Source organism: Peribacillus saganii (genome assembly GCF_003429095.1).
GTDB classification, from domain to species: domain Bacteria; phylum Bacillota; class Bacilli; order Bacillales; family DSM-1321; genus Peribacillus; species Peribacillus saganii.
The window spans coordinates 1-57,671 of record NZ_QVTE01000015.1; the positions used below are offsets into that span (position 1 = coordinate 1).

Genomic DNA, 57,671 nt, shown 5'->3' on the forward strand with positions numbered 1-57,671 from the left:
AATGCTCCTGCGGGGTCTCACCTGTCCCGCTGCTCCCGCAGGAGTCTTCGCGCCTTCCACTCCAATCAACAGGCTTTTAAACGTTTACTATGGGACGATCCTAAAATCTATTTTAAAATTGATACATAAAATGATTGAGGAAAGCCCCGACGCACAGGACGTGGCGATCTTAGTCGTTCTTCCTCTGTGGGGCTGTGCCGGCTTCAACGTTTGGCACAGGACGGAGGTTGAAGTGGCCTTAGATTTCAACCCTGCCAGACCTTAGTCGACGTTTCTTTTTTCTGGCGCTTTCGCTTTTCTTATTATTCACGTATTTGCCCGTTGCCGGAAATAAAATATTTGCTTGATGTTAACGCTGGCAAGCCCATTGGTCCTCTTGCGTGAAGCTTTTGCGTACTGATCCCGATTTCGGCACCGTAGCCGAATTCAAAGCCATCTGTAAATCGGGTAGAAGCATTGTGATAAACCGCGGCTGCATCTACTTTGGTTTGAAATAAGCTTGCTTGCTGTTCGTTTTGTGTGATAATAGCTTCTGAATGCTTTGTGCCATAAGTATTAATATGCTGAATGGCTTCCTCGGTATTGCTGACAACCTTTACACTGACTGTAAGTGATAAGTACTCAGTTGCCCAATCTTCTTCAGTTGCTGTTTTCGCTTTAGGGAAAGCTTTCCAGACCGTTTCGTCGCCAAAGATTTCCACACCGTTTCCTTCCAGAATGGTCAGCAGATTTTCCCCATGGGAGGCGAACCATTTTTCATGAATCAAAATAGTCTCAATCGCATTGCAAACAGATGGCCTTTGAGTTTTTCCATTTAATACAATCCGTTCAGCCATAGCTGACTCAGCGGTTTCGTCAATATAGATATGGCAATTGCCGGCCCCTGTTTCAAGAACGGGTACCGTTGATTCCCGTACAACAGTTTCAATCAGGGTCTTCCCGCCTCTTGGAATCAGCACATCCAAAAACTCATTCAGGTTAAAAAGCTCTTTAGCGGTTTCTCGGCTGGTATCCTCTATCAGCTGAATAGCCTCCAGTGGAATCGCAGTTTTTTGAAGGGCTTGATGGATTGTTTTGACTAACGCAATATTTGAATACTTTGCGGAAGAGCTGCCTCTTAATATTACAGCGTTTCCTGTTTTCAAAGAAAGAGTTGCAGCATCAATCGTTACGTTTGGCCGCGCTTCATAAATCATCCCAATAACGCCGATAGGGACACGCTTTTTATGGATCATTAATCCGTTAGCCTTCTCAATTGTTTCCAGAGTTTCGTCAATCGGATCCTCCATCTCAATTAGCAGTCTGATAGCACTTGCCATATCTTCAATGCGTTTTTTATCAAGCAGCATGCGGTCCAATACAGAGTCTGAGTAACCATTTTGTTTTCCCTGTTCCAGGTCAATATTGTTCTCGGCAATCAGGTAATCGGCATCTGTTAATAGCTGATCGGCGATAAAGCCCAGTGCCTTGTTCTTTTCATCAGTCGAGATACCGATTAATGAAAAACTCGCTTTTTTTGCAGCCTCGCCTTTTTTTCTAACCTCGCTCATTAAGATCTCCTCCTTATGCTTTAACCCATTTATCGCGATGGATGACTTCGATTGATGAAAAAAGAACATTTCCTTCTATTTCGTCACTGCGTTTCCCCATTACTTGCTGCAAATCTTCCGATGAAAAAAGTACTTCTCCTTTTCCTAAGAGTCCATTTGGACCGAAAACCTCTACCACATCTCCCTTTTTGAATACTCCTTTTATTTCTGAAATACCTGCTGGAAGTAAACTTTTTCCGTTGAAAATTAGCGCCTGTTCTGCCCCTTCATCAACCAAGATTTTACCTGAAACAGGTGAATGGAGGGCAATCCACTGCTTGCTGCTGTTAACAGAAGCTAACGTTTCACCCCCAATATAAGTACCATCACCATGCCCCTCAAGAATCTCTATTAATTTTTGGCTGCCTGATCCTTTACCAATAAAAATGCGGACACCGAGTGAAAGGGCCGTCTTTGCAGCTATAAGCTTGGATTTCATTCCGCCAGTTCCAAGATTGGAACCTGTCCCTTCTGCACCGGCCAGGATCTCTTCAGTTATTGCTGAAAGAAAGCCGTATCTTTTTGCAGACGGATTTTCACGCGGATTAGAATCATATAACCCATTAATATCTGTTAAAATAATCAGCTGTTCTGCCTGGACGAGCCCGCTGACCAGAGCGGAAAGCATATCATTATCGCCAAATGTCAATTCAGCGACAGAAACCGTATCATTTTCATTAATAATTGGTAAAATTCCACGTTCCAAAAGCTCTGAAATTGTGGCATAGGCGTTTTTGTACCTTTCTTTTTTTGAAAAATCATTTCGGGTAAGCAAGATTTGGGCCGGGACAATTCTAAACTTGCTGAGCTGATCGCGGTATGCCTGGATTAAAAGGCTTTGGCCCACCGCAGCGGCAGCCTGCTTTCCCTTCAAAGTAACAGGGCGTGAAGGATATCCCAATTGCTTAAAGCCGGCCGCAACCGCTCCCGAAGATACTAAGAGAACCTCGTGACCTTGGGCACGGAGTGAAGCAATGGCCTGAATATGATCTATAAATTTTTCCAGGTCTATCTCACCTTTTCTATTGGTGATAGAGCTGCTGCCTATTTTGACGACAATTCTTTTTTTTGCCATGTGTATTCCCCCAAAATAAAATCTATAAATTTATCTATTTTAATATTAAAAAAAGCCCAATTCATCCTATAGAAAAGGACGAAAAGGGCAAAGTTTCCGTGGTACCACCTTAATTGGATGCAAAAGCATCCCGCTTAACCTTGATAACGCTAAGGGCAGCGCCCATGTTTTGCACGGGACTCTGAAGGCAGGTTCTGCGGCTTTCCTGCGGCAGGGTCTTCCAGCTATTAAACCCCGCTCTCTGTCGCGTCAAGGTACGCATACTATTCCTTCAATAAACGTTCAACATATTTTCTTTATTATGCTGACTATTACGCTATGTGTCAAGGATGATTTAATATTTAAAATTTTAAAAATGAATCTTGCTTTTGAAAGCTCATTTGCTGCCATATTGTTCAAACTTTTTGGATAGAACTTGCATTTCTTCATCCGATAAAATGGATGGTTCGCCTATGCATTTGGCTTGAAAATAGACTCTGGCACAGAATTCAATTTCCTCTGCAATGGTAAAAGCGGTTTCAATATTTTGGGCGCCGGCGATGAGTCCATGGTTTGCCAGCAGAACTGAACGCCGATCCTTCATCCCTTTATAGGCACTGATCGCTAATTCTTCCGTTCCGAATGTTTCATAAGGTGCACATCTAATATTTGGCCCGGCAAATGCAACCAAATAGTTTACAGCCGGAAGTTCCCACCTTAGTGAAGCGATAGTTGTTGCATATGGAGAATGAGTATGAACAATAGCTTTAATATCATGACGGTTTCGATAAAAAATCAGATGCATTGCTTTTTCACTTGAGGGTTTTCTGCTGCCGTCAACCACTTCACCATTTAAATTAATAATTACCACATCTGAAGGCGATGTGTGAAAGTAATCGATTCCGCTCGGACTAATGGCCACTAGATTCTTTTCGGAATTAAATATGCTGATGTTACCGCCGGTTCCCTTTGTTAACCCGCTCGAAATTAATTTTTCTCCATACTCGACTACTTTTTCTCTTTCTGCTTGTAAAAGCAAAACGAATTTCCCCCTTGATGCTGCCGCCTGGATTTCATCCTTTTTCGAATAAAATATCTGGTGAGCAATAATAGAGATTATTCCTGAAAACCGATCGTACTTTCATGCTAACTTAGCGGATTTCTTTTATTTGTCTGATTTACCCAATCGTTTATACAGCCAAAGAAATCGAAGGTTTAGAGCAATTTTAACATTTCATAAAATTATCCTTTATCAACTTAATAATATCGTTTCCACATTTATAATTTTGCCGATTGATAATAAGAGTCTTCGCTGTTTGCAGGCAGAAACGTTCTGCTTTCACACGGAGTTTTATGTTTTCAATCGAAGTTATATCACTCACTTTCGCGATACCAACTATACGTCGGATCATTTCAAGTCCTGCAATGCCTGCAGTATCATTCATTACAGTTTCTAAATACCAGTGGTCAAGTCCCTCTTCCTTCGCCATAATTTCGGCAGCATTCGTTTTCCATCCTGCTAAAAATTTTTCAGAAAAAAGATCAATAACCTGAGTGATCGTTTCCTCAAGCCAGTCCGTGAACCAAGGTTTACTGGCTCCTTCAGAAAGCGTGAAAGCAGCGTTAGTCCATGCAAAAATCAGATTCGCGACAATATTGCCTATGTCGTATCCCATCGGACCATAAAACGCGAATTCAGGATCAATTACTTTAGTCGAGTCGTGACGGACAAAAATTGAACCAGTATGGAGATCTCCATGCACCAACGCTTGGCTATTTGTCATAAAATCAAACTTTAACTTTGCAGCTTCTAGACGAAGCTTTTTATCTTGATAGATATGCTTTTCTATCCAAGCTTTATTTTCTGGCAGCAATATATTGCGGTTTTGATAATCATTGAACGGCTCAGAGTAGACAAGATCCTCGGTTATTTCACACAGCTCTGGATTTATAAAGGCTTTAACCTGTTCCTTTTTGACCTTATGATTCATAACGATATCTGACGTCATCAGCAGTGTTTGCACCAAAAATGTGGATAAATCATCAGCAAGATTCGGGAAAACTTGGAACTTAAGCAGAGCTGTTCTCAAAATGACATGGTTTGAGAGATCTTCCATAATACAGCACTTCATCTTATCATCATACAAAAATACCTTGGGAACCAGGCCCGGTGCCAGCTTGGCCTGAAGTGCCAGAATATTCGACTCGTTTCTGATCCGGTTTGCGGAAAGCTTAAATTCATCTGAAATTCTGGCGGTATCTCCTGCCTGTTTCACAATTATGGAAGCTCCGTCAGTTTCGTCAACTACGCGAAATACATAATTTAAATTTCCGTCGCCAATCTCTGTGCAGGTTAGCTGATGTTCTTTCTTAAATGCGGGCATTTTTTCTGAAATATATTCAATGACATCACTGGGCTTCATTAAAAAATAACTATCAAATCTGGACATGCTAACAGCCCCTTATCCTGAGTGTATGAATTTCATGCTGTCTGCGGGGAAAATTAAAATCCTTTTAACATTTTATGGCCGTTTTGGTATGCTATTACTTCTTCAACACAGAAAAACCGCATGAACTATGAAAGTCCATGCGGTTAGCCGAATTAGTTTTTAATTTTATCGTTCAACCAGCTCTAAATGGAAATCTCCTACTGCGCCAGCTTCGTACAAATTCGTTACAGAGCTCGAGTAATTATGAATGGTCCCTTTGAATCTCAAGTTTCGTTCAGGAACTTCAACATCAAAATCATTTTTATATAAAAGTGTAGTGATGTCATGATAGTTGCTGTGATTTACCTGGAAATCCACAACAATTCTCTTGACTTCTTTTCCGTTCAATAAAACTTTTTCTTCCCGAAAGTTATTGATTTCAATTTTTTTCGAGTTAAGCAAGATATGATCAGCCATTGATTAACATCTCCCTATCTATTCATTAGGGAATAGTAGCATTAATGAATCGCTTTTTTCAAGTAAACGGATTAGTTAAATGATCCCCTTAACCTCATTTAACAATTGAAGAGTGCTTACATTTTCAAGGACTTTTTCTGTAATATCCTGTTTAGGGATAATTGGATAGGTTTTTAACTCTTCGATATAGCTGGAATCATCAAACCAATCTGCCTTGGATAGCTGCATTGGCGGAATATCGCTCCATGCATTGACCAAAATCGGACTATAGATTTTTCCCGCAAATTTATTCTTTGTAAAGATAGTATCCCAATAATCTGATCGTGAGCCAGTATGCGTTACACTGTCTGCAAATTGACATACTCCCTTATATATTTTTGGATCCTGGAATAATAATTGATACAGCTTTTTTCCGGTCATTATTCTCATTTTTGGATCTTGAAACTGATTTACAATTACGCCTGTTAAGGAATAAAGATCTTGCCGTCCTTCTTTATGTGGAAAAATAACTGCTGTCAATCCAAATAATTCTTGTAGCTGAAAATCTATTTTCTTTAGAATATTTGCATGATTTTGCTTGCTGAGAACCCTCTTCTGCAGCATTCGCTGTTCATTAATAATAAGAGCGGTTGTCAGAAGCAAGGGATTTGGATCCTTTATAAATGTTTCCCAAACTGGATACATAAATCGGGAAATATGAAAAAGCGGCAAATTCTTACGTAAGCTTAACCCTGTTCTTTTTGCCTGTTCGTATAAAAGCAGCTGAGGGTAAGCATCCGAAAAAATGGCCGAATTGGAATGTTCAAGAAACAAAAAGTAGCTTTGCTTCTCTTTTTCTTTTATCAGATGTTCCAATGCCGAGCCCTTTAGATCGGTCATATGATATCCGCCATTCCGGGATACCATATGCGCCAACAAAGCCCAATGCACTTCAGGGTTTCGATTGTAAAAAGCCCAATATGCCTTTGTTCTGGTTATATTATTGACGTTCCATTTGGCTGTATCTTCGCGAATAGATTGAACAAGCTTTGTTTCTTGGGGAAACAGCCATTGAGGCTGATTTTTAGAGCTGATAAGTTCTTTTTCTATGGAAGTTCTTAATATTTTATAATTGTTGTCGTCCAATATGTCTCTTTCATCTGCTTCTTTGCCGCTAAACCAGTCCTGTATAGATGATACAATGGAATTAATGAAAATATAAAAGCACCTCCTGACACTTTTAACAATCTTGTTCATGAGCTGTACTATTTCGCGGAATGGAGCGAGTATATTTCACGGAATATTTTGCCGAATAAAGTGGCTGTTAGCAGAATTAATGTGCATCTTAGAAAGAGAGGTTGGAGTTATTGCTTTTCTCTTCATGAAAATGAAATCCCTTTTTGCTAAATATCACCAATGCCTTTCTCCAGAACAAACCTGAATAATAATAAAGAGGACTTGCAAATAATGACAAGCCCTCCTGAACATTAATATCCGCCGTAACAAGCGCCGATAATAATCAATAAAATGAACAATACGACAATTAAGGCAAAGCCAGCGCCGTATCCGTATCCGCCACCAGACATAAAGTTTCACCTGCCTCATAAAGGGTAACTAATGAGTGTTTTAGTTTCCCTGTAGTATATGTACAAGCAAACTTTTTGGTTAGCTATTTTGAAAAAATCAACAAACCCCCAATTTCAGCACTTATAAAGGAAAAGACACAGACTTGAATGAATTGGGTGGCTTTGAAGAATTATATGTAATGATGAAAGGAGGATTACCGAAATGAAAAGAGACGATACGGAAAACAGTTTGAAAATAGCGGGCAGAACCTATAATTCAGAGGATTATTACAAAGATGATGAGGTTTCAATCGGATTGGCAACTACCCATGAACAAGTAAGCGACCATTTTATGGGCGGTGAAGCTGTCCCTCCTGATCCAAACGATACACCACCTATTCCGAGAAAAAGCTCTGAAAAATAAGCCGGGCCCAGTTTCCCGCCGTTTTTATCGGCGGAGAACTGGGCCCGGCTATTTTATTAGAGAATACTTAACTTTTTTAAAAAGTGTAGATGTCTAGCTGCAGCGCCCAGCCCCTCGAATGTTGTGACCAAGAGCCGTCACAACCCTGGTCATAAGCCAATCGCTTCGGAAGGCAAAAAGCACATTCTGTCAGCGCTTGACTTATGCTTGTCGGACTTGCACAGGATGTGCTGGCGTCGGCGTTTGGCACAGGACGTGCCAGATCTTAGCCGATGTTCCTTCGTGAGGACGTGGGTCAGAACGGCGTTGCCACAGGACGTGGCGGGGCTTAGCCGTTCTTCCTTTCATCAGGGCGCTTTCGCTTTTCTATGATGTCTAGCTGATGCGACCAGCAACTTTTTTTCTTAGGAAAAAAAGCCCTCGAATGTTGTGGCCTAAGGCCAAGGTTATCTTGTCGCCTGTTTTATTATTGGTTTGTAAGCTCTTTGTTTATCGATGAAGAATATTCCTTAACGCTTCTAACCAGCGAAATTGTATAGGAAAGCAGGTCTTTATAGTCTTCTATTGGCATTTCTCTATTTGTCTTTTCGTATTCGTTAAGCTCTAAGCCTAGCTCTTGTAAGTAAAATAGTGCATGCTCGAGTTTTTTTGTATCCATCTCGTTTCTCCCCTTTTTTACCTGTTGTCTCCATTTTAGGTACTTTTAACGTGAAATGGTATGGTAATTAATGGTGAATAGGTCTTCTGTGTGTCTAAATTTTGAACCGCCAGGATAACTGTTCTCGTTCTTTTAATAGGATTGGTTTACAGCAGGTTTTTGTCGGGAAAAGTGCTTCAGGGATAAAGGAGCAAACTATTAGGAAAAATAGGAAATAATAAGGATCATGACAATGAGAATGGATAGGATGTATGGAAATGGTAAGAAAAATGATCTTTTACATAGTAAAGCTAAAGGGCAGAATTTTTTTCCCCTTTTTCATTTTATACATAATAATGGCCGCATTTATCGCCTACTGGCTCGAACCGGAGACATTTGAATCATATTTAACTTCGTTGTATTGGGTTTTTACAACGCTTGCCACTATTGGTTTCGGAGATTATGCTCCTGTTACCGATGCCGGGAAAATATTTACGATTATTCTTTATTTAACAGGCATCGGAATGGTGAGCGTATTTATAGGGAAAATAATTCAAACTGTTAGTACAATCGAAAAACATAGAGTTGGTGGGAGAATGAAATTCACTGGAAAAGACCATATCATACTAGTCGGCTGGAGTGAAAAGTCCAAATTTGCCATTGAAGAAATTCTTAGCTCGGATTTAAAAGTTGAAGTCGTTATAATTTCCCATTTTAAGCAAGCGCCCTACATAGAGGAGCGGGTGCATTATGTCCGCGGTGATGCAACGGACAGAGAAACCCTGCTGCAGGCAAATTTGCCGCATGCAAAAGGAGTTATCATTTTTGCAGATAAAGCGATTTATGATAATTATGCAATAAAAGATCCTCTGCTCGTTGATGGGAAAACCCTAATTATTGCTACAGCAATAACCTCAATTGAGGAAGAAACACATAGTGAAATCCATGTGACAGCAGAAGTAATGAACGAAAAGCATATCAGCTTATTCAAGCACGTAAAGGTAGATGAATTTATCCCCACTTATGAAATGATCTCCCATGCAGCTGTCAGTTCGCTGTTCCATCATGGTGTTATTAGAATGTATTCAGAATTAATGAGCAGGCAATTTGAAGAAGGCATGTACGAAATTGCAAGACAGCCACATTGGAAAACTTATCGCGACGCCTTTGTCGAACTCCTGGATAAGGGAGCCACTCTTGTCGCTGACCATAGTGACCTCCAAATAAATAAAAAATTGGACAATCCTATTCCAGAAAATGCGCAGCTTTTTGTAATCTGTGATAAAGAAACACTTCGCCAACTAAATGGTGAAATGACGAAGTAGAAAATCGAGTGATATCTCGTTCATTACGAAAACAATAAATGTGCCAAGGTTTGATACAGAACTGGGCTGATGAGAGCATCTATATTTATACATATTTGATGTATACTATAGCTGCTCAATTTAGACTGCTTTAAATTCATAGTCGATATTAGCAAAGAAAAATGACTGCAAGTGCTTTAGCAGTCATTAATTGAGTCTCCTAATTATTTTCACATAAGGATATTATGTTTCTTCTTGCTACTGGGCATTTTACCCCCGTCATGTATTGTATATCCCCAATCCTGTTATACATGCTTTATTCAGTCACTTTATATGCCATTTAAAGTGACTGACCATGGTATACCCCGTTTATTCAGGTGAAAATATATATGTACCATCAATGTAGATGGTATCGTTCTTCAGTATTCTGGTCAAATCAGCACGTTGAAATTTGTCCCAATTTTTGATGCTTAATTTGCTTGCTGAACTTCCGCTGGTAATGTGTTATGACTTCCTGTCCGAGAGCCTGGCTTATTCGATTTTTTTGAAGACATGTATACCCCTGTAAAAATAATCAGCAGGCCGATTATGATATTGGGTGTTATTTTTTCATCCAAAAGTACATAGCCCCAGACCATAGCACTAGCCGGAATCAAGTATGTAACAGTAGAAGCCAGTTCGGGACTGCCTTTTTTATTGATATAAAAATAAATTAACTGGCCGATCCCCGAACCAAAGCATCCGAGTCCGATTACCGAAAAAATTGTCAGAGGTTCAAGCAGTGCTGCAGGCCTTACAGGTTCTGTAAGCATCATTCCAATGAATCCGATAACTGCCCCTGTCAGGAGTGTAAATACCGTTATAACCAGCACGCCTGTCCCGGCAAGATAACGCTTGGTAAGCTGTCCTGCCATTCCATAACTTATGGAAGCGATTAGCATCGTTCCAATTCCAATAAATTCCTTGCCAAATAATTGGCCGAATTGAAAATCCATCAGCACAAGTATGCCAATAAAGCCAACAAATATTCCGAGCCACTGCCGTCCCGTTAAGACATAAGAAAATATAATAAATCCAATAAGTCCCGTCCAGATCGGAGTTGTTGCATTAAGTATGGATGCGGTGGTACTGTTAATGGCCGTCTCGCTTAAAGATATTAAGCCCCAAGCGATACCGCAGTTAAAGATGCCAACGACAATTAAAGCCTTCCATGGCAGCTTCCAATCAATCTCCCGTCGCTTCCACCATAAAACAGGAAGCAGTACAGCAGATCCTGCCAGACAGCGAAGGAAAACAATTCCCCATACTCCCGCTGAAGGAAGCAGCCATTTCATAAATACAAAAGACAATCCCCAAATCATGCTTAAGCTGATTAAAGCCGCATATAAACGAAACATCTTACTCCCCCTTTCAATCTCTTATTATGGCAGTTTTATTTAAGAATTTCATTCAAAATCTTGCTCTTATATTTGATATGTATTTTTCCAATGGCATACCCAAATTCAACAAATATAAACATAAAAAGGATAGAAAACTAAAAAATATGTCGAAATTCCCCTATTTTTATGAGAAAATACATTTAAAGCACATTTTCTAAAACTCTATGAAAAACCTGTAGAGGAGAAATAATTATGATTGATAAAATGAAACTTATTCGCGTTTTAGAAAACCGTTTGACAGAAATTAATGGACTTGAGGATATATCATATAAAAATGCAGTTCTGGAGTTAGAAACAGTTTTAGAAGATATTAAGAATGGAAGCTTGAATATTCAAATCTGGGAAGACTGAGGTTTCCTGTTAAAATTTAGAGAATGAAAATGGGCTTTTAGGCTAATTGATTACTTCAATTATCCGCCATAGTTTGTTTCCAATGTATGAATTTTCCTTTTTTGTAAAAACTAAAATGAAAAAGGAGGTTCAGACATTGAAAAATATAACTATTATTACAATTAAATTTATTACTTGTATAGCTGCGTTTGCTATTGCACTTGATTTGTTTTTTGATGCGACCATAGCTGATATTGTTTCCTTTAGTGCTGTCGTCACAATAATCTCTTATTTTGTCGTTGACCGGTTTATCCTGCCCCATTTTGGCAATACAACCGCTACAATGATGGATTTTCTGATTACGTACCTTAGTGTTTGGATTTTTGGAAGCGTGCTGCTTGATAGCTATTTGCAAATCGGCTGGGGAAGTATTATCGCAGCCACAATTGTAACTGCTGTTGAAGTTTTTGTGCATCGATATCTACAAAGCCAGGATACTGAGGGACAAGCCAGCGATAGACAACAAAGGGTTACAAGCCCGCAGCTGGCCTATGGAACAGAAATGGCAGAAGAAATGACCATAAGAGACGAGGATCAATTGCCGAAAATATAATCGGTCATAAGGTAACTTGAAAAACCCCTGCAATGCAGGGGTTTTTTCAAAGGTTTAAGTAAAGATTAAGTTGTAGTGAAGCACCGAATAAGGACACCGGATTTTTAAAGTGAGGGTTGTTGGTGAAAAAATGGCTTATCCTTATAATGTACTTATTGGTTATCTTGATTGGCTTCTTCAATAAGGAGCATATTTGGCAATGGATCCAAGATGATGGAAAAGCGCATCTTCCTCTCATGTTCCTATTCTCGGCTATTATTGCCACAATCCCTGTAATACCCTTTACCTTTTTTTCCGTTATTATGGGTGCTAAATATGGCTGGCTGCAAGGTTCTTTTATTATTTGGTTTGGCGGTCTTATCAGCTGTACCATTTACTTTCTGCTTGCACGGTACCTATTGACGGATTTTTTGAAGGTCTATGTAAGAAGGTTTAAGCATATAGAAAAATTCCAGCGAATGATAGAGAAAAATGCTTTTGCAGCAGTTTTTTTGGCCAGAATCATCCCCATTATTCCTCCTCCCGTTGTAAATATTTATTCAGGTGTGACAGCAATTGCTTTTCTAACCTATTTAACTGCAACGGCATTAGGAAAAATACCTCCTGCCTTTTTTGTCGCCTATACCGGAGGACATATAATGACATCTTGGTCCAAATTATTTATAGTTGCCCTCTTTTACTTCATTTTTGTTATCTGTATTTTATATTTTTATAAAAAATGGTTTGCAGAAAAGAGTTCCCCTGTCCCCTCTTATACACCAACAAGATCTGATGACTAAGGACTCTTCCACTTTTTCCTCCTGAGCAATCGACATTTAAGGTGGAAAAAAGGAGGTATCCCACTTTCTTTGGCGAATCAAAGCTTGTTTTGTCAAGCGCAAAGGAATTCCCCTATTACAAGGAGAAATCTTCTTTCAAAAAGGAGGGATGAAAATGGACACAAAATATGCGGCAAAAATATTGGGCGTATCAACAAGCACTGTTCAAAGGTGGGTTAAACATTTTGCATTGCCTCTGGATCGCAATGAATTAGGACATTATATTTTCACTGAAGAAAGTATCGAAGTTCTTAGGCAAATCAAGACTCAAATTCAGCAAGGAGTCCTTCTGGCTGATCTGAAGCTTCCGAATAATTTGATTCAAAAGCAATCAGCTAATCCAGTGAATGCAATCCATCAAATGGAACACTTACAGAATCAAATCACTCAGCTGGAAAACAACCTGAACCAAAAAGCGGATTCAGTGGTTTCCTATCAGCTTCTGCTGCACCGGCAAGAGATTGAGGAATTGCACGAACAAGTTAAGATGCTGTCTAAAAAGATAGCTGAACTTGAGTTAAAGCAAAAACTTACGAAAAAGAGCCATTTGATTGACCCTCCCCTTCCATATGATCAAACTTCAGTAAGAAAGAAAAATAAAAAAAGAAATATTATTGGAATGCTCTTCGGGTTTTAATGACACGGCAAATCAAGGGTTTGCTGTGTTGTTTATTTTTTTCTTCGTTGGTATTCCACATGTATTTTTCTTTTTTGGAAAATAATAGTTTGCAGTTAAAAAAATGAAAAGAGCTTTTTTCTATCCTTACTTTTAATCATTGAATTATCTGAAATTTTCACCTATAATTCACAATAGGTGTAAAATTCAGAAACAAGGGGGAAATTATTTGGAGAACTTTATTAACAGTTTAAATGATATTTTCTGGAGTACAACAGGTATCTACATCATCATGGGTATCGGATTGATTTTTTCCATTTTAACCCGGTTTTTGCAAATCAGACATTTTAAAGATATGATCCTTTTAATGTTCAATGGGAAAAGTTCTGACGCGGGCGTTTCATCTTTCCAGGCATTATCTATTGCTTTATCCGGCCGTGTAGGAACAGGAAACATTGCAGGGGTTGCTACAGCAATTGCCATGGGAGGCCCAGGGGCTGTGTTCTGGATGTGGCTTATGGCATTTATCGGTGCAAGCACCGCTTTTATTGAAGCAACACTGGCACAGATTTATAAAGTAAAGCATGAAGGCGAATATCGCGGCGGTCCTGCTTTCTACATTGAAAAAGGGCTTGGGAAAAAGTGGTTTGCAGTCATTTTCGCAGTTTCGACCATTCTTGCATTGGCAGTTTTAATGCCAGGTATCCAGTCAAACTCAATCGCTGGGGGATTGGACAATGCATTTGGCATTAGCCCTGTTATATCAGGTATTGTTATCATTGTTGCATTAGGACTAATCATCTTTGGCGGTGTTAGGCGGATTGCAACAGTAGCCCAGTACGTTGTACCTTTTATGGCGCTTGGTTATATCCTTGTTTCTCTAATAATCATGGCGATCAATATTACAGAATTACCTGCCGTTTTTGCTTTGATTTTTAAGAGTGCATTTGCCGTAGATTCTGTCTTTGGCGGATTAGTGGGAAGTGCTATCATTTGGGGAGTTAAACGCGGTATTTATTCAAATGAAGCAGGACAGGGTTCCGCTCCGCATGCGGCAGCAGCAGCTGAGGTTTCTCATCCTGTTAAACAAGGTCTTGTTCAAGCGTTTTCTATTTATATTGATACACTGATGGTTTGCTCTGCGACCGCATTTATGATTCTCTTTACAGGCGCATATAATACTTTTAACACTGATGGTAAAACTTTCTTAGTAGAAAATCTGCCTAAGGTTGCACCTGGCCCTGGATTTACACAGAACGCGGTAGAAACAGTGATTCCAGGTTTTGGGGCAGGCTTCGTTGCAATTGCCCTTTTATTCTTCGCATTTACAACAATCATGGCTTACTATTACATGGCTGAAACGAATGTTAAATACTTAATGCGAAACAAAGATAGCAGATGGGCTACCCACCTATTAAAGCTTATCATAATGGCATCTACTTTCTATGGTGCTGTAAAAACGGCTGAATTCGCATGGGCAATGGGTGACGCAGGACTTGGACTTATGCTTTGGGTCAATTTAATTGCCATTCTCCTCCTGGCTAAACCTGCATTGATTGCACTAAAGGACTATGAAGCACAAAAAAAGCAAGGTTTGGATCCGGTATTTAACTCGAAGAAGCTGGGCATTAAGAATGCTGATTTCTGGGAAAAAGAATATAACGTTGATCAAGGAAAAGACCGCGTTTCCTAAACTTTTATGATAGTAAACTGGCAAAACCCCTGTTTCCAAATCTTTTTGATGGAAACAGGGGTTTTTATTTTTAGCATTGCGGTATACTGCCCCCATAATTTTTTATCACTTGAATTCTATTGAACTGTTATTGTTTGATATTTTTCTACACAAGAACTACCTTGTCACCCGCATGTATGTCTCCTGCTTTAATCACGGAAGCATATACCCCGAAATAATTATCTCTTTCTAATGCAACGGTTCTCAGCAAAGACATATCTTTTTTTGCATCACCCGGATTAACAGTTATGATCATGCAGCGTTCACACCGCCTTTTTAACTGTATTTCCACCTCTGAACCAATTTTCATTGACTTGCCGATCCATGTTTCCTCAATATACGGAATTTTATCGATCAAATCTATATACAAATTTGGGCGGAACCGGCGGTAATCCAGCTCCTCTCCATACATCTCGCCTATTTTCCGGATGGATGCATCCGTTATCAGTAAAATATGTTCTTCCTCTATTGCCCCTATTGGTACATGGGAAGGTGTAAAGGAGACCGATGTAATCTGCCGATTGATTTTTCGTTCCACTTCCTTAATCAATCGTTGATCACTCCAGTGCAAAACCATTCCTTCAGGTGTAGTCACTTCGATCTCCGGATATTGTGTCATTGTTTCTGGGCCGATAAACCTTGCCTTATAACGTACCATATCAGAATATTGAGTGATCGTTAAAAACTTGCCGTGCCTTGTTTCATCCAAAAGAGCATGGCTCCTGTCGCCATAAAGACCATAATCCATCACCTTTGTTTTATGAATGCTTTCTCCACGAAACGATTTTACTGGATAACGAATAATTTCTTTTATAAAGCCGAGTTCCATTCAGAGCCCTCCTTTTACCCGCTGTCTGTACGACAATAAAGCTGCTGTGGTGTTTTCAGAAACAAATATTCCAAAGGCCTTTGCTATGTATACATTTATCAACAGTAAGTACCTGCTATACAGGATATTGTTAATACATATTCTTTTCCTGCTGTTCTATAATAAATTTTAAACCAGCATGAGCCGAATTGAAAGAATGGATGTTTCTATTTAACTCCCCCCACCATGGCTAATTCGGGAGTGATTCCGACAAGAATACACTTATACTTTTTTGGAAAGTCTTTTACAAACCTTAGACTTGAATAGACAGCAATAGTCCGAGCAGCTAACACGATTATGATTGCCAAGCCGATTATACCCCATTTATCTGAGTGATGAATGTTCTTTATTTTCAAGACCAATCATCAAAAATATCAATGAGTTGGCAATTAATGTAATTACCTTAATAGAAATAGCCAGCAATACTAATATCTGGATAAACATCTCATTAAAAGCATGAAAAAGATTTCTCTCCCTTTTTTGTTATCCTTTAATAGTCTCTAAAACTTAGAAAGATGGTCTATTGTAATGTACCCAAAATAAGTATTTAAAAAATGAATATTTTAAACAAATTTGTTCTCCTTAAATTTTAGAAATATGACATAAAAGGGAGAAATGAAGTGGGAATTATTATAAAATAGTCATAAATCTTTATCCTGCAGGAAGTGGTGAATCAATTGGAGTCGTCGTTTGAACAAAAATCATATGTCCAGGAACTTTTCAAACTCTTGGAAGAGCAGCAGACTGCTTTTTTGGAAGAATGGCTAGTAAGAATCAATATCGATGAAAATGATCCGCATAAAGATAAAATCCTTGATAATGGAATCATGATGTATAATATCATTAAGAATGCGATTAACGGACCGATATCGGAAACCGACATTAAAACGCTGGCTTATAAAGTTGCAATGGAACGTCTTGAATCGGGAATTAATATCGGAGATTTTGTGTATAACGTAAACGTCGGCAGAAGCATCATTGTCGATAAATTCTTTGAGTGTGAACTTCCTGCGCATGTTTTAAAGCCGGCTATTGATAGGATTAATACGTATTTTAATCAATTCTGCTATCATGCCGTAACTGAATATATTAATAGGAAAAACTTGGAGTTAAATGAAAAGACACATTTTATCAGTGAGAACCATAAGGATAAATTAGCTGTCCTTGGACAAATCTCTTCCAGCTTTGTCCATGAATTTCGCAATCCTTTAACCGCTGTAATGGGTTTTACAAAAATATTGAAACAAGAACATCCGGAGCTTATGTATTTGGATATTATCGAGCATGAATTAAATCAGCTTAATTTTAGAATTGCGCAGTTTCTACATACTTCTAAGGTAGAGATCGATGAGCAAAGACGTGAAAATGTCATTTTGATTGATATTTTTCGCAATTTGCAGGAGCTCATATACCCAAGTATCGTCGACTCCCAAATTAATGTAGTCACTGACATTGGGGACGATTTGGTTATCTCAGCACATAAGGACGAACTGAAGCAAGTTTTTCTAAATCTGATTATGAACTCTATCGATGCCTTAAAGCAGCAGGAAAAATCAAGAAATTTGATTATCTCTTGTCAATACGAAAGTGACGTATTAAACATTAGTATTTCCAATAATGGACCGGCCATAGCACCGGATTATAAAAAAACCATTTTTGAACCTTTTTTCACCACCAAAGAGCTTGGAACAGGTATCGGCCTCTTTGTATGCAAGAAAATCATTGAAAAACATGGCGGTTCAATTACTTGTGAATCAGGTGAGTACTTAACAACATTTAGCGTGCTTTTACCAAGGAATTCCAACGAGTGATACTCAGTTAATAAATAGCGAGTAATTAGTAATACTATTTGTCGTAAAAAGCATAAGAAAAAATCACGTTCAGCAGTGGATTTAGATGTATAGTGGATTATTGAAAATGTCTTGTTCAAGCGCTCTCTAATTTCCTGTTAAAATAAAGCAAAAAACTCCACATTTCAAAAAAATGTGGAGTTTTTTTATTATATTTTCTTAAAAATCAGTGAAGCATTATGGCCGCCAAATCCTAACGAGTTTGACAATACAGCCTTTAGATCAGCTTTGCGTGCCCTATTTGGTACATAATCGAGATCCAGTTCTTCATCGGGAATATCATAATTAATCGTTGGCGGCATTATGCCTTCTTGCAACGCCAATAATGAAAAAATTGCTTCAATTGCCCCGGCAGCACCAAGAGTATGCCCCGTCATTGATTTAGTAGAACTGACAAACAATTCGTAAGCATGCCTGCCAAACACTTGTTTAATCGCTAATGTTTCATTTAGGTCATTGTATGGTGTTGATGTCCCATGAGCATTGATATAGTTAATTTCTTCCGGTTCTATGCCAGAGTCCTTTAATGCGAGCCTCATTGCCCGCTGGGCTCCTTCGCCTTCCGGTGCAGGTGAAGTAATATGAAATGCGTCAGCCGTTGCTCCATAACCGGCCAGTTCACCGTAAATTTTTGCTCCTCGCGAAAGGGCATGTTCCAGTTCTTCCAGGATTACGATTCCTGCTCCCTCGGCAATGACAAAACCATCCCTATTCCTCGTAAATGGACGGCTTGCCGTTTGTGGGTCTGGGTTGGTAGACAATGCTGTCATGTTTGCGAATCCGGCAACGCTCATTTCTGTAATGGAGGCTTCTGTCCCTCCTGCTACCACCATATCCACTTCTCCATTTTGAATCACACGGAAAGCATCGCCAATGCTATTGGCCCCGGATGCACAGGCAGTGACTGAGCAATTGTTGATGCCCTTCGCCCCTAATTCAATCGATACACGCCCTGCTGCCATGTCAGGAATGAACATTGGAATTGTGAATGGGTTAACTCTCTTTGGCCCTCTTGCCATGAAGCGCTTATGCTGCTCTTCAAATTCTCCCAGCCCTCCAATGCCGGATCCGATCCAAACGCCTACCCGTTCAGGAGCAATATCTTCTCCGATTTTCACTCCAGCATCTTCAGCTGCCATCTTGCTGGCGGCTACTGCGAACTGAGTAAACCGCCCCATTCTTCGTGCTTCTTTACCATCCATAAATTGTTCCGGTTCAAAATCTTTTACTTCCCCTGCTACTTTCACAATAAATTGTTCAGGATCAACTCGTGTCATTACTGCGATGCCTGAGATACCAGCTTTAATTTTTTCCCAAGCCGAAAACGCATCATTTCCTAAAGGAGTAACTGCCCCAATCCCTGTAATTACGACTCGTTTTTTCATTTTTTATCTCCCTCATATATGTAGCAATATATTTTTTAAGTACTAGGTCTTAATAGCTCCTATTAGTTATTATAAACCCATTTTTAAGAAAAAAGTGAACAAAATGCATTTGGTATTGTTTGCAGTCGCATATTTCCATTACCATAAGCCAAAATATAAAAAAGGAGATGATACAAATGAGACATTTAATGGCTTACGCGATAAAATTCACCGGAACATTAATAGTGCTTGGCATCATCCTGGGAGCATTGTTCAACTATAGCTTCACAGATGTTTTGCTGATTACCTTTGTGTTAACACTCGCTGGATATATTATTGGCGATTTGCTTATCTTGCCAAGAACAAACAATTCTGTAGCTTCAGCGGCAGATTTTGGTCTTTCCTTTCTTGTAATTATGTGGCTTAGCAGCATTATTACGTATGAAGACGATTTGCTAACTGCTTCCTTGATTTCTGCAATTGCAGTTACTTTAATGGAATTCCTATACCATAAGTTTGTTGCAAGGATTGATCCCATGCAGGCTGACCAACAACGGGGTAATATTGGGAGAAGCCAGTTTCAAACAGAGGCATCCGAAGAATTTGCTCCTGTGAGGCAGGATGTACGAAGCGAGGATTCTAAAAGCGAAAACAAACATAACAATCAGAAGAAATAATTTACTGGAGCTGGCAACTGCTATGTCAGCTCTTTCGTTTTCCTTTGCCTGCTTTATTGAAAAATTTTTTAAAATATTCCTACTACTTGTCTCATACCCTTATAGAAAACGATCTTTCTAGGGAGTGAGACAGCATGAATTCCTTTTTTAGAGGAACCATAATTTTGATTGTAGCGGCCTTTTTCAGTGAGTGCATTGAGTTCTTTGTCAATATGATTCTGGCCAGGGAGCTCCGTGAAGCAGGAATGGGTCTTTATATGTCAATATTGCCGGTTGTTATTATGGTAATGGTGATTGCAAGTCTGGAGCTGCCGATATCCATCTCTAAATTTATCGCAGAGAATAATCGCAGTCTTCATTATAATTTCCTCCAGCATGCTCTTAATTTGGCAGTGTTTGTGATGCTGGCCATAACAGGGGTTACGGTATTGCTTTTATCATTTCCGGCTGTTTTGTCTGGATTCCATCCATATGTAAAATGGCTGCTGATTGGGTTAATTCCGATTGCAGCTATTTCTTCCATAGCCAAGGGTTACTTTATTGGTGTCCAGCAAATGGGCAAAATTGCTACATCCAATTTTATTAGAAAAGTATTTCAATTTGGAGTGCTTTTAAGCATATTTCATTTTTTTGAGTATGAACAAGAAAAAGCACTGCTAGTGGCCCTCAGTGCTTTAATTGGCAGTGAATTAATTGTGTTCCTTTACTTAATAAGCCTGTTTATCATTCATATACAAATAATGAAAAATTCTCCACATACGCTTATGTCAGGAAAACAAGCGCGCCAGAAGCTGCTAGCCGTTTCGTTGCCAACTGTTGGCCTGCGGATTTTTCACGCTGTAACCAATGCAATACAGCCGTTTTTAATCCATTTTGTTCTTATTGCTGCAGGCTTTGGTGCGGTTGCAGCAACGGAGCACTTTGGAATGCTCACTGGCGTTGCGATGACAATAGGGTTTTTTCCGGCATTTATCGCTCATTCACTCATGATCATGCTGATTCCCAATGTATCAGATGCCTATGCAAGAAAGGATTTTGAAAAACTAAGGTATTTATTGCAGCAGTCCATGCTGTTTACGATGTGCTACGGAATTCCTGCTGTCCTCATAATGTACATATTCGCTGAGCCCTTAACAGCCCTATTTTTTTCATCTACAGCAGCAGCATTCTATTTAAAACTGATGTGGCCGTATTTCTTCTTCCATTTCTTAGTAATTCCAATGCAGGCATACTTAATAGGACTTGGGCTGGTTAAAGACGCACTGCTCCATTCCGTTTGGTCCCATGTCATTTCGTTTTCGGTTATGTTTGCTCTTGGATCACAGCCCTCATTAAATATGGCAGGAATTATTGTTGGGATGAATGCTGGAATAGTCCTACTGACAATGCTTCATTATCTGACTATCTGCAGGAAAATTGGATTTACACTTTTACTGACAAAACCAAAGGAAAATTTTTATACGTGAAAATGAAAAAATCAACCTCAGAAAAGAGGTTGAAATTTTTTCTATTCCGCTGTTGTGGCTTCTTCCCTGCTATTATTATTTCCGATATTAATATTTAGGTCCGGGTCAAAATTCAGGTAAGCTTTAGGATTAATTTGTGTTTTCGGGTTAATTTCCAGTTCTGGATTAATTTGCGTCTTAGGATTGATTTGAGTCATTGGATTGAATTCAAAGTTTGGATTAATTTGTGTTTGAGGATTGAATTCGAATTTTGTTTCTATTTCAGTTTCAGGGTTGAACTCCAGATGCGGATTCATTTGTGTAAAGGGGTTAAATTGCAGAAAAGGCATGCCCATAAGTTCCCAATTCTCATATCCTTTTACCCAATGCTTCCTTAGTTTTTTTACATAATGATAATAGGTATGCATATCAGAAGCCTGCTTCATTTTCTGATAATAAAAATTTAACCGGCCTAAATGATGTGCAAATTTATCGTGTGTTTTCATGGAAAATCCCTCCAAATATTTGTGTCCCATCGTCCTTTCTACATTATGATTGGGACAATTTCTTTGTTTGGGTATGAGTCCAGTTTTAAAAAAATAGCCCTATTGGTCTTCAACCATTGGGCTTGATTTTGTCATGAATTGAGATGAAAAACAAATTCGTGATGCTTGTAAATCAGTGTAAAATTTTCATCCTGGCTTAACCCGGTTTCTAAATCTTCTGGCGAGAATAGGAAGTGATCATTGTAAAACTTGTAATGTGCTCCATAATAATAGGATAACCAAATGAGCTTTGAGCAGTAAATTGACTCCAATAGGTCTTCCAGCGGAGTTTTCGTAGTAAAGGAAAATACAGGATTTTTCTTTCCGTTTTTAGCATTATCTTGGTAAGTTGCTAAATAGGAAAGAGCAAAATTTGCCGCTTTTGTTCCCATCTCTTCGGATTTGGGGCGATAATGGGCATACAGCGGATGTGCAACAATAAACTGTTCAATCGTATCTTTTTTGATAAAAGGCCTCATAATGATAGCCTCTACGACATGACTGTCATCAACAACAATTGCGGAATGCCCCATATAGCCCGGAGGAAACCCATTAACATTATCACATGCAATCAGAATGTCTCCTGCCTTGAAATCCGCTCTCAAATCCCGGGATGTATCCCTATTAAACTGAAACCGGTTTACGTATCCGACAGTCTCCCTGTTTTTTAAAAAAACTCCAGAAACAGTGAGACGATGTGTGCCATCTCCTAAACTTCTTGTATCGAAGTACAATTCTGATTGAGGGTAAAATTGACCGAGACAATGTTTATCAACATAAAGATAATATGGTAAAAATCGAATGCCATCTTTCATTTTTAACTTTAGTGTAGTCCCCATTTGAAAGATATCAAAAAGTTTAGAGTTCAATTGATTCACCACCCACCCATACTATATTCAGGGTGGGCGATCCAGGTGATTGATGAAGTATCTTATTGCACAACAATGTCTGTCAGTACGTTTTGCCCATTGTTATTTTTATAATAGGAAACCAGAACTCGAGCATTTTTAGGAATGTCCTCCCAGTCCACGTTTCTTACATCCCCTATTTGCAGCATAAGCGTTTCCATTTCCGTATTTACTTCGATTGAATTATTGTCTATTTTGCCAACATAGGCTGCTTCCGTTTTGATAAGATTGGGCTTATTGTCATTCTTTATTTCAATATAGGTTAATACGTTCTGGCTATTTTCGTTAATAAAATATTCGATAACCACAGGGGTATTTTCTGAAACGCTGCTCCAGTTAAAACCTCTAACCATTCCATCCTGCAAACCTATCGATTCAGAACCCGTATTTATTTCAACTGAATTGGCATCAATCCTGCCGGTATATACCCCTTCTTTTTTGATTACTTGAGGCTTCTTTGCTACAGAATCATTTTTGTCACTCGTTTCGGGGTTTGTTATAGAATCTTTTTCTGCAGTGATCTCAAACTTCGTTAAAACAAACTGGCCATTTTCATTTTTGTAATAACTAATGAGAACCGGTACATTTTTCTCAATGCTGTTCCAATCGACATCCGTTACATTCCCTATTTGCAATGCCATGGTTTTCGATTCAGTATTCACTTCAATTGATTTTCCATCAATTTGTCCTGAGTAGGCCGCCTCTTCCTTTATAATATCGCGCATTTCCTCCTTTTTGCTGCCGCTGTCCGCTTTTTCTTTTACTTCTTCTGTTTGCGTTTCTTTTCCTTCTTGATTAGTTGTATTTCCACAAGCGGAAAGCGCCAAAGATAAACATAAAATTAAGCAAAACTTTATATTTTTCATAATTCACCTCCTATTTTGTTGTTTCAGCTATTTGACGTTTGCATCCACCGTTAAGTTACATGAAATTTTATATGCTTTTTTGTCTAATGAATGAAAAAATTTAAAGGGGTAAACAGTTTGGAAAAATTAAAGCTTGGAGCCATTACAAGAGCTTTAACAGGACTATTATTAATTCAATCACCTGCTCCTTTGTCTTACAAAAAACAGTTTTTGCAGCTGTACAGACCCAAAGTCAAAATGCGAAGGATCTGCTGATTACTTCTGCCAAAAAGCAAATCGGAGTTAAGTTTGTGTACGGCGGTACATCCCTATCAGGTTTTGATTCCTCCGGGATATATCCAATATGTTATTGCCAAGCAAAATGTAAAACTGCCGAGGACTACTAAGGACATCTACCCGAAAAGGGTCACCAGTCCATAAAAGCTATCTTAATCCGGGTTATCTGGTGTTCTTTGACATAAAAATATTTTTCCAGAATAAACAAGAATGCATCCTTTTTTGACGGTGCATTCTTGTTTTGATTGCATAAATTTATGCTTCTATTTCTTTTTTTTCATTCACCATTAATATAATAAAAGAATTGACAATGAGCAGTACAACACATAGCCAAAGTGTTGACCCATAATTAGAAGATAAGCTGAAAAGATAACCTGGTATCAACGAGCCGGTTGCTGCTCCGAACTGGTGAAAGAATCCAATTAAACCTACTGCTGAACCCATTCGATTGATCCCGAATATATTCGAAACAAGCATAGTAAAAGGTGTAATCGTTGCAATATCGGTAAGACCGTAAAGCAGTGCAAAAACGAATAAGCCTATCGGCTGATCAACAAAAATTAATAGAAACAATGCAACTAGCCGAATGCCGAATAAAATAAAAAGCAATATTTTATTGCTAAACACATCTGTTATATATCCTATTACAATGGTACCTAAAATATTAAACACACCATATAGGATCATAGCATTTGCGATTAATGTTCGTGAGTACTCCCTGTTTTCCCCCAACGGGACTAAATGTGAATGAATCAGCCCAATATCAGTGAACCCGCAAATAAAGTTTGCGGTTATCAGGAGCCATGTAATCGGGTGCCGGAATATGGATAGAATAGACGGGGCTATACTTGTTTCACCTTTCTTCAGAACCGGTGCATGTTGTTCATATGGACCACTCTCCTTTGCCATGGGACGGTCACGGTAAAATAACACATAAAGAGGTAAAAAGACTAATGCATACACTCCGCCATATAAAACAAAAAGCAGTTTCCACCCTATTTTATCAATCAGGAAGATATTTAAAGGTGTATAAATCATAGGACCAGCAGCCATTCCTACGACTACAATGCTTATCATTAACCCTTTTTTCTTCTTGAACCATCTAACTATAGCGACCGAAACAGTAATATATGACGCGAATCCAAACCCAATTGATCCTATGACCCCGTATAATATCATCATTTGCCAAATATGTTCAGCAAAATAAGAACCAATTAAACAAATACTCAAAAAAACCATACTATACGATAAGACCTTACGGGGACCTATTCTATCAACAAGTCTTCCTGCAACCATCATGCTAATTCCATATACAAAAAGACTGGTAAAGGAAACAGTGCTGATCCACAGACGGTCCACTGAAAAGGTTTTTTCCCATGGTGTGGTGTATGTTCCAAAAGAAGCACGGATACCCATAGACGCGAACAAGGCTAAAAAAGATAAAGCTACTATTATATAGCCATAATAAAATGATGCCTTAGGTTCAGGGATAACAACGGTAGACTTTTCCACTTTCTCACCTCTCTTTCCCTAGTTCTGTATTTTTTTTCTTTTCTACTAAATTGGCAATTAACGATCCAGCAGCTAACGCCCAAACTGGTGCACTAATATAAAAAACAGTAATATGTGATAAAGCAATTACATAGGTAAAGGTTACACTCATTAGCATTTTTGGCTGTGAAAAACTTGAATGCAAGCTGGAACCCAGCACTCCAAATAAAGCAAATCCTGCAAGTATCGGTACAAAATCTTCCGGCAGCGACTTAATAAAAGGGACAGTTTGCCCAGCGAAAATCCCAAATAATAAAAGCAATATTCCAGATACGACCGCAGCAACAAACCGTGTATCTTTTGTACCTGTATCCTTTCCTCCGCAGATAGCTGTCATCATTCCGGCAATATTTGCCGATTGTCCCCCGAAAAGATTAGCTGCTGCTGAAAAAATTCCACTTAGTGTTAAAATCCTATTGGTTGGCGGATTGTAATTATTTTGTTCTAAGGCACCAATTCCAGGCGCAGCATCGTTACCTAAGATTAATAATGCAAGCGGCAATGATATGGAAAAAATGCTCAGCAAGCTAAATGATGGAATCTGGATATGTGGTATTACAAAATCCATTGCCGTTCCTGCTGATGTGAAATCCTGGGTGAAGAACAGCATCAGAAATGCAGCCACAACAGCTCCTAATACAGGTGGAATCCGTGTTTTCCATTTTGTTAATATGAAAAACGAAAGCAATGCCACTCCCCCGATTATTGGCAGGTGCTGTACAGATACAATTAATCGCACTACATATTCAGTAATTATTCCAGCCATCATAGCAGCAATAATTTCTTTCGGAACATAATTCATTAGTTTTGAAAACAAACCCAATATTCCAATAAGAAAAATCAGCAGACTGGAAATGAGGTAACTTCCTATCAACTGATTATATGTAAATTGTGAACTCATCGTAGCAAGAAAAGCTACCCCGGTAATGGAATGAGCTCCTACAATCGGTATACGGTAATAAAGAGGAAGGACAATACTAAATAGCCCTCCGAAAAAGTAGACCGAAAACATCCAAAAAATCGTTTGTTCATTTGTGAAGTTCCCGTTGGCGGCTGCTTCAAGAATAATAATTGGCGGTCCGGTAAAAGCAAGCAGCCCAGAAACTATACCTGAAGAGAGATTCTTTGAATGAATGGTTTTGTCGCTATTCCCATTTGATGGTACTGGAAAGCGTCGAACTTCTGCTTTTCCCATACTACACATCTCCTCTCCCGATTAATAAATGAGTGCTCTCATTCATCAAAATGAATGGGAGACTAGCAAAGAGGCAAATAGAATCATTTGCCTCTTTAAAAATAATTATTTAGTCTTCTTTAATATAATCGGCCGTGAAAAACTCCACTTGCTTCCATTGTCCATCAACAACTTCCATTAATGCATTTGTGGAAATTACATTTCCATGTTCATCAAAATCAATAGGGCCAGACGCTCCTTGATAATCAATGTCATTCCCTGCTTTTAATTCTTTCAGCCCTTCTTCAAAAGTAGTAACTTGCTTACCAGGTGGATTTGTGACTTCACGAATCTTTTCATTAATCCCACTTCCGCTTGCTTCTCCTGCTGCCTGCATTGCTAACGCAGAAGCAATTAATAGATCATAAGTATTCGCGTTATAATATCCACCTGAAGGTTTCGCTTTAAATCGTGCTTCATAGTTTTCATTAAAACGTTTAAAAGCCTGATTGTTTTCATCTTCCATAGCAATAATCGTTTTGATTCCTTCTGCAACGTCTTTGCCAATTACATCAATGAATTCTTGTACCGCTACGTCAGGTGTAATATACCATTCCCATGCATAGCCCCTCTGCTTTGCTGCTTTAAAAATAGATGGAGCAGTGTCAATCCCGCCAGAATAATAAACTAATTTAGGATTTGCCTTGGCAATTTTCTTCAATTCACCATTATACGTGTTCTGTCCAGGGTTGAAGGTTACCTCTTCTAGAATTTTGCCGCCTAATTTTTCATAAGTTTCTTTAAATCTATGAACATCACTTTGTGCACCTTCATAGTTTCCTACCATAATCGCTATTTCTTTTACTCCGCTTTCAATCAGCACTTTTGCTCTAACTTCTCCGATTGTGGAGTCGGAAGCTGCGGTACGAAACGCGTAGTTTCCGCCAACTTCATCCAGCTCAGTTGACCCAGCAAAAGCAGACATAATAGGCACTTCCGATTTTGGTGCCTCTTTTAGTAATGCCAGCATTGATTCTGTTTCAGGACCGATCGCAACTACAGCTTTATCAGCGTTGACAAGTTTCTGATAGCCTTTAATTGCACCTTCAACAGTAGAGGCTGTGTCCACATCGATCGTATTTATTTTTTTGCCATCAAGAATCCCGCCTGCTTCATTAATTTCTTCCTTCGCTAAAAGCAGTGAATTTATATTTTCTTTTGTAAAGGGTCCAAGCCATCCTGTTAAACCTGCTAGAAACCCAACATTAATGTCTCCGCTGCTTGCTTTTGCCCCGTCCGCAGAACCCCCAGTTGAGCTGGCACAACCCGTCAGAAGAGTGGCGGCAGTCACAATGGATACGGCAATCAATGAAATTTTTTTCATTCTTTTTTCCCCCTTAGTGTCCTAAAAATAATTCTTCAAAGTTCTCTTCTTCCAAAAACTCTCTTCCAGAACGTTCCATTTTTATGATGCCAGAATCCATAAGATATACACGATCTGCATGCTGTAACACATCTTTTGGGTTTTCTTCAACCACCCAAACAATTGTGGTTCCCTGGTTGCGGATTTCAACAATTAATTCTATAAGCCCTTTAATAATTTGAGGTGCCAAACCTGTGATTGGTTCATCTAATAGTAGCAGTTTAGGTTTCACTATTAAGGCACTTGATAAAGCTAGCATTTGCCTTTCTCCGCCGCTTAACGTTCCGGCTCTTTGCCCTATCCTTTCTTTCAGCCGAGGAAACAACTCTAACATTTCTTTTATTTGATCCTTCGGGTTTTTTAGGGTATAAGCTCCCATTTCGAGGTTCTCTAGAACAGTCAATTCTGCGAATACATTTTTTCGCTGTGGAACGTATCCTAGTCCCATTCTCGCAATGTCACTGGCAGACTTTGTGTCGATCCTTTTGCCTTGAAAGCTAATAGAGCCCTTCATTAATGGCAGCAATCCAGCGATAGTATGCATTAATGTCGTCTTTCCAGCGCCGTTGGACCCGATTACGGCGACCATCTCTCCCTGATTAACATGCAGGCTAACCTCATGTAAAATTGGAATTTTGCCATATCCGGATATTACGCCAGCAATTTCAAGATAGCTCATATCAACTCACTCCCAGATATACAGATTTGACATTTTCATTATTCGATATTTCCTCAGGAGTGCCTGATGCAATTAACTCGCCATTGGCCAAACAATAAATTCGGTCGCAAATCCGGTAAATAAACCCTAAATTATGGTCAATCACCAAGAAGGTCATTCCTTCATCCCGAAGACGGAGTATATGATCCACCATTTTGTCAAGAATCATGGGATTTACACCCGAAGCTGGTTCATCCAGCAGCATGATTTTTGGATCCGCCATAAGCTGCCTGCACAATTCCAAAAGTTTTAATTCCGCAGCACTTAAATTCTCAGCCAGCTCGTTCCGCTTATCGTACAAATTGAACTGTCTTAATAGACTGCAAACCTTTTCGTAATTCTTCTGTTCGGTTTGAACAATAGTTTTTCTCTTCAAAAATGTTTCAAAAATACCTTCCCCTTCATTAGGTGGAACAACCATCAAATTTTCGAGCAAACTTAATTTTGGAAAGCCAACTGGGGTTTGAAAAGTTCTCAGCAGTCCCCGTTTGACAACAGCTTCTGGGGTGGAGCCATCAATCTTTTCATTTAGAAACGTAATTTCTCCAGAATTGGATGATAGAAACAGACTGACCATGTTAAATAATGTCGTTTTCCCAGCACCATTGGGACCAATTAACCCAACAATCTCGCCTTTGTTTACTTCAAGGCTGACATTTTTAACTGCTTGAACTCCTCCAAAATTCTTGCTTAAGGCTTTAACTTGCAGCATTTCTCCTGCCCCCTTTCGGTTCAATGATCATCGAATTCTGTTGGAAGTTAAGCAGTTTTTCCACTGATTTGAATTTCTCTGCGATCAAGCCCTGAGGAAGGAATCTTAAAACAAGGATCAGCATCAGACCGGATATAAATTGACGTAAACCCGCCAAAAGAATACTGTATTCTGCAGGTACAGGTATAAACCTCGTGGCTTCCTGAACAAGGATTAGAACAAAAGCTCCGACAACGGCACCGCGGTTGTTGCCCATGCCTCCCAAAACGAGTGCAGTCCAGACAGTGAAGGTTATGGCAGAAGTAAACATATTTGGGGCAATAATTGACATGTACCATACGTAAAAGCAGCCGGCCAGCCCTACCATACAACTGCTCAAAATAAATACTTTTAGCTTAGTTGCAAATATCTTCTTGCCGATAGATTGGGTAACCTGTTCATTTTCACGGATTGCCCTCATATATCTTCCCATTGGCGAGTCAGCCAACTTCTGGGCAAACACATAATAGATTGCTAGTACAACAAGGACTAATCCGGCGAAAAACAGCATATAGATTGTTCCTGGAATAAAGTCCTGGAACGGTCTATCAAGTCCGAATATTCCGATATTTCCGTTTGTAAGCCATTCTTCATTTGCTGCAATGATCCGAATAATTTCAGCAAACGCAAATGTTGTTATTAATAGGTATTCACTTTGCAAACGAAGTGAGGTGTAACCAATAAATAAACTAAGCAGGCCTGTAATGACTACTGAACCGATTACTCCTGCAATCATCGGCATTCCAAGGCCAGGACTGTCATGAGTAAGCAATGTATACGAGTATGCGCCGACAGCGAAGTATCCCACTACTCCCAGGTCCCATAAACCCAGCATTCCGCCATTCACATTTAAAGAAACAGCCAGCATCGCGTAGATCCCGCCTAATGCAATTAAACCGGATAAGAATACTAAAATATCCATCTAAGCAGTACCCCCTCTTGATAGTCCTTGAGGACGGATTAATAACACTAGAATAACAATGACGAATGCGATGGCCGTGCGGTATGAGGTAGGAATCACGACTGTACTTATGTCCATGCTTAATCCTATGATAAGGGCAGCAAGCATTGTGCCGTATATGTTTCCCATTCCTCCTACGATAACAACGGACATGATAATCAGGATCTGCTGCCAGCCCAATTCCATATTCAATGTACCTGTCATTGCCAGCAAAATGCCTGCAAGTCCGGCTAAGCCAGATGAGATCAGCCAAACATAGTTTGATAGCTGCCTAGAGTTAATTCCCCTTATTTGAGCTAAGTCACGATTTTCAGCCATAGCCCTAAAACCTTTTCCGTTTTTCGTTTTTGTTAATACGAAATGAAGAGCAATTACACAAATTAATGAAACAACGATTATAAATAGCTCCTGCGCTGACATGATCTGCCTGCCAAATACATCAATCATTTTGCTCGTTTCCAGTCCAAATGTCCGAATCTCTGGTCCTACGATTGCTTGTATGACTCCATAAATGATCCACGAAAGTCCAATTGACGTGAATAATAGAACGAGAATTCCGCTTTTTCGCACCGGAAAATAAAATACTTTTGCTAACAATAGTCCAAGGACCGCAGTCGCGATAACTGAACAAACCATGGCAAGTGCAAAGGGGAAATTTAATACTGACTTAAATAGATAAGCCATATAAGCTCCGATTAATAGCAATTGTCCATGAGCGATATTCAGGAAATTTTCTGTTTTCCAAACCATTGAAAATCCGATTGATGCGATGATCAAGATACAGCCAGTGATTATTCCATAAACTACATAATCCATTTTCAACCCTCCTAATCGTTATTATGCATGGATTTTATTCTTCCCTTTTAAATGGCACGAACTCCTTTGGTTACGGACGGCCAGCAGCTCTGAAACGATACTGATTCCAACCTCCTCTACGGTTTCCCCTCCTAAATCAAGTCCAATCGGAGCAAAGAGCGGCTGGTCGATAATTTCAATTCCATTTGTCTCCAAAAGTTCTTCAGTTCGTTTGGCTGGACCAAGGACTCCTACATATTTGGGATTCGAATCCATTGCTAGTTTAAGTGCAGCCCCATCTCGCTCCATATGATGATTCATAATAATCCACCATGAATTTCGTAGAGAAGCAGGGATTTCCATGTTATTGGAAGGGTCTGCAACCCAGTGATTCGCTCCAGGAAAACGTTTTTCATCATTGAATTGTGTTCTTGGATCTAATACATAGACATCAAAGTTTGCTTTAAGTGCGAATTCAACTACAGGAATTGCGTCGTGTCCTGCTCCTGAAACGATCAATTTTTCAAGGGGGAAAATGGTATCGACAATGTATCTGTTTTGTTCATCAATCATCACTTTAGCACTTTGTCTATATTGTTTTTGAACGAAAAAGAGTTCATTAATAATAGTAGAAGGAATGTATTCACCATTTTGGACGATCACTTGATTATGCTGGTTTAAAAGAGAACCTTCGCCTGTGTCGATATTTAATACAAGATTCAGCAGCTGCCCTGTAAATGCCTCCTGCTTGACCTCTCTCCAAAAGACTGAGGTCTTTTTAATCGGAAGAATGACAATTTCAAGAGCTCCTTTACAGCCAATTCCAAGTCCCCACAAGTCATTTTCACTTAAGTTATAGGACTTGGTTGCAGGCCTGTTCTCAAGGATGGCCACTTTTGCATATTCAATCAGGTCGTTTTCGAGGCATCCTCCACTTAAGGTGCCATAAACTTCGCCATCACTCGAGATCATGATCTTGGTTCCAGGCCTCCTGTAGGAAGATCCTCTCACCTCAGTAATCATCAGTAATGCCGCTTCTTCCCCGCGTTCCCAAACTTCGTCCATTTTTATAAAAATGTTTTGTAATTCTTTCAAGGAAGACATATTACCTAACCCTCCATTTCATCCTAGGACCCTGTTTTATCGATTTTATATCTTTTAAAGAAACCATGTGGGAGATATAAGGAATCACTGTATTAAATGCCTGTGTGTGGGGATAATAGCCCTCTAGGCCAAGTAAAGGATTGATCCAAATAATTTGGTAAACCTGAGTATGGATTTTCTTTATTTGATGTGCCAGCTGCTCCATATCTCCGCGATCCCATCCATCACTAAAGATGATGATGGTAGTTAATTGCGGGGAAAGCTTTGAAGATTGAGTTTTCCAAAATTCGCTCATGCATTGCCCTAAATTCGTGCCATTAGCTGAGACTCTTAATCTTTCATTTAACATTTCCAGAGTATTCCCATATCTCTGTTTAAAATATTTTGTTACAGGGTAAATGGAAGTGTTAAAGAAATATGTTTCTGCTCTGCCAGCATAACGCTGCAGAAGATAGAAGATTGGAAGATACATTTTGATATAAACTTCCATTGAACCACTTATATCCACCAAAGTGTATAATATTTGTTTATCAGTTTTCCTTTTTCCTTTTCTATACAACTGGAACAATTCACCCGCACCCTGCGTTAGATTTTTTCGCAGCATTTTTTTCAGAACCAATTCCTGTCTGCCCCTAATTGTGCTATCTTTTCGCATTGTTTTCATAAGTAAGGCAAGAAGGGTATTCCATTCCGTCCTGAAGTCTGCAAAATCCTTCATAGGGATGGAGGAGTATTGTTTCAGCAGTAGCTTTTCATCGGGCGAATAGGAAAACATTCTGCCAGCCTGCTCCAATTCTTCTGAAAGATCTTCCTGCAAGAGAAATTGCTGATCCTGCTGGCCAGAAGAATTGACAGCAGATGAATCTTGCTCAAGGCCCAGCTCCTCTATATCTGGTTCGTTTTCATGGCTTTCTTCCTCATCTTCAATTGCGTGTTCTGTGCCGGCATACGGCACCTGTTCTCCCCAGAAACCGCGGAAAATCCGGTCAAAAATTTTGTAATCCTCGGGGCTAAAGCAAAAAACTGAACGAAGTGCGTAGTAAAACTCGGTTTTATTAATCAGGGATATTTCATTAAGAACAAGCATAGCTCTTAATGATTGGGCTTGATTGATTTTTAAGCCTTCTTTCTTTAAGATCCGGGCGAAGTTTACGATAGTTTCATTAAATCCATAGTGTTCCATGTTTCTAACTCAACCTGGCTAAAATTTGTCTTGTTTCTCTATAAACATCTTCGATTCTTCTTGTAACTAACTCATGATCTTCTTTAGTTTTGAGAAGACAGCCAGCTAATTGCTGGAACGTTTCTTTGTCCCAAATACTTTCTAATTCTAAACCTGCAATCGTCCTTGCCCAATCAAGGCTTTCTGACAAACCGGGCTTCTTATCAAGCTGCTGTTTCCGTAATGCTGAAACAAACGAGCTTACCTGCTTTAACAGCGATTCTGAGAGTCCAGGTGTCTTTCTTTTGATGATTTCCATTTCTTTTTCGAGAGAGGGATAATCAATCCACTGATATATGCAGCGCCTTCTTAAAGCATCGTGGACTTCCCGGGATCGATTGGAAGTGAGTATAACTTTTGGTTTCTTTAAAGCCTCTATCGTGCCCAATTCAGGAATCGTTACTTGAAAGTCGGATAAAAACTCAAGAAGAAAGGCTTCAAATCTTTCGTCTGAACGGTCGATTTCATCTATTAGCAAAACAACCGGTTTGTCGGACTGGATAGCTGATAATAATGGCCTAGCAATCAAGAATTCTCTGTGAAAGAGGTCTTTCTCTTGAAGAGTATCAACAATTGTTTGTTCACTTTTCAAAAGCTGATGCTCCCGCAAGCGGATGTTTACTATCTGTTTCAAGTAATTCCATTCATATAACACTTCATTACTTTCTATCCCCGGAAAACATTGAATTCTAATTAATTCACCATTGATACTCTTAGCAAGAGCTTTTGCTACTTCGGTTTTCCCAACACCGGGTTCGCCTTCTAAAAACAGCGGCTGATTCAAAAACTCCGAAATGTAGATGGACATTAGTAAGGAAGGGTCGGCTATATATCCTTGTGATTTTAATTGTTCATTTAATTCCTCTACTGCTGAATTGTTCATCTAACTCCATCCTATCTTCAGTGCATTTCCTGCAGCTCCGCTTCTTCTATTAAACTTCTAAGTTTATTAGGACTTACTGGCAAAGTATTAATTTCAATTTTCATTGGTTTCAATGCATCGCACACAGCATTAGCAATAGCTGCTGGCGGACCAATCGCTCCGCCTTCACCGACGCCTTTAATTCCCATCGGATTTCGAGGAGAAAGAAATTCTTGATGGCCCATTTCCACAACAGGCACTTCCATAGCAGTTGGGAGTAAATAATCCATATAGGTTCCAGTCACCAATTGCCCGTTTTCATCATAAATGATTTCTTCATAGAGAGCACCGCCGATCCCCTGTGCAACTCCCCCTTGAATCTGCCCGTCAACTATCATCGGATTAAGGACACGTCCGCAATCGTGGACAACAATATAGCGCAGAATTTCAACAAAACCTGTGTCTTTATCCACCTCGACAACAGCCGTATGGAAACCGGAAGAAAAAGTTACAGTTGGCGGTACAAAGTAATGGGTAGCACTTGCTCCGGGCTCCATACCCTCTGGAACTTTACAGCGAGGACCAGGTTTTGCAGCAAGAGCAATTTCTTGAAGCGTAACAAATCTTGTTGGCATGGCTTTCGGATAAACCTTGCCATTTTGTAATTCTAAATCGCTTGCTGCTACTTCAAGCATTTCCCCGGCAATCGCAAGGAGCTTTTCCTTTAGTTTTTTTGAAGCTACATGCACTGCCGATCCGGCTGTAACTGCTCCGCGGCTTGCAAAAGTGCCTACACCATAAGGGAGCAAGCTGGTATCCCCCGCTTTGACAGTTACCTGATCTGGGCTTACTCCAAATTCATCGGCACAAATTTGAGCAAGTGTGGTTTCGTGGCTTTGTCCATGCGGGCTTGAGCCGACAAAAGCGAGAATGTGCCCAGATGAATCAAGTCTGACTACTGCTCCTTCATGAGGGCCAATACCTGTTCCTTCTATATATGAAGAAAAGCCAATACCTAAATATTTTCCTTTTTCACGCGCTTCTTTTTGCTGCTCTCGAAATTGTTCATATCCAACAATCTTCATAGCTTGTTTCAAAGAACCAGGGTAATCTCCGTTTTCCAGCACCATATTGGCTCCATCACGATAGAACAAATCAGTATCATAAGGCATTTCCTCAGGAGTAATAAAATTTTTAAATGATACATCTACTGGATCCATATTTAGTTTTTCAGCAATCATATAGATCAGACGGTCCATCACAAACACAGCTTCCGGCCTGCCTGCTCCCCTATAAGGAACATTTGGAGTCTTATTGGTTAAAACAATTTGGCCAGTAATATCGTAGTTTGGAATGCGGTACATCCCTCTGAGATGGGCAGCAGAATTGTAAGCACAGCATAAAGCAAATGAATTATGTGCCCCGTTATCAAGCAAGAAATGGTCCTTTAACCCTAGTATCGTTCCGTCATTTTTCACGGCGACCTCGACATCATGCACCTGATCCCTGGAATGTCTCGTGCTTTGCATATGTTCTAGTCTGTCTTCGATCCATTTAATTGGACGCTTATATTTTGTTGATAGATAAGGAATGACAATTTCTTCGGGATAAACTGCACATTTTGGTCCAAATCCTCCGCCCACATCAGGAGCAACCACACGGATATTGTTCTCAACTAAACCGACCAGCTTTGATAAGTAAGACCGGACCATATAAGGTACTTGAGTCGAACTCCATACTTGCAATTGCTGCGTGCGTTCTTCGTATTCAGCTACAACGCCTCTTGTTTCTAGAGGGTTGCCGGATACCCGTGGAGTCTTGATCCTTGCTCTTATCACGTGGTCAGCCTGATTAAATGCCTTCTCCACATCTCCAACACTCACTTCAAAATGGGATTGTATGTTGTTTTGGAGGTCTTGATGGATTACCGTAGATTCGGCTTTGACTGATTCATAAGGATCTGTTACTACAGGCAAAGGCTCAAATTCTATCTTAATTAACCCTATGGCGTCTTCTGCAGCGTAACGATTTTCCGCGATGACTATCGCAATCGCCTGTCCGACAAATGTCACCCTATCCTTGGCAAGCATTGGTTCTGGATTTTTCTTTATGATTGGTTTAATGTCTTTTTCCAGATTTGGCGGCAATGTGAACTCCACAAACTCAGTAAAAGGCTGAACTTTACCTTCTAAATCAGCAGCCGTGATCACATCTATAACACCTTCGCAGTCTTTCGCTTTTGATGTGTCAATGCTTTTAATTAACGCATGTCCATAAGAGCTTCTCAAAATTGCAGCTTCTGCCATGTTATCTAATCGGATATCACCGACAAATCTTCCGTTCCCTGTGAGAAGCCTGTAATCTTCTTTTCTTTTTACATTTTGACCGACATATTGCGCCATAGCCGAATCCCCCCATTTAACAGTTCAGGGCATACGCCTCTTTTACTGCTTTAATAATGTTGCTGTATCCTGTACACCGACAAAGGTTGCCGGAAATAGCTTCGCGAATTTCTTCATCTGTCGGCAGAGTAGGGTTGTTTTCCATGAAACTCTTGAGTGACATCAAAAATCCCGGTGTGCAGAATCCGCATTGCAGTGCATGATTATTTGCAAAGGCTTGTTGAATATGATTAAATGATCCATCTGCGCGGGCAAGTGATTCAACGGTTTCGACTTGGCAGCCATCCGCCTGGACCGCAAGCATTAAACACGAGCGTACCGGTTCTCCATTTATTAATACTGTGCATGCACCGCAGACACCGTGCTCACAGCCAACATGGGTGCCAGTTAAACCAAGATTATCCCTCAAAAAATCCGATAACAGCCATCTGGATTCAATCTCTTTTGCTACTTCTTTTCCGTTAATTGTTACCTTGACCAATGTTTCTTTCATACGACCACCCCTTCCCTTGCTCGTTTAACTGCTGTATGTAATGCCCTTTGCAATAGTACGCCTGTTAGGTAGCGCCGATACTCCTTGGAGCCATGAATATCTCCTTCAGGATCAAGGTCTTCTAATTGCAGGGTGGCTGCTTCTTTTAATATCGTTTCATTAGGTTCTTTTCCTATTAAAAACTCTTCTGTTTCCAGTGGAACGAAAGGAACGGCATTGGCTCCTCCTAAAGCAATTTGTGCTTCGGCCACTTTCCCATCTTTATCAAGATTTATAACAGCGGCCACTTCGACTAGCGCGAAATCTCCATGTCTTCTGGCCACTTCTTCAAATGCATATCCACTGTTCTTGTTTAATTTAGGAAATCTGATTCCTTTAATTAATTGATCAGGTTCTAAAGATGTTAACAGATAGCTGAGGAAAAATTCTTCTGGTGTGAGAGTAAACTCATCTTCTTTGGATGCGACAACAATTTCCCCCCTCAACGCTGTTAAGATACACGGCAGTTCTGCAGATGGGTCGGCATGGGCAATGCTCCCGCCTATTGTTCCCCTGCTTCTTATTTGTGTATGACCGACCCAGCGAATCCCTTCTGTAAGAAGCGGGCATTTTTCTTTAATTAATTCTGATTTTTCTACATCCACATGGCGGGTCATGCCGCCTATAACTATTGCGTCCTCTTCTTCTTTGATTCCATGTAATTCTTTTACTCTGCCAATATCGATGATGTACCGAGGGGTCGAAAGCCTCATGTTAAGTAAAGGAATCAGACTTTGACCACCTGACATGATTTTGGCATCCTCCCCGTATTCTGCTAGCAAATCTAAAGCTTCTGCTAGATCGTTCGGCCTCAGATAGGAAAACTTTGGCGGTTTCATACTTATGACCTCCATTACCTGGTTTCAGATGTGTAGTGCAAAATTAATACTTGCCCGACAATAAACTTCCAGCATTCGGAACTTTCGTTTCGAGCTCTAATTGCTTCAATATTTTATATACAGTGGCAGTTCCAGCAGACAAGACAGGTAATCCAAGCTGATCCTCGGCTTTCTGAATTGCCGGAAGTGATGGCATTTGTACACAGGCTGAGAGAACAACTGCGTCCGCTCCTTCAATATTTAGCTTTTTAGCGATTTCAGGCAGGTTATCAGGATTCAATCGTCCTACCTCTAAATTATCCGCCACCTCTAAACTGATCGAATCGATTACTTCGATTCCACTCTGCTCGATATAATCCACGACCATTTGAGTAAGAGGCTTCATATATGGAGTAATGATCGAAACTCTTTTGGCATTCATGATTTTCAAACAATCGACAAGTGCCCCTGCACTGCTGATCACAGGAGCGCCGCCGCCATTTTCTGCTGTTGCTGCATGAAGCCGTTCTTCCGAAGCTTTATGATAGCCTGCACCCTGGCACATGATTGCGACAAGGCATGCATAGGCAAGTACATCGCAGCGCGCATCGGATAACTCAACTGCACAGCGATCACTATCCTTATCCATTTCAGAGAGCTCTTCTTTAGACACGTGCTTCATTCTCATTCTGCTGGAATGAAAAGTAAATGTTTCGTCTGGAAATTCGTTGATTCTTGAGTTTAGCATTGCTGGTATTTCGGTTTCCATTGTTGTATTTGAGCTTGGTACAATTAGCCCAACACGGTAATTTTTGGCCATAATATTTCATCCACCTTTATTTGTTTTTTACCATTTCCTGTGCCTTTACATAATCATCCGGAGTATCGATATCAAAGCCCCAATCAGTCTGATTGAAATCTAGTTTACTAACCTTATCCCAATGTTTTTTGATTAATGACTTACCTCCCGTATCACCCTCAAGATTAGCGAATTCAGGAAATAATGAGGAAGGGAACAGAATAGGGTGTCCTTCCATTGCGCTATATACTGGACGAACAATAGAACGACTGCCATCTGCTTTGAATTTATTAGCCATATTTTGAATGACTGTTACATCGACAAATGGCTGGTCTGCAAGTAAAATAAATACTCCCTCTACCTTGCAATCCAGCTGTGAAACTCCTAATCTTAGTGATGTTCCCATCCCTTCCTGATACTGTTTATTCTCGAGGACTATGACATTTGGATAGGAAGATAAGTATTTTTCATACTGTTGCTTATTGTTTCCAACCACTAGTATAATGGGATCCAATTTAGCCCTTATAGCTAAATCTACACTATGCAGAAATAATGGATTTCCATCCAGAGAGAGAAACTGTTTAGCTTCACCCATTCTCCTCGCCAGGCCAGCAGCTAATATAACTGCACCTATTGTTAGCTTCATAGCATCAAACAGATGCTTTAATTTCTTTTTGAATATCTTTAAAAAACTTTCCAGCTAAAAATTTCGCAACCCCAGCGAGCACCCGGTTTCCAACACTCGCAATCATACCGCCGACAATAGCATCGCATTTCCATTCCAGTATGGAGCCATTCTCAGTTTCTACTAGTCTGCAGTCCATCTTAGCATCCACATGTCCAGGTGAGCCGCTTCCGGTTGCATGCAAGATATAGTAGTTTGGTTTGTCAACATCCTCAATTTTTACTTTTCCTATATACTCGCCCTTTACTGCTGCTACTCCCAGTTTTAACACAACATCATATTCTCCATTTCCTGTCAGCACTAATTCCTGGCAGCCAGGGATCACCTTTTTTAGAATCTCCTCGTCGTGTAGAGTGTCCCAGAGGTTATCGATTGGTAAATTAAATTTAGCTTCTCCTTCTATGTTCATCCGTAAAACACCTCTTATTTTCTATAAATTAAAATACTGAAAATTTTTTGATGAAAATTCGTATAATTACCGATTAAGAATAATATTGATGTGGAACCTGAAGAAGTTCATCAATTGGCTTATTCGCCATTGCAGCTAGCTTCGTAAACGCATCATTCGAATTCAGATCAATTCCGATAAGTGTGAGATAAGGTTCGCTTTGATATTCTGCAAAAGGTTCCCATGCTATTCGGGTGCCAAAATATTGCACAAGATACGGAGTCTCTTCGCCTTCCAGAAAAACAAACCCTTTTGCCCTTATTAAATTAGGTTTTAGAATGGAAAGATAGTTTTCAATAAATGCTTTCGTTACTCTTAAATTGATGGGTATGGCAATGGTTGACATATAGTCGAAAGACAGCTGTACATCTTCTTCCGCTATTGGTGTCTGATCGTAAGGTGTGGGGTAAACTTCTGAAAATTTCGATTCATTTCCTGAGAGTATTTTGTTTAAATCTACTTGACTGAAAGTGGTAAACTGTATCGCTGCATCTCTGTTTACGTCTCTTATTCTTGTTTCTATTTCATTTTTGGCAATGCCATCAACAAGATCCAGCTTATTTACAATGATCATATCGGCAACTGATATTTGCTTGCTGAGTGTCCTGTCGACATTGGCTCCAATGGAAGAGTAGCGTTCGTTTAGATAAGCTTCTGCATCCACAACTGTAACAACATTTTTTAAATATACTTTCGAAATGATTTCTTTTTTCGTCATTTCGATCATAACTTCCTCGGGATTTGCTAAACCAGTTAATTCGACAAAAATGATTTCCGAATCCGTTTTAAGCAATTCGTCAAAGCATGCAACGATTTCACTTTTCTTACTGCAGCATACACAGCCGCCCAGCAATGTTTGGACGCTAGAACTGCTTTTACCGCCAAGTATATATCCATCGATATCCATTTTTCCAAATTCGTTAATCAGCATTCCAGATCTAATACCTTTGTGTTCAGCCTGCTGAAGCAAGTGCAATAATAATGTTGTTTTTCCGCTACCTAAAAACCCGCTGAGAATAACTACAGGAATGCGTTTCAACTGATTCACCCCAAGCAATGTATAAACTGTAAAGGAGATATTTACACTATAAAACTTAAATTTCCAATGAATTCGTTATTATTGATTAATTCCACTTTCTTTGAGGCGATTTTCCAGGTACCACCCTGTGATCTTAACTGATGCTCAAATCTGCCTGACCAAATAGTTTGAATGCTTCTTCTTAATTCAACGAGAATGAAGTTCGAAGACACCACTACCTTCTGGTCATCACTTTCAAGAATTTTTACGTTTGTAATCAAATGCCGTGTTCTTGATTTTGGTTCTTGGCCATACGCTAAACCGCTTTCGAGCCGCCAAACCCGTTCTTCTAAACGTTCTCTGTCGTCGTAAATAATAGACACATGTGTGTTGGGATCTATATGGTCCTTGTTGGAGGGGATCCAATAGATGCCGTCTTCTGTAAATAGATCGAGCCATTCGCTGAACTTTTCTTCATTAATTAAAAATGCTTCGTGTATTAGAAAATCTTCAATTTCCTTTCTTTCTACCATAACCGTATTCATACATTTTGCCTCCTTTACAGTCTAAGATATACTTCCTGCGGTCATTAGACGCTTCCATTCCTTATAAAGTGCCCTTGCTGATACCTCATCACTGGAGGTAGCGGTAATTATACCCTGTTCATCCACTTCTTCACGGTTCATACCACGGCTTATTTCCAGCCATTCACCGTCAGGCCCCTTAGCTTTTAGGCCTTCAGCTACACGATCAAAGCCTACTTCAAGATCATCAACCGTTCCAAAGCCAGCAGGTCCATAAAAACCCTCATGTTTTCTTAATCTTTCAGCATTTTCTTCTACGGATACCCCTTTTAACATGATCGGATAAAGGAAAACGTGTGTTTTATTTACAGATATTGGACGTGTAACGCGTACCTGTGAACCTAAGAATCCGAGATTAGGGAATACAATCAGGTTAAATGGCAATGCTCCAATCCCCAGGTCGCCACCTAATTCATACAGGGAATGCCCGTTGCCCAGGTCACGAATTTTCTCAGATTTATGCATTCTGTTAAAGTTAATTTTCTTTCCTGTTTTTTTGCTTAAAATATTGAAGAAGCTTCTGTGTGTTACACTTAAATGATAAGGATCAATTGTGTTCTCAATTTGAAGCTTCCAATTTCCATCGAAACTATATTTGTGTGCACCTGCATTCAGTGCGATTCCATCTGGACCTGTTCCTACAATGTAGTCAATATATGGACGGGCGTGCCCAAGATGTTCTTCCAGACTTGGTCCTTCTTCACTTAAACTGGCAAAGATAAATCCTTGATAAATCCCTACCCTTGGAACTTTTATAAGCCCCATCTTACAGCGGTCGAAATGCTCATCATATCCATCCTGAAAAGGCATACCGGTTAAATCTCCGTTATTGGAATAGGTCCACCCATGGTAAGCACAGCGGAAGAAGTTGGCGTTCCCGGTCTCTTGCTGGCAAACTGTTGCAGCACGGTGCCGGCAGCGGTTAAACAAGACAAAGATTTCCTCCGTATCAGAATCCCTTGTTACAATAAGAGGATGTTCACCGATTACTGTTGTCTTATAATCTCCCGGATTGGCAATTTCACTTTCGTGGGCAACAAACACCCAAGTTTTTTCAAAAATCCGTGTCATTTCTAATTGGAAGATTTCTTCTTCGTTATAAATATCTCCATGAACAGCTCCATCTTTGACTAACTCTTCAATATTAATGGTTTTCATCCTATCATCACCTGTCTTCCTTAAAATTTTTCATTTACCACAGCAACGTGGATACAGCCATCTTCACCATATGCATGTGTCCTTACAGCCTTTGCCGCTTCTTCAACTGGAAAGCTGTGTGTCACCATCTTTTCAAGAGGGTATTTTCCTGATTCAATAACACGTAAGGCAACTCCGACTGCACTTGTCGGCCGTCCCAAAACTCCTTTAATTGTAAGGAGTTTCCATGTGATTTTACTGGACATTAAATTCTGAGATAACTTTTCATCAGTTCCAGAATGTACGACGGTAGCACGCAATCCTGCTAAATCCAAAGCAGCAACCAGCTGCTGTGGAGCTGTTGCAGCGTTGATAACGGTGTCTGCCATTTTTCCATTTGTAACTTCGTAAACCTCTTTCACAAGATCCTGAGTATCAGCAAAAAAAGTATGGTCAGCTCCAAATTCCTTCGCCATCTTTAATCGATGTTCGTCCTTCGACATACCTGTGACAATAATCTTTCCAGCCCCCGCTTCTTTCGCCCCAATAACTGCACCAAGACCCATTGGACCCGGACCTTGAATCAAGACAGTATCTCCAACTTTTGTATTACCTACTTCTTGGACCCAATGTATCCCATTGGAAATCGGGATATACAATTGTAAAAGCTCCGGTGACACATTAGGACTTGCTTTATGGATAATAGAATTAGGGTGCAGGTACATATATTCAGCAAACCCGCCCCAAAGCGCTGTTTTTTCATTGTTAATATTCATTGCGCCATAGCGTAAATCAAAACATTGTCGGTAGTTTCCGGTTAGGCAGTTATTACAGGCGCCGCAAGGAATGTACTCTTCTACGACAACCCTGTCTCCTTCTTTTACCCCCCAGCGCTCCGCAGCTTTATGTCCCAAGTTCTTTACACGCCCAACTATTTCATGGCCAATCACACAGGGTAGCTGGAATACGCCATTACCTCCATATAAATAAGCTTCACTATCAAAACCGCAAACTCCACACGCTTCTACATGAAGCAATGCATCATTATCACCTGTTTCCGGTATCGGAAACTCCATTATTTCAATAGTCTCTTTTTCTGTAAGAACAGCAGCTTTAACTTTAACAGTCATATTAAACACTCCTCTATATTCACCTTAAAAGGTTAGATACAATTAATAGAAATAATCCGGATTAATCCTCATCGTCTGTTTCGTTAATCCACCTTGTTTGTGACGGATCCAGAAAACTAGTAAGTTCTTTATGAGTACTCCATAATAAGCATTCCAGCTCCAGAGGATCAAAGAAAGAAGTTTTACCAGTGCGGACGTCCGTTATCATAAGCCTGTCTCCGTTAGCAGATTGATCTACCTGAACAGAGACATAAGCAAATTCATTTTTTAGCATAAAAACTTCAGACATACATATCCACCTACACTCTTTCATATTTAAAGCAAATATACTGTGATGGTGCTATCTAAGCAGAATCTCCTGTTTTAGTTAGTACTAACTAACATATTTAAAAATAAAAATTACGTTTTGATTGCTTTTGCGAATTGTGCAACACTGCTTTCAATAAATTCCTCTTGGCTAAACGTTGTAATTTTGTCTTCTCCTGAAAAAGAACGAGAGATAAATGAGCCGTAATTCATCCAAATAAATGAGACAGCTAAAAGTTCAAAATTCATTTTGATAATCTTTCCGTTTTTATGCATTTCCACAAAATAATGGACTAAAAATTCTTTAAGTTCCCTAGGATGCTTTGTAATTTTATCAAGAATGCTGGGAAGAGTATGTGTTTCTTTTACCGCAATCTCGAAAATCTTTTTGTTCTTTTTCATAACTTCATGGTACTTTTTACTAATATGCAGAAGATCAATTTCTATCTCCCATACAAGATCTTCTTCAAAAATTCTCTTCATTGGAGCAGTAAAATAAAATCTTTCCATAACTTCTTCCAATATGTTAATCTTGCTCCTAAAATGCCGGTAAACGGTCATCTCACTTACTCCAGCCTTATCCGAAATTGCTTTTGTGGTAACCGATTTAAAACCCTTCTCTGACATTAGATCAATTGCTGCAAACAGTATCTTGTCATTCGTATTTAGAGAATCTTCCTTAGTAATTGTGCCGTTTAGATTCAACTAATTTGCACCTCATTAAATGGTTAACATTATTAATTTAGTGTAAATGTTAGTTATCACTAACTACCATTAATATAATCTAGGCTATTTGTACTGTCAATAAGCTATTGGAAAATTGTAAATAAATATTATTTTCAGAATTAAATTGCAAAATAATTTTACTGGTTTATAAATAAAAAGGATCTAACAGCTGCTTATCTGCTCGCGTTTATTTAGCACGAATTGAAAAAAATCTTTCATATTGGCTTCCATATGATCTTTCATAGAGTTTTCCGCTGATATGGGATCCCCTGAAGCAATAGACTGAATAATCCGTTTGTGTTCATCCAGGAATTTTTCGTCTCTATGGTAGTTATGAAAAATCGAATTTCGGTAGTACATAAAAAGTCCAGATAGATTTTGGTATATGTTAATTAGTGTCAGATTATCTGAAGCATGCACTATCGCATTATGAAATAAAATATTATATTTAACTACGTTTTTATGATCATTTTCATACGTGGCTTTCTCCGATAGCTGAAGCAGTTCCTGAAGACGATCGATCAGAGGACTAGTAATGTTATTAGTTGCTAAGTTTGCAGCTAATATTTCTAATCCCGTCCTGCATTGATAGACTTCTTTGATATCTTTAATAGTAAATTTACGAATGATCTTTTGACTGCCCTCTTGCATGATTAAGCCATCTTGTTCAAGCAGTCTAATAGCCTCCCTAATAGGGCTTCTGCTAACCCCTAATTCCTCAGATAATGCAGCTTCCACTATACTTTCACCTGGAGTATAATCTCCATCGATTATCTTTGACCGAAGCACACCGTATACCTGAACATGCAAGGGTGTGTGTTTTGGAATCCTTGGCATAACTTTCCCCTTTTCCTTTTCATGAAGAGTGAATAAAAGAGTTAACCACTTTAGCCATATATTAGTTCCGGCAGGATAGTTGAAATGAACGGAATAAAAGTAACGATTAACAAGCCAATCAATGAGACCCACAAAAACTGCATGATTCCTGGGAGCATTTCATTCATTTTCAATCGGGTGATACTGTTGGCAACAAAGATATTCAAACCGAATGGAGGTGTAAATGTCCCAATTGCTAAATTCAGCACCATAACAATACCTAAGTGAATTGGATCAATACCAAGCCCAAGAGCGCTAGCGAGAATTAAAGGAGCAATAACTACAAGCGCTATAGTTGAATCAACAAACATACCGATCACTAAAAGCATTAAATTAAGAAAAATTAAGAAAGTCCATTGTGAAGTAAAAGTTTCGGCAACAAAACCTGCCAGCATTTGCGGGGCTTGTGCAACAGTTAAGGCCCACCCGAAGGCAGATGCAGCTGCTACCAAGATTAAAACTTGGGCAGAAGTCTTAGCTGAATCGAAACATAATTTATACAGTTTTTTTCCATCAATTTCTTTATATACAAACATGCCAACAAATATTGCATAAATTGCTGAAACACCTGCTGCTTCAGTCGGTGTAAAGATTCCAAAGGAAATACCTCCGATAATAATGATTGGAACAGCCAATGACCAAGAGGCGTCTTTGATTGCTTTCCAAATTTCCTTGGCACTGGATCTTTTTCCTTTCGGGAAATTTTTATATCGGGCATACAGGTATATAAAGAGTAAAATAAATCCGCCAAAAAAGAGACCTGCTCCTAAACCTGCCAAAAACAATGAACCGACTGATGTATTCGTTGCGCTCGCATATAGAATGATCGTGATACTTGGAGGGATTACAAGGGAAACAGCTCCGGACTGTATAATTAGTCCACTGGCAAATTTCTTTGGATAGCCTTGATTGAGTAACTCCGGATACATGATACGGCCTATCGCAACAACCGTAGCTGGGCTAGATCCAGACAGCGCTCCAAAAAACATGGCGGCAATCTGTGTTGCCATCGCCATTCCGCCATATAAATGTCCAACCAGTGCTCTGGCGAAATTTAATATCCTTTTCGAAAGTCCGCCAACATCCATGGCATTGGCTGCCAGTATGAAAAATGGCAAAGCCATCAATACAAACTTATCAATGCCGCCGAATACCCTTTGAACAGCAACCATTGAGTTTACATCAGTAAAAAGTGCTAATGTAATAAAGGTTGAAAATATTAATGAAATATATATAGGGACACCAAAAAGCAACATCGCGAATAAAAGACCAATTAAAGCAACTACCATATGTATTTCCCCTTTAGTTTAAAGTGTTTTCTAAACCCTTATTAGAGAACAGTTTAATTAATTGCTGTAAATAGCGGATGGCCACCAAAATACCTGAAATGGGAATGATGAAATATATAACTGAAATAGGTATACCTAGTCCAGATGTTACTTGGCCAGTTTGCAAACTGAAATTTACTAATTGGTAACTGTACCAGATTAACAAGATACTAAAAACGAGACCCACGGCATAAATAATCGCCAGTACTATTTTTTGAGCCGTCCCTTTAAGCATTTGTGGTATAAACTCGATACTCATATGCTCATTGTCTCTAGCACAGGTGCTCATTCCGACAAAGGTTACCCAAATAAGGAAATAGCGAATCAGCTCTTCAGACCATGTCAAACCTGATCCCATAACCCTTAACACAACGTTTACAATTACGAGAAGGGTTGCTATTAATATACTTACTGATATGAAAACGTTTTCAATTCGGTCAATTATTTTCACTAAATTCACTCCTATCTGAAGTCAGTTTTAGTTTTCATAACATGATAGATTGCGTATAAATATCTGCATTACTTTAAAGGAAAATCAAGGGGTGAAGTGGAGAGAGTATGTTCTTGAAGTAAAACCCCCTTGAATATGAAGCGGGTGCTTGCGGATTCAAGATGCGTTAATAGGATTTATTATTGTTTTATGCCTAAATCTTTGTAGACCATTTCCAGCAATTCCTTCTTTTCTGGTGTATTGCTGAATTCCTTGTGTAAAGGAAGTGATAACTTTACAAATTTCTCTCTGTCTTCCTCTGAAATCTTGTGAACTTCAAGTCCTAATTTAGGGAATTCTTCTAATCGTTTTGCAGCCATTTGCTGAGTAAGCTCACGTGCTGCCATCCTGGCTTCTTCTTCAGCCTCGGTTAGAACTTTTTGCAGTTCGGGGCTTAACCCATTAAACCAATCCAAGTTTGCCACAATCATATAGAATTGATATCCATGGTCTGTTATGGATAAATGGTCCTGTACTTCATAAAGTTTATTTGAATTGATAGTTTCCAATGGGTTTTCCTGCGCGTTTACGACACCTTGCTGCAAGGCGTTATAGAGCTCGGCGAACTCTATTGGCACTGGGTTTGAACCGTATGTCTCAAAGGTTTTTATTAATATTTCTGATGGAATTACCCGCATTTTCGTACCTTTAAGGTCGTCTGGAGAGAGGATTGGTTTACCTTTGCTTGTCATAGATTTAAAGCCGCCTGCCCAAAAACCGAACCCTTTAAATCGGCTGTTTTCCAATCCTTTTAGTGCTGTTTTTCCTGCATCTCCAGATAAAACCTGCCAAATTTTTTCTTCGTCATTCGGCCATAAAAATGGATATTCAAATACCTGAAGTGCTTCTGCATTAAAAGAAGTTACTGTAGAAAGCAATGTTTGAGTCATATGCACGGTCCCTATCTGAACTTGTTCTGTTTGTTCACGAATGGAACCAAGCTGCAGATTCGGATAGAGTTCAACTGTTACTTTTCCGTCCGTTTTTTGTTCTACCAACTCTTTAAATTTTTCTGCTCCTACTGTTAGCGGGTGTCCAGGAGGTGTCATCCCCGCTAATTTAATTGTCATTTTTTCAATGCCACCAGAACCGCTTCCTGGTTCTGCACTGGTTGTCTTTTTTCCATTGCAAGCTGTAAGGGACAATAACAACATGGCTAGACAGATAAGTACAGCAAAAAACTTTTTATTTTTATGGTTCATCTTTATCCCCCTAACATCGTTTTTTTATCAGATGTTTCTTTTCTGTCTACTGTATACTGTAGACAGAATTTGGTATAAAGAATTATTGATTATTTAATTCTTTATATTCCGAAAAATCAAGTGAAATTTTTTTCTGTTTTCAAATATAAAACAGGGAACCGTTACAAGTATGAATATAGTTAAAACGATTCCCATTAAATGAATCGGAAAAAGAGCAATTTTTATGAATTAACTCGCCACTATTTTCCATACAATATCTTCTTTTTCTGTTCCTTCAACGATTTGTTTCGCTTCTTGATGGCTTTCATATTCGCGGTCTTCTATTCTTCTTCCAGGTACAGAAGTTTCGAACTCATCTGCGAATGGGAAAGGATGAACGAGAAGGGTGCCATTTCCATTTGATTTTACAGTCAAATTGATTGGATCGCTCTTACGTGACATTCTGATTGGTCCAAGCGAAACCTCTTTTTCTATCTTTGGATCATTTAATCCCATAAACAGTCCTAGAAGATCCATGACCTGGAAAAACTCGTATTGCATCCAAACGTGATCCTCAAACTCGCTGCGCTGCTGCTGTTTTTGCCAATATTGAAGCTTTACATCAATCCATTCCTTTTGGATATTGGCTACTGTGTTATTCATGAACTCTACCAAATCGTCTGACACTTTGTATGTAAAAGTAGGATCGTAGCCAAATCTGCTTGTATAAAGGCCAATCCAGTGCATTCCAAGCATCATCCCTGCATATGGGTCTTGTTTTAATGTTTCCCGGTAGCCAAGTTCATAAAAACGAACATGCTCTGGCAAATTGACTTCTAAAAAATTCGTTGGCCTTTTTGTATTGGAGTTGAATAATACTTCATCATCAGGGCCTCTCCAGCCAGCGTCATGCTTTTCAATACCAAGACTTACAGATTCATGGTTTAATAGTTTTTCAAAGTTTTCGTTGCCCCACTTTCTGGCGACATCTCCCATTTGTATAGCATGCTCATCTTGCCTGACAAGCACTAATTTTCCATCTTGCTTTGAAATAATCATACTTTTACATCCTCTCGTTCCAATTTGTTCATCTGTTCAATCACATCATCAGTACTTACCACATCTGCATATTTTTGCTGCATATCAAACAAATTAATAGCATGCGTTGTAATTCCTCTATCAAACACACATTCTTCTGGAACTATAACTTTATAATTATTAGAGAAAGCGTCTATTACTGTTGCTCTTACACATCCGCTGGTTGTGCATCCGGTAATAATAACACTATCTACTCCGTGAGCTGTTAGGTAAGAAACTATCGGCGTCCCAAAAAACGCACTTGGTTTCTTCTTCGATATGGTAATTTCCCCTTCTATCGGTGCTAATTCTTCTACTACTTTCGTTCCTTTTTCACCCTCCAGCAAAAGCGGGTGGTTGAAGATATTGCCTTTTATGGCAATACGGTCATTATCGCAGCCTTTATTGCCTTCAATTATTGTAAAGAATACAGGTAATTTTTTTTCCCGGGCTTTGTCTAAAACCCTTTTAATCTGCGGAATTGCTTCCCAGCTTGCAGAACCGCAGCTGGTAGGATATTTTTTAATGGCTTCTTCAATTTCCTCCGGTCCTTCGCCTGTAAAACCGTATTGGACATCGACTATGATCAATGCAGGATTTTTTCCAAGTCCATAGGTTGTTCCTAGGCCAGCTCCCGAATAAATTTTTGAATCTCTAGGATCTAAATATTTATCCCAAGTATTTGACATAGCATTTGTCCCCTTTATCCGTAAGTTATGACCTTGTCACAAGCTGCTGTCATTTCCACTAGAACACTAGGGGAACCTAACTCTACATTTTTGCCTTCCCAGTCTTTTTCAGTTATTCCTCTTGCTCCGCAGGACACTTCCGATAATACAATACGTCCCCCGTTTTCAAGAATTTCATTTACTGAATTCCTTAGCTCAGTAGCTGTTGATCCTACTCCAAACACCTTATCAAGGTTTTCCTCTTTGATCAGTCCAACTGCACTCCCGGCCAGGAACATTGACGCCTTATGACCGTCTTTTAGTGCTGTTTTGGCAATTAAAAATGCCCGGTCCGCTTGTGTTGGTGCTTCAGGACCATGTGTTAAATGAATTAATAAATGCATATTATATTCTCCACCCTTCGTAATATTGTTAATTCTTTACAAAAGGAATTAACTAAATTTATATTTACAAAACTATATACTCAGATGAGCTATAGTTAGTACTAACTAACAGAAGTCTATACATATGCTTGCTTTTTATTGTTGCTCACTGCATTACTGCTTTGGAGCGTTCAGGTGTTAAGTTCTCTACAAACACCTTTACTCCACCGGTAATAATATTGTCTTCAGCAATACTTGTTATGGATTCACCAGAAACAAATGACCTGGAAATAAAATGCCCATAACTCATGTACAGAAAGTTCATCGCCTGCAATTCGTATTCACTGTCTACCACAAGACCCCTTCTGTTCATTTCTTCAAAATAATTTATTAACAATTCCTTTAACTGCCTCGGGTGTTTATTTACTTGCTCTAATAAACCTTTAACCCTGCTGCCTTCCTGAATGGCGATCTTTATTACATTTTTATTCTTTTTCATTAAATTGTGGTAAGTTTCTGCCACCATCAGCAAGTCCTTGTCTAACTCCCATGTAACCTTTTGTTCAAATAACTCTTTCATTTGTATACTGTAATAGTACCTATCAACCGCAGCTTCCAAAATCTTCTTCTTACTGCCGAAATGGCGAAATAAAGTCATTTCACTGACAGAAGCTTTTTCTGCGATTTCTTTTGTTGTTGCTCCCTTATAACCCTTTTTGGCAATCATATCTATAGCTGCATTTAATATCTTATCGTCAATTTTCATTAACCTTTACCTGCCTATAATCTATTGTTAGTACTCACTAACTTATTACCAATATTATTATAGTGTCTATAATGTGTCAATATTATTTACTGAATAATTAAACTATAATTTCAACAATATTTTATAGGCAGTTTTTGTCCTTATTACGGAGGGAAAGGCGCCGCGTTGCTACCTTCCCTCATATTCTTGAAAAGTAATATTTTAAAATTATACGATTTCTTCTTTCGGTTTTTGAGAGGATATTTTCGGTTGATTGCAGTCTAAACGAACAAACCCTTCAGATGTATATACCCAGTCTTTCCCCACCGAAGTTGCCAAGTATTCAGCATCAAATCCTGAATCAATTTCAGCTTGAGGATATCGCGGAAGGATCCAGGTCTTCATGAGGACTAAGTACAGTACGAATCCCGCGGGAAAACCGACTATATAAGCATATTCCAGCTGCCAGATTGCTAATCCGCCTGCAATAATCCAAGAAACCATACCTGCCCAGTTAAACCCTTTTGAGTAGGTGTATTGTCCATTAACTTTGTATAATTCCGGTACGTTAAGCCTGCGCTTGCGGATAACGTAATAGTCGCAAATCACGATTCCAGCTACGGCAGACAGTGCTCCTCCGTAATATCCAAGAAAGACCATAATGTTATCAAGAATTAACCATGGCATAGTAAGGGTACCAACTAGTCCAGCTATGACAACGCCTGCTTTATAGCTAATAAAAGGAGCGCCTGCATTTACGAAAGCCAAAGCTGCAGGTATCACATTTGCAGCTGTATTGGTAGACCATTGCGCAAATAAAACTAAGGCAAGTAAGACTACCAAAACAAATCCTGTCTGATTGTCCTGAATTATGTTGATAGGATTCCAATCTCCTGTAGCGGCAAAAGCGATAGCTCCGATAAAAGTTAGCAAAACTGCAACTAGAGGCAATGCGACCAGCTGAGCAATATAGAGATTTCTGTTCCGTTTAGAGAAACTCATTGTATTTGTATCGACTTTTAAATATCTTGTAATATTTGGCAAATCAAGACAAAGTGGAGTCCATAAGCTAAAGTTAGTAAGGAAGATTAGAAAAAGTGGGGTATTTTCATTTCCAACAAATGTCCAGATGTTTATTCCATTTAGAGTTGCGATGTCATTTAGGAAGAAATACATCCAAATGGAGATAAGTATGAGTACTGGAGCTGCAAAATCAGCAAAACGTTCCACCGCTTTTATTCCAAGTGCCGTATTAATGATTTGGACAATACCGAAAAGAATATACCAAATTATCCAATTATCAAACCCTGTAAGGTACTCGAAAATACCATTAAGAGCTAATGATCCGAGATATGTCTGAATCCCAAACCATATAGCAGCTACAACACCTTTTGATACTGCGGGAAAATGAGTACCATAAATACCAAATGGAGCTCTCATGTAAACAGCATTGGTTAACCCATGCTCAGTGCCAACATCTGCCGAGAGAAGCATAAGGGCTCCCATAATAAAGAACCCTAAAAAAATTGCCAGCAAACTTGGAACTATATGGTGTGAAGCAATTGCCTGAGCGCCAAATTGATATAGCACAAGCATTACTGTCATACCCACCCAAATAGCGATGTATCCGATATTCCCAATGGTCTTGTTTTTATTTGCTATTGGGAGGATTGATTCTTCCAGCAGATGATTTTTCACAATGTTTTGTTTTTGAAAGTCCATTGATGTTTCCCCCTGTTTCTTTATTTTCTAATTTTGTTATAAGGAAAATCAGGCGGTTCTTTGAAGAAACTATTGCGGCTGCACGCCCATTTGTTAAATGGACGCGGTCCCCGGGTTCGGATAATATTTATTTAAATATAGACAAAGGCAGGTAAGCTGACACAATGTAATTAGGCTTATCTACAATTTCGCTGATTTTAAGATCAACTGCCAAGCTGCAAAGAAGGTAAGCTTCATATCTTGGCAAGCCATACTCTTTTTCTAAATGGTCAACCATAGCTCTTGCAGCATCTTGTGCGCAAACCATTAGATCTGGTCCAACTCCGGTGGTGGCAAAAAAACCTTTTGTTTCTGTGCGTGGCGTTAGTGAACCAGGTGCTGTAATGAACTGAGGACTTGGGATACTTTTGTTTTTATGCAGTGTAAACTTTAATGATCCGTAAAGCGGACATTCGACTGCTGTCAGGCAAATTTCGCCATCTCCTTGAGCTGCATGCCCATCTCCCGCTGAAAACAAAGCTCCTTCCACTTCAATCGGAAGAAATAAGCGGGCGCCTTGCGTTAAATGGCGAATATCCATATTGCCCCCGTTCTTATCAGGAGGTGCAAGAGAGGTTTGATTCGAATCACTCGGTGCTACTCCCATTAGACCCAGGAATGGCTCAATAGGTACATGAATATCCTCCCTAAACGGAATATAATCACCGTTGCTTATATCGAAAACTCTTAGATAAGGCTCACTAAATTCTTCCGATAACAGCCCAAATCCTGGAATTACACCAGTCCAACCCCATCCTTTTGTGCGGAGATCAAGAATTTCAATTTCTAATGTATCCCCGGGCTCGGCACCATTTACATAAATCGGTCCATGCAGGGGGTATGTACGATTCCAATCATAATTAAGAATTGCTTCTACCCCCGAGCCAGGTCCGATTTGACGGTCGGAACCATCTCTAAATTCAAATACAACAGTATCGCCGGATTCAATTGTTAATGTTGGCGCTAGTGTTTTGTCCCAGGCAAAATGAAATTTATCCGGACAATAATGTGTAGTTCCCTTTTTCTCTTGAATGCTTGCTTGTTTTAACATAAAGACACCATCCTAATTAAATTATTTTATACACTTATTGGCTGCATTTCTGGATGATGGGTTACAGCGTTATAAAGACCGAAGTAGAAAATTGCATTGATCACTCCTTTTCACTCAAATTTAAAAACTTACCAAACTTACACAAAGTTTACTGTGGCTAAATATATAATATTCTATATTTTCGTAAAATTAAATCAAATCTTTCGGAAATATGAGTAAAATATACCAAAAAATTTTTTAGTAAAAAAGGATTATGTAAGAAAATCTGACATAGTTTTTAATATAATTAAATAAGTTGCCAGTTATCTCAGTGCTTAGGAAACATTCTTTTACAGACATAAAATAAAAAAACAGAAATCCTTTCAAAGGAAATCTGTTAAAGCTGATAGCATATTTAAAATTTTACGGCTGCAGTTTAATAATATTAATAACCTTTTCTAAACTGAGAACATCAGCATACCTTGCGTTAAGATCCAAGAGTGTTGAAGTTTGGATGGCTTTATTTCTGTCACCAACAGCTTCGGAAGGAATGATCACATGGTATCCATTTTGCAAAGCATCTACCGCTGTCGCCCTAATACTCCCACTGGTGGTAGCTCCTGCTAGAATAACCGTATCAATCTCATTTTGTTTAAGGAAATCAACAACTGATGAGTTATGAAAATCAGTTATAAAGGGTGTTTTATTTATTAGGCTGTAAGGAATCTCCTCAAGTTCAGGATGCATTTTCTGAAATTGGCTTCCTTCCTCTAATATTCTGAGTGAAGGGAACTTTTGACACCAAAGCCTGGATGCATGAATAGCTGGATCGTAAATCGATTGACTGAAAATAACCGGGATATCATTTTGTGCTGCTGCTATTGCCAGCTCTTTGGTTGCTTTGACTTGCTTTTCCTGAAGAATAGCCAATTTCGAAAGCGGATCCAGAAAAGCCAGTGTAAGATCACGAATTAAAATGGCAGGTCTTTTTCCAAATCCCAACTGTCCTGAAAAGCCTTGATTCGTATATAGCTGTTGAACCTCCTCTAATATGTATCTTCTTTGTCCGCCTGGAGTGTAAATAACCTTTAGCCCATAGCCCTCCACTACTCCCTTACTCTCCAAGCGTCTTAATGTTGCCGCTGATACCCCCAGCAGTTTGGCAGCTTCGGAAATGTTTAATAATTTATCATATAACATCACAAACCCCACTTTTTTTACAATTGTAAAACTTAAATAAAATTGTTTTCAAATATTTTTATCAACTGATTGTCCAGATGTTTAAAAGCATTACCCTAAATCTGTTATCTTGGGCAGTGGGATCAATTCTTAGTAACCCCATGCTCACATTTGCAGATTCGTTTATTAATTATGTATCATATGTATTCTATCTGACTCACAAAATAACACTGGTTTCTTTCCTCACAAATAATTTGGGCAGTTGATGGAAAGAAAAATAAAACAAGAATGTATGATTCCTAAATAAACATTCTTGTTTTGAGTATAAATTACCTATTATACAATTCTATTTAATTTCCATCTGGGTTTGTATCCTTTGAGATTTAAGCTTAATATTTACAAATATAATACTGGAAACAATCAATAAGAAGCCAATGAACAGGTTTAATGTAATCGGTTCTTGTAACATGATTGAACTGGAGATTATTGAGATTAGCGGAACTAAAAATGTAAATGCCCCTATCTTACTCGCTTCTCCCGATCCTACAAGTGTAAAGAAAGCAAGCCAGCCAAAAGCAACGACGAAGACGGCGAGAAAAAATAAATTTGTGATAAATGGCAAGCTCCATTCAATGCTTGACCAGCTTTCAACGCTTGAACCTGCACAAATCAGGAATATTCCTCCTATAATAAGCTGAAAGGTAACCATCCATATTGAGTCCACACTGTCACCTATCATCTTCACATAAACGGTTCCTAAACCCCAGCCTAGTGCTGAACCAAGGGCAAGGATAATGCCGAGCGCAGATATTTCTCCAGTAAAACCACCCGCACTTATAATGGCTACGCCAGCAAATCCAAGAATCAAGCCTATTATTTTTAATCCATACATAGACTCGCCAAGCCATATCCAGCAAAAAATTCCTAGCAAAACCGGCTCAATGAATACAATTGCTGAAAATAACCCTGCTGGGACATACCCCAGTCCAATAGTTTGAAGGCCGTTAAAGATTATGATATTCAGAAATGCTGAAATTACATAAAAATGCCAAGTTTCCTTAATACGAAGAGTCTTTATTCTCGGTAGAGCAAAAAATAATAAAAAAAGTCCTCCCAAAAATGTTCGAATACCAGCAAAAAGTAATGGCGGAGAATAGTTAAGTGCCAGCTTTGAAAGTGGCCAATTTATTCCCCACACTATAACTAGAAATGCCAATAGCAATACCGTTCTTGCTCTTGATACTGTCATGTTTAGTCCTCCGTGATTTGAAGATACCTTTATGCTGCTCTTCATATTTTCAATCAAAAAATATTTAACACACTAAGAAATTTTGGAACAATTTTAAAAAATATTGATTAACCAAGGCAACTTCAGAATGGCTTCCACTCAATAGTACCATAGAATCCAGAATGGAAATAACAGGAATACACTTTTAGATAAAAAATGGGACCTCTAGAATCATCAATTAATAAAGAAGTTGGAGTCAGCAAATATACGGAGGTGAGATAGAAATAAAATAGCAGAAGATTCACTGATTCGCATAATGTCCTTCCAGCGGTGGTATTCTTTGAAATGTTTAAACCGTAAATAATCTTTTGGCACAGATGGTATTTTATGCATTAAGCGGTTGGTGCCAAAGCAGTTTTCATACAACCGGATTTTGCCGTACACAAAAAAGCTTAATGATCAAAAGGCTGTCTCAGGTACTAATTGGACAGCCTTTTTCATTTCATTTACTTACAATAGCAAACTACAAGATGGTGCAATTCCCGTCTTATTAAAGCAATGGGCAATAAAAACATACTTTAATGAAAAGCTGTGCTTTTGTAACGGTGTCAGCCCTGTTCTACCACAGACACAATGTAAGAATTTTGAATTTCAAATGGCCATTTTTCCAGCGTATACGCCATTTCCCAAAAGGAGTATTCATATGAGCTGCTAAGGATGAAATGTTCTTTCATCCGCTTTCGGTCTTTTTCAGTGACCGTCTCAGCGATATGA

At 39.2% G+C, this 57,671-nt stretch carries 60 protein-coding genes (1 of these 60 running past the window's edge); 11 read left to right on the forward strand and 49 right to left on the reverse strand.

From position 1 onward, the window contains the following. The coding region (locus tag D0469_RS21515) for a hypothetical protein (protein ID WP_233522955.1) at nt 1–265 on the forward strand (265 nt) is incomplete at its 5' end. A 37-nt stretch (nt 266–302) separates the two neighbouring features. Here the strand turns inward: D0469_RS21515 and D0469_RS05870 are convergent. The 7 genes from D0469_RS05870 to D0469_RS05900 all read right to left on the reverse strand — a co-directional run bounded on the left by D0469_RS05870 (nt 303) and on the right by D0469_RS05900 (nt 7,114). Continuing rightward, nucleotides 303–1,550, reverse strand: a complete 1,248-nt coding sequence (locus D0469_RS05870) for a glutamate-5-semialdehyde dehydrogenase (protein WP_117325713.1) — start codon at nt 1,548–1,550, stop codon at nt 303–305. A gap of 13 nt (nt 1,551–1,563) precedes the next feature. After that, nucleotides 1,564–2,664 (reverse strand): glutamate 5-kinase, encoded by a 1,101-nt coding sequence (gene proB, locus D0469_RS05875; protein WP_117325714.1) that lies wholly within the window; start codon nt 2,662–2,664, stop codon nt 1,564–1,566. 376 nt (nt 2,665–3,040) lie between these two features. Further along, nucleotides 3,041–3,682: an L-fuculose-phosphate aldolase gene (locus D0469_RS05880; protein WP_117325715.1), complete on the reverse strand. Its 642-nt coding sequence runs from the start codon at nt 3,680–3,682 to the stop codon at nt 3,041–3,043. A gap of 187 nt (nt 3,683–3,869) precedes the next feature. Beyond that, a complete protein-coding gene (gene mtnK / locus D0469_RS05885; RefSeq protein ID WP_117325716.1) occupies nt 3,870–5,093 on the reverse strand; it encodes an S-methyl-5-thioribose kinase in 1,224 nt (407 codons plus the stop codon). Between the two features lie 165 nt (nt 5,094–5,258). Then, nucleotides 5,259–5,549 carry a DUF3219 family protein gene (locus D0469_RS05890; RefSeq protein WP_117325717.1) on the reverse strand — a complete coding sequence of 97 codons (291 nt, stop codon included), beginning with the start codon at nt 5,547–5,549 and terminating at the stop codon, nt 5,259–5,261. A 75-nt stretch (nt 5,550–5,624) separates the two neighbouring features. Beyond that, nucleotides 5,625–6,785 (reverse strand): DUF2515 family protein, encoded by a 1,161-nt coding sequence (locus tag D0469_RS05895; protein ID WP_117325718.1) that lies wholly within the window; start codon nt 6,783–6,785, stop codon nt 5,625–5,627. Between the two features lie 230 nt (nt 6,786–7,015). Next, nucleotides 7,016–7,114, reverse strand: coding sequence for a YjcZ family sporulation protein (locus D0469_RS05900; RefSeq protein WP_117325719.1), 99 nt, complete (start codon nt 7,112–7,114; stop codon nt 7,016–7,018). Between the two features lie 202 nt (nt 7,115–7,316). Between D0469_RS05900 and D0469_RS05905 the strand changes: the two genes are divergently transcribed. After that, nucleotides 7,317–7,517 (forward strand): YozQ family protein, encoded by a 201-nt coding sequence (locus D0469_RS05905; RefSeq protein ID WP_117325720.1) that lies wholly within the window; start codon nt 7,317–7,319, stop codon nt 7,515–7,517. A 466-nt stretch (nt 7,518–7,983) separates the two neighbouring features. Here D0469_RS05905 and D0469_RS05910 read toward each other — a convergent pair whose 3' ends face one another. Beyond that, nucleotides 7,984–8,175, reverse strand: coding sequence for a hypothetical protein (locus D0469_RS05910; protein WP_117325721.1), 192 nt, complete (start codon nt 8,173–8,175; stop codon nt 7,984–7,986). Between the two features lie 257 nt (nt 8,176–8,432). Here D0469_RS05910 and D0469_RS05915 point away from each other — a divergent pair, with 257 nt between their 5' ends. Next, nucleotides 8,433–9,479, forward strand: a complete 1,047-nt coding sequence (locus tag D0469_RS05915; RefSeq protein WP_158553363.1) for a potassium channel protein — start codon at nt 8,433–8,435, stop codon at nt 9,477–9,479. Nucleotides 9,480–9,928: 449 nt separating this feature from the next. On the opposite strand, the gene D0469_RS05920 is transcribed toward D0469_RS05915, so the two are convergent. Further along, nucleotides 9,929–10,855 carry a DMT family transporter gene (locus D0469_RS05920; RefSeq protein ID WP_117325723.1) on the reverse strand — a complete coding sequence of 309 codons (927 nt, stop codon included), beginning with the start codon at nt 10,853–10,855 and terminating at the stop codon, nt 9,929–9,931. Between the two features lie 234 nt (nt 10,856–11,089). Here D0469_RS05920 and D0469_RS20990 point away from each other — a divergent pair, with 234 nt between their 5' ends. The 5 genes from D0469_RS20990 to D0469_RS05940 all read left to right on the forward strand — a co-directional run bounded on the left by D0469_RS20990 (nt 11,090) and on the right by D0469_RS05940 (nt 14,967). Next, the gene (locus D0469_RS20990) at nt 11,090–11,248 is read left to right on the forward strand and encodes a hypothetical protein (RefSeq protein ID WP_158553364.1); all 159 of its coding nucleotides are present in this window, start codon (nt 11,090–11,092) and stop codon (nt 11,246–11,248) included. A gap of 136 nt (nt 11,249–11,384) precedes the next feature. Continuing rightward, entirely contained in the window at nt 11,385–11,840 is a 456-nt protein-coding gene (locus D0469_RS05925) for a YndM family protein (protein WP_199478381.1), read from the forward strand. A 122-nt stretch (nt 11,841–11,962) separates the two neighbouring features. Continuing rightward, entirely contained in the window at nt 11,963–12,619 is a 657-nt protein-coding gene (locus D0469_RS05930) for a TVP38/TMEM64 family protein (RefSeq protein WP_117325724.1), read from the forward strand. A gap of 154 nt (nt 12,620–12,773) precedes the next feature. Then, complete coding sequence (locus D0469_RS05935) at nt 12,774–13,295, forward strand: MerR family transcriptional regulator (RefSeq protein WP_117325725.1); 522 nt, start codon at nt 12,774–12,776, stop codon at nt 13,293–13,295. Nucleotides 13,296–13,503: 208 nt separating this feature from the next. Next, nucleotides 13,504–14,967: an alanine/glycine:cation symporter family protein gene (locus tag D0469_RS05940; RefSeq protein WP_117325726.1), complete on the forward strand. Its 1,464-nt coding sequence runs from the start codon at nt 13,504–13,506 to the stop codon at nt 14,965–14,967. A gap of 145 nt (nt 14,968–15,112) precedes the next feature. Here D0469_RS05940 and D0469_RS05945 read toward each other — a convergent pair whose 3' ends face one another. Next, nucleotides 15,113–15,835 (reverse strand): MOSC domain-containing protein, encoded by a 723-nt coding sequence (locus D0469_RS05945; RefSeq protein WP_117325727.1) that lies wholly within the window; start codon nt 15,833–15,835, stop codon nt 15,113–15,115. Between the two features lie 707 nt (nt 15,836–16,542). On the opposite strand from D0469_RS05945, the gene D0469_RS05955 reads away from it, so the two are divergent. After that, nucleotides 16,543–17,685, forward strand: a complete 1,143-nt coding sequence (locus D0469_RS05955) for a histidine kinase N-terminal domain-containing protein (RefSeq protein WP_233522956.1) — start codon at nt 16,543–16,545, stop codon at nt 17,683–17,685. Between the two features lie 188 nt (nt 17,686–17,873). On the opposite strand, the gene fabF is transcribed toward D0469_RS05955, so the two are convergent. Beyond that, nucleotides 17,874–19,109 (reverse strand): beta-ketoacyl-ACP synthase II, encoded by a 1,236-nt coding sequence (gene fabF, locus D0469_RS05960; RefSeq protein WP_117325729.1) that lies wholly within the window; start codon nt 19,107–19,109, stop codon nt 17,874–17,876. 176 nt (nt 19,110–19,285) lie between these two features. Here fabF and D0469_RS05965 point away from each other — a divergent pair, with 176 nt between their 5' ends. After that, a complete protein-coding gene (locus tag D0469_RS05965; RefSeq protein ID WP_158553365.1) occupies nt 19,286–19,765 on the forward strand; it encodes a YndM family protein in 480 nt (159 codons plus the stop codon). 134 nt (nt 19,766–19,899) lie between these two features. Further along, nucleotides 19,900–21,231, forward strand: a complete 1,332-nt coding sequence (locus tag D0469_RS05970; RefSeq protein WP_117325731.1) for a polysaccharide biosynthesis protein — start codon at nt 19,900–19,902, stop codon at nt 21,229–21,231. Nucleotides 21,232–21,272: 41 nt separating this feature from the next. On the opposite strand, the gene D0469_RS05975 is transcribed toward D0469_RS05970, so the two are convergent. The 38 genes from D0469_RS05975 to tenA form a co-directional block, all read right to left on the reverse strand. Then, nucleotides 21,273–21,716 carry a hypothetical protein gene (locus tag D0469_RS05975; RefSeq protein ID WP_117325732.1) on the reverse strand — a complete coding sequence of 148 codons (444 nt, stop codon included), beginning with the start codon at nt 21,714–21,716 and terminating at the stop codon, nt 21,273–21,275. A gap of 131 nt (nt 21,717–21,847) precedes the next feature. Then, complete coding sequence (locus D0469_RS05980) at nt 21,848–22,624, reverse strand: C40 family peptidase (RefSeq protein ID WP_117325733.1); 777 nt, start codon at nt 22,622–22,624, stop codon at nt 21,848–21,850. A gap of 62 nt (nt 22,625–22,686) precedes the next feature. After that, a complete protein-coding gene (locus tag D0469_RS05985; protein ID WP_117325734.1) occupies nt 22,687–23,529 on the reverse strand; it encodes a hypothetical protein in 843 nt (280 codons plus the stop codon). A gap of 531 nt (nt 23,530–24,060) precedes the next feature. Continuing rightward, nucleotides 24,061–25,317: an MFS transporter gene (locus D0469_RS05990; RefSeq protein WP_117325735.1), complete on the reverse strand. Its 1,257-nt coding sequence runs from the start codon at nt 25,315–25,317 to the stop codon at nt 24,061–24,063. Nucleotides 25,318–25,321: 4 nt separating this feature from the next. Next, nucleotides 25,322–26,551 carry a benzoate/H(+) symporter BenE family transporter gene (locus D0469_RS05995; RefSeq protein WP_117325736.1) on the reverse strand — a complete coding sequence of 410 codons (1,230 nt, stop codon included), beginning with the start codon at nt 26,549–26,551 and terminating at the stop codon, nt 25,322–25,324. A gap of 109 nt (nt 26,552–26,660) precedes the next feature. Then, nucleotides 26,661–27,914: an ABC transporter substrate-binding protein gene (locus D0469_RS06000; protein ID WP_117325737.1), complete on the reverse strand. Its 1,254-nt coding sequence runs from the start codon at nt 27,912–27,914 to the stop codon at nt 26,661–26,663. A 13-nt stretch (nt 27,915–27,927) separates the two neighbouring features. Next, nucleotides 27,928–28,632, reverse strand: a complete 705-nt coding sequence (locus D0469_RS06005; RefSeq protein WP_117325738.1) for an ABC transporter ATP-binding protein — start codon at nt 28,630–28,632, stop codon at nt 27,928–27,930. A gap of 1 nt (nt 28,633) precedes the next feature. Beyond that, the gene (locus D0469_RS06010; protein WP_117325850.1) at nt 28,634–29,383 is read right to left on the reverse strand and encodes an ABC transporter ATP-binding protein; all 750 of its coding nucleotides are present in this window, start codon (nt 29,381–29,383) and stop codon (nt 28,634–28,636) included. Then, nucleotides 29,370–30,344: a branched-chain amino acid ABC transporter permease gene (locus D0469_RS06015; RefSeq protein ID WP_117325739.1), complete on the reverse strand. Its 975-nt coding sequence runs from the start codon at nt 30,342–30,344 to the stop codon at nt 29,370–29,372. Before D0469_RS06015 ends, D0469_RS06010 begins: the two co-directional genes overlap by 14 nt. Continuing rightward, entirely contained in the window at nt 30,345–31,199 is an 855-nt protein-coding gene (locus D0469_RS06020) for a branched-chain amino acid ABC transporter permease (protein ID WP_117325740.1), read from the reverse strand. It lies immediately after the preceding gene. 21 nt (nt 31,200–31,220) lie between these two features. Further along, on the reverse strand, nt 31,221–32,282 hold the full coding sequence (locus tag D0469_RS06025; protein ID WP_117325741.1) for an XdhC family protein: 1,062 nt from the start codon (nt 32,280–32,282) through the stop codon (nt 31,221–31,223). A 1-nt stretch (nt 32,283) separates the two neighbouring features. Then, nucleotides 32,284–33,465: a VWA domain-containing protein gene (locus D0469_RS06030; protein ID WP_117325742.1), complete on the reverse strand. Its 1,182-nt coding sequence runs from the start codon at nt 33,463–33,465 to the stop codon at nt 32,284–32,286. A 4-nt stretch (nt 33,466–33,469) separates the two neighbouring features. Further along, entirely contained in the window at nt 33,470–34,387 is a 918-nt protein-coding gene (locus tag D0469_RS06035) for an AAA family ATPase (RefSeq protein WP_117325743.1), read from the reverse strand. Nucleotides 34,388–34,404: 17 nt separating this feature from the next. After that, entirely contained in the window at nt 34,405–36,768 is a 2,364-nt protein-coding gene (locus D0469_RS06040; RefSeq protein ID WP_117325744.1) for a xanthine dehydrogenase family protein molybdopterin-binding subunit, read from the reverse strand. Between the two features lie 16 nt (nt 36,769–36,784). Next, nucleotides 36,785–37,261: a (2Fe-2S)-binding protein gene (locus D0469_RS06045; protein ID WP_117325745.1), complete on the reverse strand. Its 477-nt coding sequence runs from the start codon at nt 37,259–37,261 to the stop codon at nt 36,785–36,787. Beyond that, nucleotides 37,258–38,139, reverse strand: a complete 882-nt coding sequence (locus D0469_RS06050; protein WP_158553366.1) for an FAD binding domain-containing protein — start codon at nt 38,137–38,139, stop codon at nt 37,258–37,260. Before D0469_RS06050 ends, D0469_RS06045 begins: the two co-directional genes overlap by 4 nt. 43 nt (nt 38,140–38,182) lie before the next feature. Next, entirely contained in the window at nt 38,183–38,938 is a 756-nt protein-coding gene (locus D0469_RS06055) for a maleate cis-trans isomerase family protein (protein ID WP_117325747.1), read from the reverse strand. A 16-nt stretch (nt 38,939–38,954) separates the two neighbouring features. Continuing rightward, nucleotides 38,955–39,563 carry a nucleotidyltransferase family protein gene (locus D0469_RS06060; RefSeq protein ID WP_117325748.1) on the reverse strand — a complete coding sequence of 203 codons (609 nt, stop codon included), beginning with the start codon at nt 39,561–39,563 and terminating at the stop codon, nt 38,955–38,957. 4 nt (nt 39,564–39,567) lie between these two features. After that, entirely contained in the window at nt 39,568–40,011 is a 444-nt protein-coding gene (locus D0469_RS06065) for a CoxG family protein (RefSeq protein ID WP_117325749.1), read from the reverse strand. Nucleotides 40,012–40,084: 73 nt separating this feature from the next. Further along, nucleotides 40,085–41,089: a CobW family GTP-binding protein gene (locus tag D0469_RS06070; RefSeq protein ID WP_142919165.1), complete on the reverse strand. Its 1,005-nt coding sequence runs from the start codon at nt 41,087–41,089 to the stop codon at nt 40,085–40,087. 41 nt (nt 41,090–41,130) lie between these two features. Then, nucleotides 41,131–41,613, reverse strand: a complete 483-nt coding sequence (locus D0469_RS06075; protein WP_117325751.1) for an aromatic-ring-hydroxylating dioxygenase subunit beta — start codon at nt 41,611–41,613, stop codon at nt 41,131–41,133. 21 nt (nt 41,614–41,634) lie between these two features. Further along, entirely contained in the window at nt 41,635–42,810 is a 1,176-nt protein-coding gene (locus D0469_RS06080; protein WP_117325752.1) for an aromatic ring-hydroxylating oxygenase subunit alpha, read from the reverse strand. Between the two features lie 20 nt (nt 42,811–42,830). Continuing rightward, nucleotides 42,831–43,919 (reverse strand): zinc-dependent alcohol dehydrogenase, encoded by a 1,089-nt coding sequence (locus tag D0469_RS06085; RefSeq protein WP_117325753.1) that lies wholly within the window; start codon nt 43,917–43,919, stop codon nt 42,831–42,833. Between the two features lie 61 nt (nt 43,920–43,980). Next, entirely contained in the window at nt 43,981–44,208 is a 228-nt protein-coding gene (locus D0469_RS06090; RefSeq protein ID WP_117325754.1) for a hypothetical protein, read from the reverse strand. Between the two features lie 110 nt (nt 44,209–44,318). Next, complete coding sequence (locus D0469_RS06095) at nt 44,319–44,930, reverse strand: TetR/AcrR family transcriptional regulator (protein WP_233522957.1); 612 nt, start codon at nt 44,928–44,930, stop codon at nt 44,319–44,321. A 183-nt stretch (nt 44,931–45,113) separates the two neighbouring features. Beyond that, the gene (locus tag D0469_RS06100; RefSeq protein WP_117325755.1) at nt 45,114–45,788 is read right to left on the reverse strand and encodes a GntR family transcriptional regulator; all 675 of its coding nucleotides are present in this window, start codon (nt 45,786–45,788) and stop codon (nt 45,114–45,116) included. A 50-nt stretch (nt 45,789–45,838) separates the two neighbouring features. Beyond that, complete coding sequence (locus D0469_RS06105) at nt 45,839–47,116, reverse strand: TRAP transporter large permease (RefSeq protein ID WP_117325756.1); 1,278 nt, start codon at nt 47,114–47,116, stop codon at nt 45,839–45,841. A gap of 13 nt (nt 47,117–47,129) precedes the next feature. Next, nucleotides 47,130–47,606, reverse strand: a complete 477-nt coding sequence (locus D0469_RS06110; protein WP_117325757.1) for a TRAP transporter small permease — start codon at nt 47,604–47,606, stop codon at nt 47,130–47,132. A gap of 179 nt (nt 47,607–47,785) precedes the next feature. Continuing rightward, the gene (locus tag D0469_RS06115; RefSeq protein WP_117325758.1) at nt 47,786–48,847 is read right to left on the reverse strand and encodes a TRAP transporter substrate-binding protein; all 1,062 of its coding nucleotides are present in this window, start codon (nt 48,845–48,847) and stop codon (nt 47,786–47,788) included. Nucleotides 48,848–49,075: 228 nt separating this feature from the next. After that, entirely contained in the window at nt 49,076–49,885 is an 810-nt protein-coding gene (locus tag D0469_RS06120; RefSeq protein ID WP_117325759.1) for a DUF3891 family protein, read from the reverse strand. Next, nucleotides 49,882–50,592, reverse strand: coding sequence for an isochorismatase family protein (locus tag D0469_RS06125; RefSeq protein ID WP_117325760.1), 711 nt, complete (start codon nt 50,590–50,592; stop codon nt 49,882–49,884). The genes D0469_RS06120 and D0469_RS06125 overlap by 4 nt, the downstream gene beginning before the upstream one ends. Before the next feature lie 14 nt (nt 50,593–50,606). Then, the gene (locus D0469_RS06130) at nt 50,607–50,975 is read right to left on the reverse strand and encodes a DsrE family protein (RefSeq protein ID WP_117325761.1); all 369 of its coding nucleotides are present in this window, start codon (nt 50,973–50,975) and stop codon (nt 50,607–50,609) included. A gap of 145 nt (nt 50,976–51,120) precedes the next feature. Then, entirely contained in the window at nt 51,121–51,720 is a 600-nt protein-coding gene (locus D0469_RS06135; RefSeq protein WP_117325762.1) for a TetR/AcrR family transcriptional regulator, read from the reverse strand. Between the two features lie 207 nt (nt 51,721–51,927). Beyond that, nucleotides 51,928–53,421, reverse strand: coding sequence for an NCS1 family transporter (locus D0469_RS06140; RefSeq protein ID WP_117325763.1), 1,494 nt, complete (start codon nt 53,419–53,421; stop codon nt 51,928–51,930). A gap of 127 nt (nt 53,422–53,548) precedes the next feature. Continuing rightward, complete coding sequence (locus D0469_RS06145) at nt 53,549–54,511, reverse strand: acetamidase/formamidase family protein (RefSeq protein ID WP_117325764.1); 963 nt, start codon at nt 54,509–54,511, stop codon at nt 53,549–53,551. 402 nt (nt 54,512–54,913) lie between these two features. Further along, nucleotides 54,914–55,690 carry an isochorismatase family protein gene (locus D0469_RS06150; RefSeq protein ID WP_117325765.1) on the reverse strand — a complete coding sequence of 259 codons (777 nt, stop codon included), beginning with the start codon at nt 55,688–55,690 and terminating at the stop codon, nt 54,914–54,916. 325 nt (nt 55,691–56,015) lie between these two features. Further along, nucleotides 56,016–56,918, reverse strand: a complete 903-nt coding sequence (locus D0469_RS06155) for a DMT family transporter (protein WP_117325766.1) — start codon at nt 56,916–56,918, stop codon at nt 56,016–56,018. Between the two features lie 587 nt (nt 56,919–57,505). Then, nucleotides 57,506–57,671, reverse strand: the 3' end of a protein-coding gene (gene tenA / locus D0469_RS06160) for a thiaminase II (RefSeq protein ID WP_117325767.1). The gene runs 539 nt beyond the window's last position; only the last 166 of its 705 coding nucleotides appear in the window; the start codon falls outside the window, past its right edge — the gene reads right to left on this strand; the stop codon is at nt 57,506–57,508.

What these genes read in the sequence shown, in the direction of transcription:
- D0469_RS05870 (WP_117325713.1), bottom strand. Translation starts at nt 1,550, where the DNA reads ATGAGCGAGGTTAGAAAAAAAGGCGAGGCTGCAAAAAAAGCGAGTTTT.
- proB (WP_117325714.1), bottom strand. Translation starts at nt 2,664, where the DNA reads ATGGCAAAAAAAAGAATTGTCGTCAAAATAGGCAGCAGCTCTATCACC.
- mtnK (WP_117325716.1), bottom strand. Translation starts at nt 5,093, where the DNA reads ATGTCCAGATTTGATAGTTATTTTTTAATGAAGCCCAGTGATGTCATT.
- D0469_RS05890 (WP_117325717.1), bottom strand. Translation starts at nt 5,549, where the DNA reads ATGGCTGATCATATCTTGCTTAACTCGAAAAAAATTGAAATCAATAAC.
- D0469_RS05895 (WP_117325718.1), bottom strand. Translation starts at nt 6,785, where the DNA reads ATGAACAAGATTGTTAAAAGTGTCAGGAGGTGCTTTTATATTTTCATT.
- D0469_RS05900 (WP_117325719.1), bottom strand. Translation starts at nt 7,114, where the DNA reads ATGTCTGGTGGCGGATACGGATACGGCGCTGGCTTTGCCTTAATTGTC.
- D0469_RS05905 (WP_117325720.1), top strand. Translation starts at nt 7,317, where the DNA reads ATGAAAAGAGACGATACGGAAAACAGTTTGAAAATAGCGGGCAGAACC.
- D0469_RS05910 (WP_117325721.1), bottom strand. Translation starts at nt 8,175, where the DNA reads ATGGATACAAAAAAACTCGAGCATGCACTATTTTACTTACAAGAGCTA.
- D0469_RS05915 (WP_158553363.1), top strand. Translation starts at nt 8,433, where the DNA reads ATGGTAAGAAAAATGATCTTTTACATAGTAAAGCTAAAGGGCAGAATT.
- D0469_RS05920 (WP_117325723.1), bottom strand. Translation starts at nt 10,855, where the DNA reads ATGTTTCGTTTATATGCGGCTTTAATCAGCTTAAGCATGATTTGGGGA.
- D0469_RS20990 (WP_158553364.1), top strand. Translation starts at nt 11,090, where the DNA reads ATGATTGATAAAATGAAACTTATTCGCGTTTTAGAAAACCGTTTGACA.
- D0469_RS05935 (WP_117325725.1), top strand. Translation starts at nt 12,774, where the DNA reads ATGGACACAAAATATGCGGCAAAAATATTGGGCGTATCAACAAGCACT.
- D0469_RS05945 (WP_117325727.1), bottom strand. Translation starts at nt 15,835, where the DNA reads ATGGAACTCGGCTTTATAAAAGAAATTATTCGTTATCCAGTAAAATCG.
- fabF (WP_117325729.1), bottom strand. Translation starts at nt 19,109, where the DNA reads ATGAAAAAACGAGTCGTAATTACAGGGATTGGGGCAGTTACTCCTTTA.
- D0469_RS05965 (WP_158553365.1), top strand. Translation starts at nt 19,286, where the DNA reads ATGAGACATTTAATGGCTTACGCGATAAAATTCACCGGAACATTAATA.
- D0469_RS05970 (WP_117325731.1), top strand. Translation starts at nt 19,900, where the DNA reads ATGAATTCCTTTTTTAGAGGAACCATAATTTTGATTGTAGCGGCCTTT.
- D0469_RS05975 (WP_117325732.1), bottom strand. Translation starts at nt 21,716, where the DNA reads ATGAAAACACACGATAAATTTGCACATCATTTAGGCCGGTTAAATTTT.
- D0469_RS05985 (WP_117325734.1), bottom strand. Translation starts at nt 23,529, where the DNA reads ATGAAAAATATAAAGTTTTGCTTAATTTTATGTTTATCTTTGGCGCTT.
- D0469_RS05995 (WP_117325736.1), bottom strand. Translation starts at nt 26,551, where the DNA reads ATGGGAAAAGCAGAAGTTCGACGCTTTCCAGTACCATCAAATGGGAAT.
- D0469_RS06000 (WP_117325737.1), bottom strand. Translation starts at nt 27,914, where the DNA reads ATGAAAAAAATTTCATTGATTGCCGTATCCATTGTGACTGCCGCCACT.
- D0469_RS06005 (WP_117325738.1), bottom strand. Translation starts at nt 28,632, where the DNA reads ATGAGCTATCTTGAAATTGCTGGCGTAATATCCGGATATGGCAAAATT.
- D0469_RS06010 (WP_117325850.1), bottom strand. Translation starts at nt 29,383, where the DNA reads ATGCTGCAAGTTAAAGCCTTAAGCAAGAATTTTGGAGGAGTTCAAGCA.
- D0469_RS06015 (WP_117325739.1), bottom strand. Translation starts at nt 30,344, where the DNA reads ATGGATATTTTAGTATTCTTATCCGGTTTAATTGCATTAGGCGGGATC.
- D0469_RS06020 (WP_117325740.1), bottom strand. Translation starts at nt 31,199, where the DNA reads ATGGATTATGTAGTTTATGGAATAATCACTGGCTGTATCTTGATCATC.
- D0469_RS06025 (WP_117325741.1), bottom strand. Translation starts at nt 32,282, where the DNA reads ATGTCTTCCTTGAAAGAATTACAAAACATTTTTATAAAAATGGACGAA.
- D0469_RS06030 (WP_117325742.1), bottom strand. Translation starts at nt 33,465, where the DNA reads ATGGAACACTATGGATTTAATGAAACTATCGTAAACTTCGCCCGGATC.
- D0469_RS06035 (WP_117325743.1), bottom strand. Translation starts at nt 34,387, where the DNA reads ATGAACAATTCAGCAGTAGAGGAATTAAATGAACAATTAAAATCACAA.
- D0469_RS06040 (WP_117325744.1), bottom strand. Translation starts at nt 36,768, where the DNA reads ATGGCGCAATATGTCGGTCAAAATGTAAAAAGAAAAGAAGATTACAGG.
- D0469_RS06045 (WP_117325745.1), bottom strand. Translation starts at nt 37,261, where the DNA reads ATGAAAGAAACATTGGTCAAGGTAACAATTAACGGAAAAGAAGTAGCA.
- D0469_RS06050 (WP_158553366.1), bottom strand. Translation starts at nt 38,139, where the DNA reads ATGAAACCGCCAAAGTTTTCCTATCTGAGGCCGAACGATCTAGCAGAA.
- D0469_RS06055 (WP_117325747.1), bottom strand. Translation starts at nt 38,938, where the DNA reads ATGGCCAAAAATTACCGTGTTGGGCTAATTGTACCAAGCTCAAATACA.
- D0469_RS06060 (WP_117325748.1), bottom strand. Translation starts at nt 39,563, where the DNA reads ATGAAGCTAACAATAGGTGCAGTTATATTAGCTGCTGGCCTGGCGAGG.
- D0469_RS06065 (WP_117325749.1), bottom strand. Translation starts at nt 40,011, where the DNA reads ATGAACATAGAAGGAGAAGCTAAATTTAATTTACCAATCGATAACCTC.
- D0469_RS06075 (WP_117325751.1), bottom strand. Translation starts at nt 41,613, where the DNA reads ATGAATACGGTTATGGTAGAAAGAAAGGAAATTGAAGATTTTCTAATA.
- D0469_RS06080 (WP_117325752.1), bottom strand. Translation starts at nt 42,810, where the DNA reads ATGAAAACCATTAATATTGAAGAGTTAGTCAAAGATGGAGCTGTTCAT.
- D0469_RS06085 (WP_117325753.1), bottom strand. Translation starts at nt 43,919, where the DNA reads ATGACTGTTAAAGTTAAAGCTGCTGTTCTTACAGAAAAAGAGACTATT.
- D0469_RS06090 (WP_117325754.1), bottom strand. Translation starts at nt 44,208, where the DNA reads ATGTCTGAAGTTTTTATGCTAAAAAATGAATTTGCTTATGTCTCTGTT.
- D0469_RS06100 (WP_117325755.1), bottom strand. Translation starts at nt 45,788, where the DNA reads ATGCCAAGGATTCCAAAACACACACCCTTGCATGTTCAGGTATACGGT.
- D0469_RS06105 (WP_117325756.1), bottom strand. Translation starts at nt 47,116, where the DNA reads ATGGTAGTTGCTTTAATTGGTCTTTTATTCGCGATGTTGCTTTTTGGT.
- D0469_RS06115 (WP_117325758.1), bottom strand. Translation starts at nt 48,847, where the DNA reads ATGAACCATAAAAATAAAAAGTTTTTTGCTGTACTTATCTGTCTAGCC.
- D0469_RS06120 (WP_117325759.1), bottom strand. Translation starts at nt 49,885, where the DNA reads ATGATTATTTCAAAGCAAGATGGAAAATTAGTGCTTGTCAGGCAAGAT.
- D0469_RS06125 (WP_117325760.1), bottom strand. Translation starts at nt 50,592, where the DNA reads ATGTCAAATACTTGGGATAAATATTTAGATCCTAGAGATTCAAAAATT.
- D0469_RS06130 (WP_117325761.1), bottom strand. Translation starts at nt 50,975, where the DNA reads ATGCATTTATTAATTCATTTAACACATGGTCCTGAAGCACCAACACAA.
- D0469_RS06135 (WP_117325762.1), bottom strand. Translation starts at nt 51,720, where the DNA reads ATGAAAATTGACGATAAGATATTAAATGCAGCTATAGATATGATTGCC.
- D0469_RS06140 (WP_117325763.1), bottom strand. Translation starts at nt 53,421, where the DNA reads ATGGACTTTCAAAAACAAAACATTGTGAAAAATCATCTGCTGGAAGAA.
- D0469_RS06145 (WP_117325764.1), bottom strand. Translation starts at nt 54,511, where the DNA reads ATGTTAAAACAAGCAAGCATTCAAGAGAAAAAGGGAACTACACATTAT.
- D0469_RS06150 (WP_117325765.1), bottom strand. Translation starts at nt 55,690, where the DNA reads ATGTTATATGATAAATTATTAAACATTTCCGAAGCTGCCAAACTGCTG.
- D0469_RS06155 (WP_117325766.1), bottom strand. Translation starts at nt 56,918, where the DNA reads ATGACAGTATCAAGAGCAAGAACGGTATTGCTATTGGCATTTCTAGTT.